The sequence below is a fragment of the Arthrobacter sp. efr-133-TYG-118 genome, assembly GCF_030209755.1.
Taxonomy (GTDB): Bacteria; Actinomycetota; Actinomycetes; order Actinomycetales; family Micrococcaceae; genus Arthrobacter.
Window position 1 is genome coordinate 57,152 of sequence record NZ_JARVRH010000007.1, and the last position, 56,100, is coordinate 113,251.

53 protein-coding genes (2 of these 53 only partly in view) are annotated in these 56,100 nt (G+C 64.3%); 22 read left to right on the forward strand and 31 right to left on the reverse strand.

Annotation, left to right across the window (positions count from 1 at the left end; all coding sequences use genetic code 11):
* The 5 genes in view from QRN59_RS06315 to QRN59_RS06335 are tightly spaced (at most 26 nt apart) and all read right to left on the reverse strand, a layout consistent with a single transcriptional unit that may run on beyond the window.
* Window positions 1-207, reverse strand: the 5' portion of a protein-coding gene (locus tag QRN59_RS06315) for a 5-oxoprolinase subunit PxpA (protein WP_284981650.1). It extends 531 nt beyond the left edge of the window; the window shows 207 of its 738 coding nt (coding positions 1-207); it begins with the start codon at window positions 205-207; its stop codon lies off the left edge, out of view.
* The gene (locus QRN59_RS06320; RefSeq protein WP_284981651.1) at window positions 204-1,700 is read right to left on the reverse strand and encodes an amidase; all 1,497 of its coding nucleotides are present in this window, start codon (window positions 1,698-1,700) and stop codon (window positions 204-206) included. Before QRN59_RS06320 ends, QRN59_RS06315 begins: the two co-directional genes overlap by 4 nt.
* A 26-nt stretch (window positions 1,701-1,726) precedes the next feature.
* Window positions 1,727-2,734, reverse strand: a complete 1,008-nt coding sequence (locus tag QRN59_RS06325; RefSeq protein ID WP_284981652.1) for an ABC transporter permease — start codon at window positions 2,732-2,734, stop codon at window positions 1,727-1,729.
* Complete coding sequence (locus QRN59_RS06330) at window positions 2,731-4,284, reverse strand: sugar ABC transporter ATP-binding protein (protein WP_284981653.1); 1,554 nt, start codon at window positions 4,282-4,284, stop codon at window positions 2,731-2,733. The genes QRN59_RS06325 and QRN59_RS06330 overlap by 4 nt, the downstream gene beginning before the upstream one ends.
* 1 nt (window position 4,285) lies before the next feature.
* Window positions 4,286-5,383 (reverse strand): sugar ABC transporter substrate-binding protein, encoded by a 1,098-nt coding sequence (locus QRN59_RS06335; protein WP_284981654.1) that lies wholly within the window; start codon window positions 5,381-5,383, stop codon window positions 4,286-4,288.
* Between the two features lie 141 nt (window positions 5,384-5,524).
* Here QRN59_RS06335 and QRN59_RS06340 point away from each other — a divergent pair, with 141 nt between their 5' ends.
* Entirely contained in the window at window positions 5,525-6,325 is an 801-nt protein-coding gene (locus tag QRN59_RS06340) for a FadR/GntR family transcriptional regulator (protein WP_284981655.1), read from the forward strand.
* A gap of 358 nt (window positions 6,326-6,683) precedes the next feature.
* Here the strand turns inward: QRN59_RS06340 and QRN59_RS06345 are convergent, their stop codons facing one another.
* Genes QRN59_RS06345 through QRN59_RS06365 form a run of 5 tightly spaced genes read right to left on the reverse strand, consistent with a single transcriptional unit; the run spans window position 6,684 to window position 15,242 of the window.
* Window positions 6,684-7,583 carry an alpha/beta hydrolase gene (locus QRN59_RS06345; protein ID WP_284981656.1) on the reverse strand — a complete coding sequence of 300 codons (900 nt, stop codon included), beginning with the start codon at window positions 7,581-7,583 and terminating at the stop codon, window positions 6,684-6,686.
* 44 nt (window positions 7,584-7,627) lie between these two features.
* Complete coding sequence (locus tag QRN59_RS06350) at window positions 7,628-9,082, reverse strand: NAD-dependent epimerase/dehydratase family protein (protein WP_284981657.1); 1,455 nt, start codon at window positions 9,080-9,082, stop codon at window positions 7,628-7,630.
* Window positions 9,079-11,361: a glycoside hydrolase family 3 C-terminal domain-containing protein gene (locus tag QRN59_RS06355; protein WP_284981658.1), complete on the reverse strand. Its 2,283-nt coding sequence runs from the start codon at window positions 11,359-11,361 to the stop codon at window positions 9,079-9,081. Before QRN59_RS06355 ends, QRN59_RS06350 begins: the two co-directional genes overlap by 4 nt.
* Window positions 11,358-13,874 (reverse strand): glycoside hydrolase family 78 protein, encoded by a 2,517-nt coding sequence (locus tag QRN59_RS06360; RefSeq protein WP_284981659.1) that lies wholly within the window; start codon window positions 13,872-13,874, stop codon window positions 11,358-11,360. Before QRN59_RS06360 ends, QRN59_RS06355 begins: the two co-directional genes overlap by 4 nt.
* 21 nt (window positions 13,875-13,895) lie before the next feature.
* On the reverse strand, window positions 13,896-15,242 hold the full coding sequence (locus tag QRN59_RS06365; protein WP_284981660.1) for an MFS transporter: 1,347 nt from the start codon (window positions 15,240-15,242) through the stop codon (window positions 13,896-13,898).
* A 126-nt stretch (window positions 15,243-15,368) separates the two neighbouring features.
* On the opposite strand from QRN59_RS06365, the gene QRN59_RS06370 reads away from it, so the two are divergent.
* Window positions 15,369-16,364 (forward strand): LacI family DNA-binding transcriptional regulator, encoded by a 996-nt coding sequence (locus QRN59_RS06370; protein WP_284981661.1) that lies wholly within the window; start codon window positions 15,369-15,371, stop codon window positions 16,362-16,364.
* A gap of 159 nt (window positions 16,365-16,523) precedes the next feature.
* Here the strand turns inward: QRN59_RS06370 and QRN59_RS06375 are convergent, their stop codons facing one another.
* The 5 genes from QRN59_RS06375 to QRN59_RS06395 form a co-directional block, all read right to left on the reverse strand.
* Window positions 16,524-17,501 carry an aldo/keto reductase gene (locus QRN59_RS06375; protein ID WP_284981662.1) on the reverse strand — a complete coding sequence of 326 codons (978 nt, stop codon included), beginning with the start codon at window positions 17,499-17,501 and terminating at the stop codon, window positions 16,524-16,526.
* A gap of 47 nt (window positions 17,502-17,548) precedes the next feature.
* Window positions 17,549-18,748, reverse strand: coding sequence for an MFS transporter (locus QRN59_RS06380; protein ID WP_284981663.1), 1,200 nt, complete (start codon window positions 18,746-18,748; stop codon window positions 17,549-17,551).
* A gap of 25 nt (window positions 18,749-18,773) precedes the next feature.
* A complete protein-coding gene (locus QRN59_RS06385) occupies window positions 18,774-19,538 on the reverse strand; it encodes an SDR family NAD(P)-dependent oxidoreductase (RefSeq protein ID WP_284981664.1) in 765 nt (254 codons plus the stop codon).
* A 105-nt stretch (window positions 19,539-19,643) separates the two neighbouring features.
* Complete coding sequence (locus QRN59_RS06390; RefSeq protein ID WP_284981665.1) at window positions 19,644-20,540, reverse strand: SDR family oxidoreductase; 897 nt, start codon at window positions 20,538-20,540, stop codon at window positions 19,644-19,646.
* Window positions 20,537-21,529 (reverse strand): helix-turn-helix transcriptional regulator, encoded by a 993-nt coding sequence (locus QRN59_RS06395; RefSeq protein ID WP_502871031.1) that lies wholly within the window; start codon window positions 21,527-21,529, stop codon window positions 20,537-20,539. Before QRN59_RS06395 ends, QRN59_RS06390 begins: the two co-directional genes overlap by 4 nt.
* A 187-nt stretch (window positions 21,530-21,716) precedes the next feature.
* Between QRN59_RS06395 and QRN59_RS06400 the strand changes: the two genes are divergently transcribed.
* Window positions 21,717-22,541 (forward strand): oxidoreductase, encoded by an 825-nt coding sequence (locus QRN59_RS06400; protein WP_284981666.1) that lies wholly within the window; start codon window positions 21,717-21,719, stop codon window positions 22,539-22,541.
* A gap of 205 nt (window positions 22,542-22,746) precedes the next feature.
* Here the strand turns inward: QRN59_RS06400 and QRN59_RS06405 are convergent, their stop codons facing one another.
* A complete protein-coding gene (locus tag QRN59_RS06405) occupies window positions 22,747-23,607 on the reverse strand; it encodes a universal stress protein (protein WP_284981667.1) in 861 nt (286 codons plus the stop codon).
* Between the two features lie 265 nt (window positions 23,608-23,872).
* Between QRN59_RS06405 and QRN59_RS06410 the strand changes: the two genes are divergently transcribed.
* Window positions 23,873-24,358 (forward strand): DUF805 domain-containing protein, encoded by a 486-nt coding sequence (locus QRN59_RS06410; RefSeq protein WP_502871032.1) that lies wholly within the window; start codon window positions 23,873-23,875, stop codon window positions 24,356-24,358.
* Here QRN59_RS06410 and QRN59_RS06415 read toward each other — a convergent pair.
* Genes QRN59_RS06415 through QRN59_RS06425 form a run of 3 tightly spaced genes read right to left on the reverse strand, consistent with a single transcriptional unit; the run spans window position 24,349 to window position 27,456 of the window.
* Window positions 24,349-24,852: a GbsR/MarR family transcriptional regulator gene (locus tag QRN59_RS06415; protein WP_284981668.1), complete on the reverse strand. Its 504-nt coding sequence runs from the start codon at window positions 24,850-24,852 to the stop codon at window positions 24,349-24,351. The genes QRN59_RS06410 and QRN59_RS06415 overlap by 10 nt on opposite strands.
* The gene (locus QRN59_RS06420; RefSeq protein ID WP_284981669.1) at window positions 24,849-26,471 is read right to left on the reverse strand and encodes an ABC transporter permease; all 1,623 of its coding nucleotides are present in this window, start codon (window positions 26,469-26,471) and stop codon (window positions 24,849-24,851) included. Before QRN59_RS06420 ends, QRN59_RS06415 begins: the two co-directional genes overlap by 4 nt.
* Window position 26,472: 1 nt before the next feature.
* A complete protein-coding gene (locus QRN59_RS06425) occupies window positions 26,473-27,456 on the reverse strand; it encodes an ABC transporter ATP-binding protein (protein WP_284981670.1) in 984 nt (327 codons plus the stop codon).
* 190 nt (window positions 27,457-27,646) lie between these two features.
* Here QRN59_RS06425 and QRN59_RS06430 point away from each other — a divergent pair, with 190 nt between their 5' ends.
* From QRN59_RS06430 to QRN59_RS06470, 9 genes are read left to right on the forward strand one after another with little or no spacing between them, the layout of a single operon-like run.
* Window positions 27,647-27,931, forward strand: coding sequence for a hypothetical protein (locus tag QRN59_RS06430; protein WP_284981671.1), 285 nt, complete (start codon window positions 27,647-27,649; stop codon window positions 27,929-27,931).
* A complete protein-coding gene (locus QRN59_RS06435) occupies window positions 27,931-28,866 on the forward strand; it encodes an FAD:protein FMN transferase (RefSeq protein WP_284981672.1) in 936 nt (311 codons plus the stop codon). The genes QRN59_RS06430 and QRN59_RS06435 overlap by 1 nt, the downstream gene beginning before the upstream one ends.
* Window positions 28,863-29,432, forward strand: coding sequence for a ferric reductase-like transmembrane domain-containing protein (locus QRN59_RS06440; RefSeq protein WP_284981673.1), 570 nt, complete (start codon window positions 28,863-28,865; stop codon window positions 29,430-29,432). The genes QRN59_RS06435 and QRN59_RS06440 overlap by 4 nt, the downstream gene beginning before the upstream one ends.
* On the forward strand, window positions 29,429-30,652 hold the full coding sequence (locus QRN59_RS06445) for an NADH-ubiquinone oxidoreductase-F iron-sulfur binding region domain-containing protein (RefSeq protein ID WP_284981674.1): 1,224 nt from the start codon (window positions 29,429-29,431) through the stop codon (window positions 30,650-30,652). Before QRN59_RS06440 ends, QRN59_RS06445 begins: the two co-directional genes overlap by 4 nt.
* Complete coding sequence (locus tag QRN59_RS06450) at window positions 30,649-30,864, forward strand: ferredoxin (RefSeq protein WP_284981675.1); 216 nt, start codon at window positions 30,649-30,651, stop codon at window positions 30,862-30,864. The genes QRN59_RS06445 and QRN59_RS06450 overlap by 4 nt, the downstream gene beginning before the upstream one ends.
* 37 nt (window positions 30,865-30,901) lie before the next feature.
* Window positions 30,902-31,573 (forward strand): response regulator transcription factor, encoded by a 672-nt coding sequence (locus tag QRN59_RS06455; RefSeq protein WP_284981676.1) that lies wholly within the window; start codon window positions 30,902-30,904, stop codon window positions 31,571-31,573.
* Window positions 31,570-32,865 (forward strand): sensor histidine kinase, encoded by a 1,296-nt coding sequence (locus QRN59_RS06460; protein WP_284981677.1) that lies wholly within the window; start codon window positions 31,570-31,572, stop codon window positions 32,863-32,865. The genes QRN59_RS06455 and QRN59_RS06460 overlap by 4 nt, the downstream gene beginning before the upstream one ends.
* A 59-nt stretch (window positions 32,866-32,924) precedes the next feature.
* Window positions 32,925-34,340, forward strand: coding sequence for a ferredoxin reductase family protein (locus QRN59_RS06465; RefSeq protein WP_284981678.1), 1,416 nt, complete (start codon window positions 32,925-32,927; stop codon window positions 34,338-34,340).
* A complete protein-coding gene (locus QRN59_RS06470; RefSeq protein WP_284981679.1) occupies window positions 34,337-34,831 on the forward strand; it encodes an FMN-binding protein in 495 nt (164 codons plus the stop codon). The genes QRN59_RS06465 and QRN59_RS06470 overlap by 4 nt, the downstream gene beginning before the upstream one ends.
* A 12-nt stretch (window positions 34,832-34,843) precedes the next feature.
* Here the strand turns inward: QRN59_RS06470 and QRN59_RS06475 are convergent, their stop codons facing one another.
* The gene (locus QRN59_RS06475) at window positions 34,844-35,797 is read right to left on the reverse strand and encodes a hypothetical protein (RefSeq protein WP_284981680.1); all 954 of its coding nucleotides are present in this window, start codon (window positions 35,795-35,797) and stop codon (window positions 34,844-34,846) included.
* Complete coding sequence (locus QRN59_RS06480; protein WP_284981681.1) at window positions 35,794-36,501, reverse strand: cytochrome b N-terminal domain-containing protein; 708 nt, start codon at window positions 36,499-36,501, stop codon at window positions 35,794-35,796. The genes QRN59_RS06475 and QRN59_RS06480 overlap by 4 nt, the downstream gene beginning before the upstream one ends.
* Window positions 36,502-36,829: 328 nt before the next feature.
* Here QRN59_RS06480 and QRN59_RS06485 point away from each other — a divergent pair, with 328 nt between their 5' ends.
* A complete protein-coding gene (locus QRN59_RS06485) occupies window positions 36,830-37,273 on the forward strand; it encodes a pyridoxamine 5'-phosphate oxidase family protein (RefSeq protein WP_284981682.1) in 444 nt (147 codons plus the stop codon).
* Here the strand turns inward: QRN59_RS06485 and QRN59_RS06490 are convergent.
* The gene (locus QRN59_RS06490) at window positions 37,257-38,162 is read right to left on the reverse strand and encodes a universal stress protein (protein ID WP_284981683.1); all 906 of its coding nucleotides are present in this window, start codon (window positions 38,160-38,162) and stop codon (window positions 37,257-37,259) included. The two genes, QRN59_RS06485 and QRN59_RS06490, sit on opposite strands and share 17 nt — an antisense overlap.
* 46 nt (window positions 38,163-38,208) lie before the next feature.
* Window positions 38,209-38,652: a pyridoxamine 5'-phosphate oxidase family protein gene (locus QRN59_RS06495; RefSeq protein WP_284981684.1), complete on the reverse strand. Its 444-nt coding sequence runs from the start codon at window positions 38,650-38,652 to the stop codon at window positions 38,209-38,211.
* 205 nt (window positions 38,653-38,857) lie between these two features.
* Here QRN59_RS06495 and QRN59_RS06500 point away from each other — a divergent pair, with 205 nt between their 5' ends.
* Window positions 38,858-39,109: an SHOCT domain-containing protein gene (locus tag QRN59_RS06500; RefSeq protein ID WP_284981685.1), complete on the forward strand. Its 252-nt coding sequence runs from the start codon at window positions 38,858-38,860 to the stop codon at window positions 39,107-39,109.
* On the opposite strand, the gene QRN59_RS06505 is transcribed toward QRN59_RS06500, so the two are convergent.
* From QRN59_RS06505 to QRN59_RS06515, 3 genes are all read right to left on the reverse strand, one after another.
* Window positions 39,092-41,569 carry an HAD-IC family P-type ATPase gene (locus tag QRN59_RS06505; RefSeq protein WP_284981686.1) on the reverse strand — a complete coding sequence of 826 codons (2,478 nt, stop codon included), beginning with the start codon at window positions 41,567-41,569 and terminating at the stop codon, window positions 39,092-39,094. The genes QRN59_RS06500 and QRN59_RS06505 overlap by 18 nt on opposite strands.
* 40 nt (window positions 41,570-41,609) lie before the next feature.
* Window positions 41,610-44,006 (reverse strand): phosphoketolase family protein, encoded by a 2,397-nt coding sequence (locus tag QRN59_RS06510; RefSeq protein WP_284981687.1) that lies wholly within the window; start codon window positions 44,004-44,006, stop codon window positions 41,610-41,612.
* A 128-nt stretch (window positions 44,007-44,134) separates the two neighbouring features.
* A complete protein-coding gene (locus QRN59_RS06515) occupies window positions 44,135-45,301 on the reverse strand; it encodes an acetate/propionate family kinase (RefSeq protein ID WP_284981688.1) in 1,167 nt (388 codons plus the stop codon).
* A gap of 175 nt (window positions 45,302-45,476) precedes the next feature.
* Here QRN59_RS06515 and QRN59_RS06520 point away from each other — a divergent pair, with 175 nt between their 5' ends.
* Window positions 45,477-46,343, forward strand: coding sequence for a universal stress protein (locus tag QRN59_RS06520; RefSeq protein WP_284981689.1), 867 nt, complete (start codon window positions 45,477-45,479; stop codon window positions 46,341-46,343).
* Here the strand turns inward: QRN59_RS06520 and QRN59_RS06525 are convergent.
* From QRN59_RS06525 to QRN59_RS06540, 4 genes are all read right to left on the reverse strand, one after another.
* A complete protein-coding gene (locus tag QRN59_RS06525) occupies window positions 46,258-48,162 on the reverse strand; it encodes a heavy metal translocating P-type ATPase (protein WP_284981690.1) in 1,905 nt (634 codons plus the stop codon). The genes QRN59_RS06520 and QRN59_RS06525 overlap by 86 nt on opposite strands.
* 56 nt (window positions 48,163-48,218) lie before the next feature.
* A complete protein-coding gene (locus QRN59_RS06530; protein ID WP_284981691.1) occupies window positions 48,219-49,286 on the reverse strand; it encodes a zinc-dependent alcohol dehydrogenase family protein in 1,068 nt (355 codons plus the stop codon).
* A 60-nt stretch (window positions 49,287-49,346) separates the two neighbouring features.
* Window positions 49,347-49,811: a pyridoxamine 5'-phosphate oxidase family protein gene (locus QRN59_RS06535; protein ID WP_284981692.1), complete on the reverse strand. Its 465-nt coding sequence runs from the start codon at window positions 49,809-49,811 to the stop codon at window positions 49,347-49,349.
* Between the two features lie 62 nt (window positions 49,812-49,873).
* Window positions 49,874-50,344: a pyridoxamine 5'-phosphate oxidase family protein gene (locus QRN59_RS06540; protein ID WP_284981693.1), complete on the reverse strand. Its 471-nt coding sequence runs from the start codon at window positions 50,342-50,344 to the stop codon at window positions 49,874-49,876.
* A gap of 169 nt (window positions 50,345-50,513) precedes the next feature.
* Between QRN59_RS06540 and QRN59_RS06545 the strand changes: the two genes are divergently transcribed.
* The gene (locus QRN59_RS06545; protein ID WP_284981694.1) at window positions 50,514-52,232 is read left to right on the forward strand and encodes a GAF domain-containing sensor histidine kinase; all 1,719 of its coding nucleotides are present in this window, start codon (window positions 50,514-50,516) and stop codon (window positions 52,230-52,232) included.
* A 16-nt stretch (window positions 52,233-52,248) separates the two neighbouring features.
* Here the strand turns inward: QRN59_RS06545 and QRN59_RS06550 are convergent, their stop codons facing one another.
* Window positions 52,249-52,935: a response regulator gene (locus QRN59_RS06550; RefSeq protein WP_284981695.1), complete on the reverse strand. Its 687-nt coding sequence runs from the start codon at window positions 52,933-52,935 to the stop codon at window positions 52,249-52,251.
* Between the two features lie 193 nt (window positions 52,936-53,128).
* On the opposite strand from QRN59_RS06550, the gene QRN59_RS06555 reads away from it, so the two are divergent.
* The 5 genes from QRN59_RS06555 to QRN59_RS06575 all read left to right on the forward strand — a co-directional run.
* Window positions 53,129-53,650, forward strand: coding sequence for a universal stress protein (locus tag QRN59_RS06555; protein ID WP_284981696.1), 522 nt, complete (start codon window positions 53,129-53,131; stop codon window positions 53,648-53,650).
* The gene (locus QRN59_RS06560; RefSeq protein ID WP_284981697.1) at window positions 53,647-54,009 is read left to right on the forward strand and encodes an SPW repeat domain-containing protein; all 363 of its coding nucleotides are present in this window, start codon (window positions 53,647-53,649) and stop codon (window positions 54,007-54,009) included. The genes QRN59_RS06555 and QRN59_RS06560 overlap by 4 nt, the downstream gene beginning before the upstream one ends.
* A gap of 71 nt (window positions 54,010-54,080) precedes the next feature.
* The gene (locus tag QRN59_RS06565) at window positions 54,081-55,466 is read left to right on the forward strand and encodes an MBL fold metallo-hydrolase RNA specificity domain-containing protein (RefSeq protein ID WP_284981698.1); all 1,386 of its coding nucleotides are present in this window, start codon (window positions 54,081-54,083) and stop codon (window positions 55,464-55,466) included.
* A 40-nt stretch (window positions 55,467-55,506) separates the two neighbouring features.
* The gene (locus QRN59_RS06570; protein WP_284981699.1) at window positions 55,507-55,827 is read left to right on the forward strand and encodes a DUF3040 domain-containing protein; all 321 of its coding nucleotides are present in this window, start codon (window positions 55,507-55,509) and stop codon (window positions 55,825-55,827) included.
* 172 nt (window positions 55,828-55,999) lie between these two features.
* Window positions 56,000-56,100: the 5' end (the start) of a universal stress protein gene (locus QRN59_RS06575; RefSeq protein WP_284981700.1), read on the forward strand. It continues 763 nt past the right edge of the window; the window shows 101 of its 864 coding nt (coding positions 1-101); its start codon is at window positions 56,000-56,002; its stop codon lies off the right edge, out of view.

A 56,100-nucleotide genomic window follows, 5' to 3' on the forward strand; every position in this document is an offset into this window, starting at 1 on the left:
GTGGGCGCCGACGCGGACACCGGCGGAGGCTGCCGCAGCGACGATGCGGTTCATCGTGCTCGGATCCCCTGCATGCATGCCGCAGGCGACGTTGATGGAGTCGACGAGGGGCAGCAGTGCTTCGTCGTTTCCGAAGGAATGGATCCCGTAGGACTCGCCCATGTCCGAGTTGAGTGTCAGCTGGGGAATCAAGGTCTTGCCTTTCACGCTTTCACCTGGGACAGGCTGGGTGCCCTACGTGCCGCCGTGGCCTTCTCGACCCCGTGTGCCAGTCCGAGCAGTTGCGGTTCAGAGTAGGGCAGCGCCATGATTTCCAGCCCGACGGGCAGTCCGCGGCTGGTGAATCCGGCGGGAACGGTGATGGCGGGGAACAATAGCTGGGAGGCGATGACGGTGTTGGTCGGGTAAGTCAGGCATGTCCAGCGGTCGGCGAAGATGTCCTCGTGGCTCGGGGCTGCGAGTTTGACGTCCGGGAAGCAGATGGCGTCAAGCTTTTGTTCGGCCATGATTCCTGCCACCAGCCGCTGGAAGTCGCCTTGGAGGGCAACCCTGTCCGGATACGTGGGGTCGTCTTTTGGCGTCGCCGGACCGGTCGCAATCCCGACGAACAGATCCAGCTTCTCGTGGAACTTGCCCTCCGCGTGAAGCTGCTCGATCGAGTCGATGCCGAGTTCGGGCCGTTTGGCGATGAAGGCGTTCATGTCCTGCCGCGACCGTGAGAAGTACACCGAAGTGTCGGCGACGTAGTCGTTCAGGTTCGGTACTTCCACATCGACCAGCTGGGCGCCAGCCGCTTCCACGGCGGCCAGGGCCTGGCGGATGACGTCGTTGACTTCCGCCGACTCTGCGTCCGAATCTGGGCCGAAGGCTTGGCGCAGGACACCGATGCGTTTGCCGGTGAGCCCGTTCTTGGTCACGGCTTCGGCGTAGGTACCGGAGTGGCGGGCAATGGCGTACGCCGCGGTGTAAGGGTCTTTCGGGTCGAAGCCGACAAGTGCATCCAAGACGACGGCGGCATCCGTGACGGTTCGGGTGATGGGCCCGGCCGTGTCCTGCGGCACGACGAGGGAGGACATCCCGGTCCGGCTGATCAGGCCCGGCGTTACGCGGAGTCCGACGACGTTGCAGAAGGAAGAAGGCAACCGGATGGAACCGCCGGTGTCTTCGCCGATGCCCACGAGGGCGAGGTTGGCGGCGACGGCGGCTGCGGAGCCGCTGCTGGATCCGCCCGGGTCGCGGGCAAGGTCGTAGGGGTTGCGGGTGATCCCGCTGCGTGAGGAAGTGGAGAACCAGGATGTGGCGAAGTCCGGCATGGTGGTCTTGGCGAGGATGATCGCGCCGGCTGCGCGCAGCTGGGCGATCGCGGTCGCGTCCTGGGCGGGTGTGTAGGCTCCGGTTGCGGCGCTGCCGAAGCTTGTGGGTATTCCGGCGGTTTCGATCTGGTCTTTGACTACGACGGGAACCCCGTGGAGCGGTCCGGAGAGCTTGCCGTTCGCGGCGAGGTAGGCGTCCTGCGCGTCGGCTTCGTCGAGGGCGGTGTCGGAGACGGTGACGATGGAGTTCAGTGCCGGCCCCTCGGCGTCGAGGGTGCGGATGCGTTCCAGGTAGGCCTCGACGAGTTCCCGTACGGTGAAGGTTCCTGCGAGGAGTGCATCGTGGACCTCGGCGATGGTCAGTTCTTCGATGGTTGTGATGGTCATGGTGAGTCCTTGGTGGGTTCTGGTTCTTATTTGGAGGAGTTGGGGCGGCGCAGTCTGAGTGCGGGCCGGATTCCGGGGAGCCGGGTTAGGGCGGCGATGATGATGATGCCCTTGATGATGTTCTGGTAGTACGAATCGATGTCTAGGAGGTTGAAGCCGTTCTGGAGGGTGGCCAGGATTGCCACGCCGACGGCGGTCCGCCAGATGGCGCCTTTTCCTCCAGTCAACGACGTGCCGCCGACGATGACAACGGTCAGGACATCGAAGACCAGGTTCGGATTGAGGTTGGGCTGTGCCGATCCCAGTTGCGAGGCGGTGACGACACCGGCGATGCCGGCGCACAGCCCTGAGAGTGTGTAGGTGCTGGCCACGACGCCGCGGGTTCGGATACCCGCGAGTCGGCTGGCTTCCTGGTTCCCTCCGACCGCGTAGACGGATTGCCCGTAGGGCGTGAATGCCAGGATGCAGCCTGCCAGCAGAAGCAGGACGACCAGAAGCATTCCGGAGTACGGTATGCCGGCGAGCCGTCCGCTGCCTAGTTCCTGGAAGGGGGCGAATCCCACGACGACGGCCCGGTTTCCCGTGATGACCAGCGTGGTTCCTGAGATGATCAGGGAGCTGCCGAGGGTGGCGATGAACGGGTTGACCTTCAGCCCGGTGACGATCCACCCGTTGACGAGCCCGGCCACGATACCGGCTCCGGCCGCCGCGGCGAACGCGACGATCGGGGCCTCCGTCCGGCCGACGGTTGCCGTGATGACGGCGGTAAGGGAGTAGATGGCCCCGACGGAGAGGTCGAAACCGCCGGTGATGACCACGTACGTCATGCCGATTCCCATGATGGCCACGGGGGCCCATTGGCTGACGATGTTCATCAGGTTCCCGCCGGCGAGGAAGCCCGGCTGGGCGATGCTGATGAGGGCGACCAGGACCAGCAAGGCCGTCAGGACGCCGAAACGACGTAGGGTTGGACCCATCCGTGGCGTCTGCGCGGGCACGGACATCCGGGTGTTTTGAAGGGTTGTCGAGCTCATGATGTTGCCATATCTGTTGTTGTTAGCCCGATGCTTCCGGGCGCAGCTGCGGTGTAGGTGTGGGTGAGGATGTCCTGGACGGTGGAGCCTGCCGGCAGTTCGGCAACTGCCCGGCCGGAGGCCAGGACGATGATCCGGTCGCTGTACCGGGTGACCTCGTCCAGGTCACTGCTGCACCAGATGACGCAGAGCCCCTCGTCGGCGAGCTGGCGGACCGTGGCAAAGATCTGGGCTTTGGCGCCGATGTCGATGCCCCGTGTTGGTTCATCCAGGAGCAGGCAACCGAGTCCGCGGTCCAGCCAACGGGCCAGCACGAGTTTCTGTTGGTTTCCGCCCGACAGGGTCCCTGCGGGCCCGTTCAGCCGGTTCGGGTTGAACCCCATCCGTCCAGCGCCGGGACTTGCCCATCCGGCCAGCGCGCCGTTCCGGAAGGGACGTCGGCCCGATGCCTTCGCGAATTGGCCCAGAGCCACGTTCCAGGCCGCGCTCCGGTCCAGAACCAGGGCCTGGTCTTTCCGGTCCTCCGGGGCCAGTGCGATCCCGCGTCGGATGGCGTCCCGGGGGGAACGGGGCCATGGAACCTGCTTTCCATCGAGTGTGAGGGTTCCGGTTGTTCGGCGGTTCGCGCCGGCCAGGGTCCGCAGCAGCCTGGTGCGTCCCGAACCGACGAGTCCGGCCAGGCCGATGATCTCGCCTTCGCGGATGTCCAGTGCCGGAAGATCGACACCCGGGGCCGTCAGCCCGCGGACGCTCAGGGCGATCCTGCCCTTGGTGTGCGCCGGGGTGGTGGGCTGGACCTCGGCCGGGGTGCCGCCGAGCATCGCGACGATCAGGGAGGGTTTATCCCAATCGGCTGTTGGTCTGCTGTCGATCACGGCGCCTTCGCGCAGCACGGTGACCGTGTCGGCGATGTCCAGGACGTCGTCGAGATTGTGGGAAATGTAGACAACCGAGCATCCGGCGGAGGTGAGTTCCTTGATGGCTTTGTGGAGGGAACGGCTGTCTTCCGGGCCAAGCGAGGCTGTGGGCTCATCCATGACGATCAGGCGGCGGTGGCTGGCCAGGGCGCGCATGATTTCGAGCATCTGCTGGTTGGCCGTGGACAGGTCCCCGGCCCGGGTGCCTGCGGGTATGGAGGTGCCTGCCGCTGCAGCAGCCTCCCGGTATTGGGCGAGGGCAGCCCGGCGGTCGATGAAACCAAACCGCCGCGGTGGCCTGCCGAGCAACACGTTGGCCAGCGCTGTCATTTCCGGAACGACGGTCAGCTCCTGGTAGATCACCGCCAGTCCGGCGGCGGCAGCCTTGCCGGGCTGCCCGCCGTCGAGCTCTTGGCCCCAGATGCTGACCGTTCCGCTGTCCTGCCCGACGGCGCCGGCCACGGTTTTGATCAGGGTCGACTTTCCGGCCCCGTTTTCGCCGACGAGAGCATGTACCTCACCTGCCCTGACTGTGAGGGAAACGTTCCTCAGGACCGGGACGTCCCCGTACTGCTTATTCATGCCACGGACGACGAGCGCGTCGGCAGCGGTGGATGGATCGTGGGTCCGCATGTCAGTACTCCGGGTGGAATTTGCTTGCATTGGCTGCGGTGATGAAGATCGAGCCGGGTCCCTGCGTAACGGCCGGGGCCTGGGCCAGGTAAGCAAAACCGGGGGTGTTTTCGCCGGAGACCAAGGCACGGACCAGCTGGGCGACCCCGTACGAAGCTTCCTCGTACGGGAGCAAAACCGACGTCGAGGTCCAGGACCCGGCGGAAACCTTGGCCACGCCCGCCGTCGTGCCACCCACGCTGTAGATGCGGACGTCCTTCCCCGGGGTCTTCCCGGCATCGTGAACGGCCTGCTCCACACCGCGGGTCATGTCATCCCAGGAGGAAATCACGAGGTCGATCTTGCCGTTCGCGCTCATCGCGTCCTGGACCACCGAGAGAGCCTTGGCGGGGTCAAAGTTCCCTGGCTGGTCGGAGACAACTTTGACGTTGGGGTATTTCGCGGCCGCGGTCTTGATGGCGGTCTCCCAGCGGGTGAACAGGTCGGATCCGACGAAGCCTCCGACGGCGACCGCATTACAGGAAGCGGTGCAGGACTTGAAGGCGTTTTCGACGTGCTCGGTGAAGAACTGGGTGGTCTGCATGCCGACGAATCCGGCAGTCTCCGGTGTGTAGTCGGGGTTGCCGCACATGGGGCTGTTGATGGTGCTGACGGGCTTGCCGCTGGCCTGCAGCAGGTGGAAGTCCGAGCAGCCGGGGGCGTCGGCCACGGGCGAGAAGATGTATCCGTCGAACCCGCGCTGCACGGCGTCCTGGACTTGCTGCAACTGGGCGGCCGTGTCGAAGTTCGCGTCAAAAACGGTCAGCTCGACACCCATTTTGGCAGCCGTCTCCTGCGCGCCCTTCAGCCGGGTCTGGCAGTAGGCATTGGCAGCGGCGCACTCTGCCAGATAGGCCACCTTCTTGCCCGCGGGCGCCTTGGTCCCTGCATCGACGAACTTCAGGGTGTTGCCCATGGCTTCGGTGCTGGCCGCGGCCCCGGATGTCGTGGCGGTGGCCGGGGAATCGCTTGCAGCTTTGGGAGGTGCGGTACAGGCGCTGAGGGCGATTGCGGACACGAGTGCAGCGATCCCCAACGCTGTGCTGATCTTCAGAGTCATCGGTTTCTCCAGGGGTTGGATCGGTTGGCTCCCGCAACGATTGTTGGGGCGAAGTGAATGTCTAACTTTGGACATTATGCAAGGAGTATCCTTTTCTTGTAAAGGGGTTTCCACCGATGTGAAGGCAGGGTGCGTTTAGCGATGCCAGAAGAATTCGTGCCGGTTCAGCTCGGCCGCAAGGACGCGTCCGGGCAAATTGCCCGCCAACTGCGAAGGGCGATTAGCGTCGGCCAATGGCTGCCGGGGGAGCGGCTGCCTTCCGAGGTTGAGCTGGCGGAATCATTCGATGTGGCACGCGCAACCGCCCGGGAAGCACTGAAGATCCTGGCGGCAACAGGACTCGTGGTTTCATCCCGCGGAAGCAGAGGAGGGACCTATGTCGCCGTGCCCGATGCCGAGACCGTCGCCGAACAGCTCAGTGACGCCATCCGATTGTGGTACCGGGCGGGCAACGTCTCCCTGCACGACGTGGATGAGGCCCGCTGGGTGCTGGAAATGCAGTGCGTCGATCTGGCCGCACGCCGGCGCACCGAAGAGGACCTCGAGGCGATCTACCAGCCCATACACCTCGCTTCGAACCCCGACCTCGATCTTGCGGAATGGCTCCAGCTGGACATCGAGTTCCACACGGCGATCACCAGGGCCGCAAAGAACCAGATTCTCGAACTCGCCATGATGTCCGTCCATCTCATGCGGCCGGCCACCAACACCGTCTTCGTCGATCTGCTGGACCGCGAAGCCGTCTGGGCGCAACACACGGTCATCTACCAGGCCATAGCGGACCAAGACCCGGAAGCCGCCCGCGCGGCATTCCAAAGCCACGTCGGATACCTCGACGACACCCGGCGCAAGGCTCTGGCGGACGTCAGCGCGACGGATATTTTCGTGGCAACACTGCCCGACTCGAGCCGACTGGCGGCCTCAAGGCCCCGCGCCGAATAACCGCCCGGACTTTCGAGAGCTCCCAGTGTTTTCCGGCGTTGGGTCCTGGCTGGCTGGGCCTCCGCCTGCCCTGGGTTGGGTAGTTCGGTTCCTCGTTCGGGTTGTGTCTGGTTGGTCGTGTCTGGCCGACACCAGTTCATGGTTCAAGATGCGGGGTACGACATGATGAAACCGAACTTGGTGCGGACGTTCGTTGGAAAGCTGCTCCTGGTCGTAAGGGGGAGTTGTGCCTGTCCGCTTATCCTGCCAAACGGGGCGTAGACAGTGTCCACACTTACGTCTGCTTTGTGAAGTGCCTATGGCGGTCCGCGCCTGAGTCTTCGACGTACATGCCGTCAATACACGTGCGGGTTCGGGGCTACATGCGGGACCGGGCCCGTGTCTGGAGCCATGAAGCGATGCGGTCAAGGCCGGTGGTCATTGCAGGTGTCGCTGGCCGGTTCAGGAATCCGTGCCGGGTTCCTGGTTGGTATTCGTTCTCGACGGACACGTGGTGTGCTGCCAGTTCTGATGCGAACGCGTCACCGGACGCACGTAGTGTGTCGTATTCGGCGTTGAGGATCAGGGTGTCCGGGAATTGCGAAAGGTCCGCTCCGCCCGGGAACGCGCGCGGGTCGTTCATGTTTTGAAGGGATCCGGCGTAGTTTCGGTTCATGCGTTCTACCGTTGCCGGGGTGAATTGCCAGAGCCCCCGGGGTCCCCGGAGTTTCCTTTTTACCTCTTGCTGCAGTGGCGGCAGTTGCGCGTGGAGGGTTGGGTAGGCGAGGACCAGCGAGGACGGCCCGTTTTGCCTTGTGCCGAGGTCAAGGGTTGCACCAGCTGCCAGACATGCTCCGGCGCTGGCACCGCCGAGTGCAATCCGCGTGGTTTCCACACCGCCATCGGACAACGATTTTGCCACCGCGGTGAAGGCGGCCGTGACGTCCTCGAGGGGTACCGGGAACCGGATACCGGGTAGCTTCCCGGGGCGGGTTTTGCGAAATGGGCTCCATGGAGGCACGCGGCGGTAGTCCACTGAGATGACGTGGATCCCTCTGGCCGCCAGCCCGAGGCCCACGTCGTGGGCCTCGGGCATGTTCAGGTCCCCGTGGGAGAACGCACCGCCATGGAGCCATACGAGCGTCGGGGTGGCGGTGTCCGGTGAACCGTAAAGACGTGCCGGCACGGGTCCGTGGGGACCCGGGAAGGCTGTGTCGGTGACCGTTTCGAGGATCCGCTCCGCTCGTGCAGTCCCTGCGGATCCGGTGCGTGGTGGCACGGGTGTGTGTCCCTTCTATGCGCGGCGTGTTGGCCGGTCGTATCTCAATCGTGGACGGGCGTTGCGGGTTCAAGTTGGGCTAGGAATCGGTTGGATGCTGCCTGCCTGGCGTAGTCGTCCGGGTTCTTGACGCATTTAGGGCACCAGTGGCCGGCTGTGAGGATCAGCCGGGGGCTGCCGCGGAAGGTATGGCCTGAATCGCATTGCCAGGTCAGTGGCGTTGCGATGTCGCCGCTTGCCATGGTGTGGGAGATTAGTTTGCCGCCCCGGAACTCCGCCACGCCTGTCATGTCTGCCGTTGACCAGTCGGAGGGGTCCTTGGATTCGTCGTAGCCGTGGTCCAAACGCCGGGGTTCCTTGTCGGGCTGGGGTGGGATGAATGTGGACCAGTCGCCGATGCTTTCCCATTGCTCGCGTGAGCCGAAGTACGCGCTGATCTTGGCGTGGTCGTTGGTGGCGATCCATGCCATGGTTCCGCGGGGCTTCCGTGTCAATGGTTTCATCACGAGGTGCTTGATGACCGGGGCGGGGATCTTGCCCGCGAGGCGGACGCTTGCGGGTCCTGTGGCTATTGCGCGGCCAAGGGCTTCCGGGAATGAGTCTTCCCGGAAGGGAACGAGATTCTCGAGTACGTCCGAATCTGAATACCACATGCCGTGGAAGTTGGTGGTGGCAAACCAGTTCCGGTCGTACCACTTACGCACGTCTTTGACGCCCATGGCGGCCGTCATCCGGGTCTGCAGCTCCCAGTTGGTGAGCCGCCAGCCGTCCCCGCCGCCGATGTTGTAGACGCCGCCCCAGAAGTGGCCGGGGACGCCGTCTTCGCAGATGTTGGCCAGCAGGCGGGAGGCGTCTTCCACGGACACCCATTCCATGACTCCGCTGAAGGTGGAGTGAGTCATGATCGGATCGCGGGTTTCGAGGATTCCGGGGTGGAAGATGCCGGTCTGGCGCAGCGAAACCCAGTTCTTGAGTCCGGAGTCGATCAGTTCGCGTTCGGCGATGACCTTGCTTTGGCCGTATTCGTCGTAGTGCGAGACGCGTAGTGGGTCTCCGACGCGGCCCCAGTGATGGGGTGGGTTGCGGTCCCCGCTTTGGGCGACGGTGCCGATTGTCACCAGGCGGACGGTGTCCGGGTCCGGCTGTTCTTTTACGGCCTTGATGACGTTCCGGGCTCCGCCGACGTTCACTGCGTGGGTGAGCTCGGGGTGGTCGTCGGCAAACGGTGACACGACAGCCCCGGTGTGCAGGACGTAGTCGGCTCCGGTGACGCAGGACAGGACGGTGGGGTAGTCCGTGATGTCCCCGTGGACGACGCTGAGGTTGTCCATGGCTTGGAACCGGCGGATGATTCCGGTGTCTTTTTCGGTTGGCAGGACCAGGGCGAGGATGTCGAAGCGATCGGCGCGTTGGGCGAATTCCCGCAGTATGTATTGCCCCCAGTTTCCGGTGGCACCGGTGAGGAAGATCCGTTTCTTCTGTTTCTGTGTTGGTTTCACTGGAATGAGGGTTCCTTGCTAGCTTCGATCAGCTGGTGGAGGGATTCGAGGGGGATGCTCACGCCGGGGAATTTCGCGAACTGGTTCATCGGCATGGAGTAGGCCATCTTGAGCCCGTCCTGCATTCCCTCTGCGGCGTGCCGCTGTTCCTCTGTCAGGGAGGCGGTGATGCCCTCGATGAGCAGCGGCCCGACGATGGGGTGGGTGAACCATTCCTCGACGGTGGACGTCAGGCTCAGAGGCGACGGGCGGCCGGCGTCGCCGTGAATGCTGATAGTGGTCCGGGCGGCGATGTCGTGGGAGGACCGGCCCAGTTCAATGGAGTACCGGCCCGGGGTGACGGCCCAGCGGTGGTCTGTGACGTCGTAATAGGCGAAGGCCCGGCGGTCCAGATCCAGGGTCAATGTCCGGGATTCACCGGGCTCGAGGGTGACTTTGCGGAACGCGCGCAGTTCACGCACAGGGGTCCGGACCGGCCTTTCGGGGGCACCGACGTAGATCTGGATGACGTCCGCCCCGGCGTGTTCCCCGGTGTTGGTGACAGTGACTTGCACGCTGGCTTCGTCATCGCCCACGGTCAAAGCGGTGAGGTCGGAGTAGCTGAATGTGGTGTAGCTGAGTCCGTGACCGAACGCATACCTCGCGGGCACGTTCACGGTTTCGTGGTACCGGTAGCCGACGAGGACTCCTTCTCCGTAGCGGACGTGTCCGGCCTCGCCGGGGAAGTTGATGAAGGAGGCGGTGTCGTTGAGTCGGAACGGTATCGACTCGGCGAGCCGGCCCGAGGGGTTGGTGCGGCCGGTGAGGATGTCGGCGATGGCCCCGCCGCCTGCCTGGCCGAGGGCCCACCCTTCGACGATCGCGTCGACGTCGTCGTGCCACGGTTCCAGGGTCACGACGCCGCCGTTGGACAGGACGACGACGGTGCGGTTGCTGACTTCCGCGACAGCGTGAATGAGTGCGACGTGGTCCTCGGGAAGGTCAAGATGGGCCCGGTCGAATCCTTCCGATTCCTCTTTCTCTTCCAGTCCGACGAAGACGATGCTGACGTCGGCGTGGCGGGCCAAGTCGACGGCCTCCGCGCGCAGCAAGGCCGAGCTCGATGCCTCACGTGAGGAGCCAAAGCCTGGTGCATAGAGGACCCGGTCTTCGCCCAACGCACGCCGTAGTTCCTCAAGCGGCACGTCGACATGCGTGGCGTTGACGTGCGAGCTGCCGCCACCCTGGTAGCGGGGCTGTTCGGCGAACTCTCCGAGGACCGCCACGGTTATGCCGTGCCGGAGCGGCAGAGTGTTGTTCTCGTTGCGCAGCAGCACGATCGACGCGGCGGCGGCGCGGCGCGCGAGTGCGTGGTGTTCGCCGGCGTCGAACACTGCCGGGCCGTCGTCGAGGGCTGTCCGGCGCTGCAGGGCAGCGATCCGTGCGGCGCTGGCGTCAACGAGCCGGGCGTCGAGGGTACCGTCCTCGACGGCGGAGATCACCTCAGTGACGGTGGCGCCGTCGGTGCCGGGCATCTCCAGGTCAAGGCCGGCTTCAAGGGCGGCGGCGCGGTTGCTGACTGCTCCCCAGTCCGACACGACGGCGCCGTCGAATCCCCATTCGGTGCGCAGGATGTCGGTGAGGAGCCACCGGTTTTCCGAGGCGTAGGTGCCGTTGATGCGGTTGTAGGAGCACATCACGGTGGCCGGGTCACTGTCGCGGACCACCCGTTCGAAGGCCGGGAAGTAGATTTCCCGAAGGGTCCGCTCGTCAACATCGGAGCTGACCCGCATCCGGTCCGTTTCCTGGTTGTTGGCCGCGAAGTGCTTCACCGAGGTGCCTACGCCTTGGGTCTGCACCCCGCGGACATACGCTGCGCCGAGGATGCCGGTGACCAACGGGTCTTCTGAGAGGTATTCGAAATTCCGACCGCACAGCGGGGAACGCTTGATGTTGATCGCGGGACCGAGGAGGACGTTGACGGACAACGCCCGTGCTTCGCGTCCAAGGGCGCGGCCGACCTCTTCGACGAGTTCCGGGTCCCAGCTGGAACCCAAAGCGGTCCCGGGCGGGAAGCAGGTGGAGGGCAGGCTGGCGTGGAACCCGAGGTTGTCTGCTGTTCCTTCCTGGCGGCGGACGCCGTGCGGCCCGTCCACCATCACGATCGAGGGGACGCCTGGCACTGGGGCGGTAGACCAGAAGTCGCGGCCGGAGAGCAGGGATGCCTTCTCCTGGATGCTCAGGTTCTGGACGGACTGCCCGGCCGCGGCTTCGACGGTGTCGGTGGTCAGGGGGTTCATGCGCTTACCTCGTTCGCTGCGGTCAGGACTTTTTCGATGGCTTCGGCGAATCCTTCGGGTCGCATGGGGATCATGCCGAGCATGTCCTTGATGCTGAGGTTCTTCGCTTCGGGGCTGTTGGCGTCCAGCGGGATGCCTGGGAAGTAGCTTGCGAAGGTCTCGGCGAAGGCTTGCCAGGTGTCGGGGTCTCGGGCGAGGACGCCGAAGGTGGTGTCCAGGCTGTAGGCGGGCCGTTCGTTGAAACCCTTGGGTACCTGGTAGTTCCAGTGGTGGGTTCCGGGTCCGACTTCGGTGACGAGGTCCTCCGGGTGCAGTGGAAGGACGACCTCCGCGCGGGTGCCTTCAGGGACCGTCACGTCCATGACAACGGTCCCGTCGTCGATCTGCCAGGAGATGGCTGCTTCACCGTAGGGGGTGAGGTGGCGTGCGGCGGCGCTGGTGAGGTCTCCACCAGGTTTGGGAGCGAAGCGGATCCGTTTGTAGCCGGGTTCCGCCGGTGCGAGGCCGGCGACGGTGCGGTGCATCCAATCGGCTACGGCGCCGAGGGCGTAGTGATTGAAGGAAGTCATGCCGCCGGGATTGACGGTGCCATCCGGCCTCATGGAATCCCACCGCTCCCAGATAGTGGTGGCATCCATGGTCACCGGGTACAGGAATGAAGGGCACTCTGTCTGGAGCAGGAGCCTATAGGCGTCCTCCAGGTGTCCAGTCCGGGCCAGTGCGTCGCAGAGCACCGGGGTGCCGACGAACCCGGTGGAGATCGTGTACTTCGCCTCGCCGACCAGCCCAGCGAGCATCTCCCCAGCCCGTTCCGTCTGGGCCTCGCTGAGGATGTCGAAGGTGATGGCCAGCGAGTAGGCGGTGGCAGTGCCGTTGACGAGCCGGCCGGACGGTGCCACATATTCGTCCAGGAACGCCTGCTTCACCCGCTCTGCCAGCTTCGAGAACCGGCTCTGGTCCTCCCGGTGCCCGAGGATACCGGCTGTTTGGGCCATGACGTCGGTGACGCGGCAGAAATAGGCGGCGGCGACCAGATGTGGTTCGGTCTTGCCTTTGCCAGGATTTTCCGGAGGGGCATCCGGATCCAGCCAGTCACCGAACTGGAACCCGGTGTCCCAGAGGCCGTCGGGGTTCAGCAGCCCCTCGACCTGGGCGGTGAAGTCCTTCATGGAGTTGTAGGCGTCGGCGAGGATCCGCTCCTCACCGTAGGCCTGGTAGAGGGTCCAGGGCAGCAGGACAGCGGCGTCCGACCAGACAGCGGTGGTCATCGGGGCCGCGTGGGTCTGGAAGTCCGGAACCACCATGGGCACATACCCCTTCTCGCTCTGTTCCAGGGCGAGGTCCCGCAGCCAGGATCCGAGGATGCCACGGACGTCGTAAAGATAGGCGGCCGTGGGGCCGAAGATGTTGATGTCCCCTGTCCATCCGAGCCGTTCGTCTCGTTGCGGGCAGTCCGTGGGAAGGCTGACGAAGTTTCCTTTCATCGACCAGAGAGTGTTGCTGTGCAGCTGGTTGAGAAGCGGATTGGAGGATTCGAACCAGCCCGTGCGGGTCATGTCGGTGTGGATGACGACGGCGGTCAGTCGGTCCGCTGTCAGCTGTCCCGGGTAACCGTCGATTTCGACATAGCGGAACCCGTGGAATGTAAAACGCGGTTCCCAGGTCTCCAGACCGCCACCTCGCAGGGTGTAGGTGTCGGTTGCTTTCGCCGTGCGCAGCGGGCGGGTGCCGAGCTCGCCGTCCTCCAAAACCTCGGCGTGGCGGAGCGTCACGGTCGTGCCCGCATCGCCTTCCACGTTGAGCCGGACCCAGCCGACCAGGTTCTGGCCGAAATCGGCCACGGTTTTGCCGGACCGCGTGGTGATCAACCGCTGGACGGTGATTTCCTCGATACACCGCACCGGTTCTTTTGTAGGGGCCTCCAATGTCCCCAGGTCCCAGTCGATGACCTCGACCCCGGCCCAGGCGGAGTCATCGAACCCCGGGGTTGACCAGCCTGGCTGTTCCCGGCGGGCGTCGTACTGCTCGCCGTCGTAGATGCTGTCGGAGAGGACCGGCCCGGGGGCCGTCCGGAAATCAGTGTCGGTGACCACGGTTTCGCTGTGGTCGGCGTAGTCGAGTTCGAGCTGCATGAAGAGTCCGGGCCGGTCGGCGAAGATGTTCTTCGTGGGCCCTGCCCCCTCCCAGCCAAGCCGTCCACGGGCCCAGCCTTCGCCGACCATGGCACCGAGGGTGTTGGCGCCGTCGTTGAGCAACTCCGTGACGTCGTAAGTGCTGTAGTTGAGCCGGTGCCGGTAGCTGGTCCAGCCCGGTGCCAGGACCTCATCGCCTACGCGGCGCCCGTTCAGGTAGGCCTCGACGAAGCCGGGGGCAGTTACGTGAAGGACCGCTTTCTGCACGTCGGAGGCGCTGAAGTCGCGGCGGAACAAGGGCGCCCGCTCAGGCCTGTCTGTCGCGTCGGAATGGGGAAGGGGCGCGATGAACCTTGCGGTCCAGGGGAGGGATGCAGTCATGGGAGTCTTTCGAAGATGGTCTTAGCGGACGGATTTGATGCGAAGGACAGTGAACCCTCCAAGGAGCGTGATGCCCGCTGCAAGCAGGTAGAGCAGGGTGTAATTCTTCTCAGTTGCGGTGGCGCCGATGGTGAGGAACAGGGGCGCGATCAGTGGTGCTGCAGCCTGCGGGATGGAGGTGGCGAAGCCTGTGATTCCGAGGAATCGACCGGCATTGGTCTTCTTCTCCGGCAGCACGTCCAGCAGCAGCGCCTGGTCCACGGCGGAGAACCCTCCGATGCCAATCGATGTCAGGACCGAACCAGCGATGATGACGGGAAGGTCGTGCGCGAAAGCCATGACGACGATTCCGGCCGCGAAGGTGATGGCGGCAGCGAGCACGATGGGCTTCCTCCGGCGGATCTTGTCAGAGAGGAATCCGCCCCCGATCGCGCCGAGCGTGGTGGCCAGGATGCCGATGCCTCCGATGGTGGCGATGACTCCGGCGATTGCCTGCAAGGACACTCCGAGCCGGGAAGCCATGAAGAACGCGGTGAACGTGGTGTTCAGGGTGAGGCCGAAGTAGAACAGGAACCGCGCGAGCCAGTTCCAGCTGAAGTCCTTGTGCTTCCTGGGGTTGTAGAGGTATTTGGAAGCAATAAGCCTCATGCTCAAACGGTCCTCGAAAACCAGTGCCTTGCTCGACTCTTCATGGGCGAAGAGGACAAAAAGCAGACAGAAGAGGACGCCCACGCTGCCCGGGACCAGGAAAAGCAGCAGGCTGTTCCCCATCAACGAGCCGGCGGATACGACGCCGACGACAGGCCCGATCTGGTTTGCAAAGCCGACAAGCCCCGAGACCTTGCCGCGCTGGGACTCCGGCAGACGGTCGGCCTGGGAGGAGTTCAGGCCCGCCAGCGCTTGGCCCCAGCCCAGCTGGGCCAGGACCCAACCCAAAGCAAGCACCGGAATGCTCTCCGACGTGGCCATGACGAACAAGGAGACCACTCCGAGGCCGGTGCCGGCGATGATGAAGGGCCGGCGCCGGCCGAGGCTGGTGCGCGTCCGGTCGCTGAGCGTGCCCAGCATTGGCCCGGTGAGCATGACGACGAGCGAGCCGGCGCCGAGGATGTAGCCCAGGTTCTGCTCCTGGCCCGGAGAAATCTGACTGACCTTGACCGCAAGGGAGATAGCGATCGGGGTGATAAAGGCGATGAAGACACCCAGCTGGGCCAGGACCATCAGCCAGATGTACTTGGAAGAGACCTTCGGCAGATCAGCATCGTCCCGGGGAGGAGCAACGGCCAGTAGTTCTTCTTCCGTACCGATTGCTCCCGTCACGGGGGATCCGGACGAAGCGGTCACGGGCGGCATCTCGGGAGAAATCATGGGGACTCCATTGTCGGAAAAGAATACGTGGGGAAAATCACTAGTACGTACTAGTTCGTGGGTAAGATGCTAGCAAGGCATAGTGGGGCTGGCAAGAACTATTTGTAACGATTCAAGGAGTGGCGAGTGACGACAACGATGGGGCGGCGCACCACGGCGGCGGATGTGGCCCGTGAAGCCGGGGTGTCACCGGCCACCGTGGGTTTCGTCCTGAACCGGACCAAGGGCCAAACAATCTCAGAAGGGACACGGGCGCGGGTCCTGGCGGCAGCCCAGCAGCTGAACTACAAGCCGCACCAGGCCGCGCGAGCTCTCCGTAGCGGACGCAACAAGATTGTCCTTCTGGTTCTACCTGACTGGCCCCTGGAGCACAGCCTCCGGACAAACCTTGAGGTGCTGACTCACGCTCTGGCAGCACACGGCTATGCCCTGATCACTTTCACGCCTCAGCCCGACAGCGCTGCCACACCCCTCTGGGCCATCCTGGAGCCAGCCGTGGTCATTGGTTATGAGCCCTTCTCGCTCGAACAAATCACTGATATGAAATCCCTGGGCATCCGCAACATCATTCCCATGCCGGGCACTTCGGCAGACCAGGTATCGACCGATTTCGCATCCGGGCCCCGGCTTCAGACCGAGTACCTTTTGGGTCTGGGTCACCGGCGACTGGGCTACGCCCATCCGTCAGACCCCAGGCTCAAGGAATTCATCAAAGCCAGGCTCCAACTCGTGAACGAAGTCTGCGCCGAAGCCGGCGGCCGCCCACCTATCGTTCGGGAGGTCCAGTATCAGGATGACTCGGGACGTGCCGCTGCCGCCGCGTGGCAAGAGGCCGGAGTCACCGCCGTGATCTCATACAACGACGAAACCGCCGCAGACGTCATCGCCGGTGCGGTTCGGAGCGGAATCAGGGTCCCCGAGGACCTCTCCGTCGTGGGACATGACAATTCACCTCTTGCAGCACGCTACATGCCCTCGATCACCAGCATCGCGTTGGATATGGAACGGTTGGCTCTCTATATGGCGGGCCTCGCGATGCACCTCGCGGAGGGTCATCCGCTGCCTGATCCCCCCACCGTTGCCGCATCGCTCGTCTGCAGAGAATCGGCAATTGCCCGATAGGCAACCTGCGCGCACGAAGATGCCCGTGGACCGTGACGGCGACGGATCACTCTGCGGAAGTCAAAACGATATCGGGGGCGACACGGCCGTCCCATCCTTCCCGCAAGTAGTTGATGAAGGCCGGGCGGCGGGGCGCGGCGCCGGCTACGGATGGTGGATTCAGAACCAGGTGGGTTCGCGGCGTGCGTAGGGCTTTTCGATAGCGGTGATTTCGTCGTCGGTGAGGTCCAGATCGAGGGCCGCGGTGGCGTCGGCCAGGTGGTGTTCCTTGGTGGTCCCGACGATGGGGGCGTTCACCACGGGGTTCTTGAGCACCCAGGCCAGGACGATCTGCGCCTTGGACACTCCGCGGGCCTGTGCGATGCGTTCGATCGCGTCGACGATGTCCCGGTCGCTGTCGAGCCAGAGCGGGTTTCCGTTGAAGTCCACGTCCGCGTTGGTCTTTGCCCGGTCGGTGTTCTTCTCACCCCAGGGGCGGGCGACGAAGCCGCCGGCGAGCGGGCTCCAGGGGTTGCTGCCGACGCCTTGGTCCGCGAGCAGGGGGAACATCTCCCGTTCTTCTTCGCGCATGATGGGGCTGTATTGGTTCTGCATGGAGACGAATTTCGTGAAGCCGTGGGCTTCGGCGGCGTGCTGCATCTTGGCGAACTGCCAGGCGAACATGCTGGATGCGCCCAGGTAGCGGGCTTTGCCGGCCTTGACGACGTCGTGGAGTGCTTCCATGGTTTCTTCGACCGGGGTTTCGGGGTCGTAGCGGTGGATCTGGTAGAGGTCGATGTAGTCGGTGCCGAGACGGGTGAGGGAGGCGTCGGCCTGTTCCATGACGGCCTTGCGGGAGAGCCCGGATCCGCCGGAGCCTTCGTGCATGTGCTGGTGGACTTTCGTGGCCAGGACGATGTCGTCACGGCGGGTGAGTTCCTTGATCGCGCGGCCGACGATTTTCTCGGAACCGCCGAAGCTGTAGATGTTGGCGGTGTCCCAGAAGGTGATGCCCAGGTCGAGGGCCTGCCGGAAGAAGGGTGCGGCAGCGTCGTAGTCGATTGCCCATATCTCCCGGGAGCCGTCTCCGTAGCCCATGGTTCCCATGGAGATGCGGCTGACTTTCAGGCCTGATGAGCCCAGACGTGTGTATTCCATGGTGCTTTTCTCCTCTGTGGTTGATTCGGTGCCTCGCACCCTGATGTTCAGATCCGGTGGGTTGTCGGGGTGTGGTGGCGGGGCAGGTAGCGGCGCAGGCGCATGCGCAGGGCCACTGACACGGCGGCGAAGGTGGCTCCGGTGACCGGGATCCAGGCCACGCCAAGGGCCTCGACGGTGAGCCCGCCCAGGGCTGCGCCCAGGGCGATGCCGAGCTGGATGGCGACGACCGAGAGGCTCGTGACGGTGTCGGGGGCCTCGTGGCCTACGACGAGGACGACCTGCTGGTCGAAGACTGCGGCAGCGGCGTATCCGGCTCCCCAGACGCTGAGGAGCACGACGGCGGCCGTCAGGTTCACGGGCAGCACCCCCAGGCCCAGGAGGCCTGCGACGATCAGCGTCGGGGCGGCCAGCAGACCTGCGAACAGGGCACGCCGGGGCACGCGTCCGGCCAGGGCGACTCCTGCCAACCCGGCAATTCCCAGGATGGCGAGCCCGGCCCCGACCATGTCGCCCAGGCCTGCGTGTTCCAGGAACGGGGCGATGTAGGTCAGGACGGCGAAGTGGGCCAGCAGCATGACGGCCCAACCGCCGATAATCAGTCCGACTCCGGGCAGGCGGGCGGCCCGGGCGAGGGAGAGCGGCCGTTTGGTGTCCGGGCTGACCTTGGGGATCGTGAGGAAGGCGAACACCGCCAGCACGGCGCTCACGCCGCCGAGGATCAGGAACGCTACCCGCCAGCCCAGTGCCTGGCCGAGCAGGGTTCCCAGCGGCGTGCCGGCCGCCAGCCCCAGGCTGGTGCCGGCAAAGACGATCGCCATCGCCCGCGGCGCCCGTGCCGGGCTGGTGATCCTCCCGACCATGGGGGCCATGGTGGCCCACAGCAGCCCGTGCGCAACCCCTGCCAGGACACGCCCGGTGATCGCGATCGGAAGGGTCGGGCTGAGGGCGACGAGGACGTTGGCAGCCGCGAAGACGGACAGGATCGCCGCGAACAGCACCCGGCGCGGGACGCGGAGCGTGAACCGGGTCAGGGGCAGGACGGTCAGGACGATCGCGGCTGCGTACACCGAGGTCAGGGACCCGGCCCCGGCGATGCCGGTGCCAAGGTCCGCGGCGATGCGGGTCAAAAGCCCCGAGGGCAACAGCTCCGTGGTCACGCTGGTGAAGCCGCACAGGCTGAGCACGACGAGGGGCAGCAGGGACGAACGGGTGCCCGTAGGCGGGGTGGCTGTGGTCGTCACCATGGGAGGATCCAATCGATTGCGGGGGTCAGGCTTGGTCGGTGGGCATGATCCAGAGCTCGGCGATGGAGGCGTGGCGGGGGCGGGTGACCATGTAGGCGACGCCGTCGGCGATGTCCGCAGGGGCGAGGACTTCGGTCTGTTCGTAGAAGGGGGTTGTCATTCCGCCCTGGATCTCGGGGGTGTTGTGCGAGGCCAGCTCGGTGTCGACGCCGCCCGGTTCCAGGACACCGACGCGGACGTGCCGCCGGGTGACTTCCTGGCGGAGGGATTCGGTGAAGCCGTTGACGCCGAACTTGGTCAGGTTGTAGACGCCGTAGCCGCCCCAGGCCACGCGGCCGGCGATCGAGCTGATGTTCACGATGTCGGCGACCTGCCGCGGGCTGTTTTCGGCTGCTTTGAGCAGGTGAGGCAGGGCGGCGTGGGTGGTGTGCAGCAGGCCCTGGACGTTGACGGAGATCATGCGGTCCCAGTCTTCGGGGTCTGCCCCGAGGACCGGGCCCAGGAGCATCAGGCCTGCGTTGTTGACCAGGATGTCCAGTTGTCCGAACCGTTCGATGGTCTTCTCGACGGCGGCCTGGGCCTGGGCGCGGTCGGTGATGTCGGCTCCGATGACGAGTGCGGTGCCGCCGTCGTTCTCGATGTCGGCGGCGAGGGTTTCGAGGCGGTCCCGGCGTCGGGCAACGATCGCGACGGACGCGCCGAGCGCGGCGAGTTCCCGTGCGGTCGCTGCGCCGATGCCGCTGCTGGCCCCGGTGATGAGGGCAACGGTTCCGGTCAGTTTTGCTGTCATGGGGTGTTTCCTCCAAATAGTGGGGCCGGTTTTGGGCAGCCGCTAGCCATTGGCGCTCAGCGGATCTGTAGCGAGAGTGATTCGGGCGGGGCTTGTTTGTTGGTGTTAGGCGTCGTCGTGGGCGAGCTTGCTGGAGAGTTCGCGGTGGGCGTCGGCTTGGTCCTGGAGCGCCTTGGCGCGGGAGTCGAAGAGCCCGACGGCGTCCGCGCCGGCGGCGAAGCGCAGCGGTGGTTGCTCCAGTTGGGCGAGTTGGATGAGGGCGTCGGCGAGCTTCGCCGGGTCCCCGCCCTGCAGCCCGTTCATGCCCTTCCACGCCGTGACCGTCTGTGCGGTGCGTTCGGCGTAGTCGGCGATGGTGGATTCGGCGTAGCTCGTCGATTCCGGGGTGAGCAGCTCCGTGCGGAAGAACCCCGGCTCGACGAGCATGGTGTGGATCCCGAACGGAGCGATTTCGGGGGCCAGGGACTCGGCCCAGCCCTCGACGCCGAACTTGGACGCGGCGTAGGCGCTCAGGAACTCCCCGCCGGCGATGCCGGCGGTCGAGGAGATCGTGACGACCAGGCCCGAGCGCTGGGCGCGCAGGACCGGCAGGGCCGCGCGGGTGACGTTCATGGGCCCGAACATGGTGGTTTCGATCTGTGCCCGGAAGTCTTCCGGGGTGATTTCTTCGAAGAATCCGGCGTAGAAGTTGCCGGCGTTGTTCACGAGCACGTCGATCCGGCCGAAGCGGGCGACGGCGGCCTGCACGGCCGCTTCCGCCGCGGCGGGGTCGGTGACGTCCAGCTTCACGGCCAGCAGGTCCTCGTTCTCGCCGACGGCCCGGGCAACTCTTTCCAGGTCGCGGCCGGTGGCGACGACCGCGTGGCCGGCGGCAAGGGCCGCCTTCGCGATGTCTGTCCCCATGCCCCGGCCCGCTCCGGTGATGAACCAGACTTTTTTCCCGTTCATGTCTTCCTGCTGTTCTGTGTTGGCCTGTTCTGGGCTGGTTTTCTGTTCGGTCATGGTTCTGTCTTTCCTGGGTTGGGTGTTCCTGGCTGCGCGGGGGAGCGCAGGCCGGGGGTGGTGGTTCCACCGGCGGGGTGGCCGGCGGTGGTTGTTTCGGGAGGCGTTGCCGCCCAGCTGGCGAGGAACGCCAGCGCGTTTCCGGATGCGGAGCCGGGTTCCGCGGTAAAGGTGAACAGCGTCTGCCCCTGATCGCCGGGAAGGTCCAGCGTCTCGAACTGCAGGGACAAGTCCCCGGCGACAGGGTGGTGGAAGCGTTTGGTCCCGGCGGTGTGGATCCGCACGTCGTGCCCGGCCCATAACGCGGAGAACAGCCCGCTGCGGGTGGTCAGTTCCCCGACCAGCTCATTCAGCGCCCGGTCATCGGGGTTCCGCCCCGCTTCCAGGCGCAGCATCGCGACGGTAGTCGCCGCGACCGCACGCCAGTCAGGGTAGAAGTCACCCGCGCCCGGATCGAGGAAGATGTAGCGCGCCTGGTTCGGCGTCCGGCTCCAAGTGTCCGAACCCGACGACGCGGCGGAGCTGGACTGTGCGGCTGAATTGAATACAGGCCCATACAGCGCCCGACCCAGCAGGTTCGCGGCCAGCACGTCCGAACGTCCGTTCTGGACGATGGCGACCGCTCCGGTCATCCCGTCCGGCAGACGCAGCACCCCGGGACGGACCCGCTGCTGTGGTGGCCGGCGCGGCAACCGGGGCGACGGGGCGTTGGCCGCTCGCGCCAGATCCATCAGGTGCGCCCGCTCGGCCTCGTCCAACTGAAGGGCAGCAGCCACGGCCTCGAGCACACCGTCAGAGACGCCGCGGATACTGCCGCGTTCCAGGCGGGTGTAGTAATCCGCGCTCACCCCGGCGAGATGCGCCACTTCCTCACGGCGCAGCCCCGGCACTCGGCGGAGGTCCCCGTATGTGGGGATGCCGGCCTGTTCCGGGCTGAGCTTCGCCCGACGCGAGATCAGGAACTCACGGATTTCGTCGCTTCTGTCCACACCCACCACGCTACGCAGCCCCGGCCGCCGGTGGCAGTGTCCATCAGACACCCCCAAACGCGCCTGGATTTCCGGACTTTACTCGGCGTCGTGCCGGCTCGGGGACGTAGGGGGGTTCAGTCAGTACCTCCCGGCTTCCTTGGGTGAGGTATTTACTGATATCGGACTCCTCGGAAAGGACATGACAATGACTACTTGGCTCATTACGGGATGCTCGACGGGTATTGGCCGCGCTCTGGCGGAGGCTGTTATCGCGGCTGGACATAACGTCGTAGCGACGGCGCGTGACCGTGAAAAGGTCGTGGACCTCGCGGAGGGCAACGATCGGGTTCTGGCTGTGGCGCTTGATGTCACGGACCCGGCGCAGGTGACGGCAGCAGTCGCAGAGGCCGAGAAGACGTTCGGCGGCGTCGACGTCCTGATCAACAATGCCGGCTATGGCTATCGCGCCGCCGTCGAGGAGGGCGATGAGGCGGACATCCGTCTGCTGTTCGACACCCACTTCTTCGGACCAGTCGCCATGATCAAGGCGGTGCTGCCCGGCATGCGTGCGCGCCGCAGCGGGGCGATCGTGAATTTCTCCTCAATCGCGGCGACGTACACGCCGGTCGGTTCCGGCTATTACTCGGCCGTCAAGGCCGCCATCGAGGGTATGACCGGCTCGCTCCGGGGTGAGTTGGAGCCACTGGGCATCTCCGCGACGGTCGTCGAACCGGGTGGCTTTGCGACTGACTTCGCGGGCCGGTCCCTCACGCAATCGACGACGGTCATCGCCGACTACGCCGCGACTGCCGGGACTCGGCGCATCGAAACCGTCGTGAACACTCCCGCCAAGGGCGATCCGGCCAAGGCCGCGCGGGCGATCATCCATGCTGTCGAGGCCGAGGACACCCCGGCTTTCCTCCTGCTGGGCAGCGACGCGTTCGAGGCTTACCAGAAGATCGTGCAGGCCCGGCTCGACTCGACGTCCAAGTGGGAGGCATTCAGCCGCGGCACCGACTTCGACGCCTGAGAACCTTAGAAACGGGGTAAGCCTCGGACGGGCACTTCCGGTGCCCGTCGAACGCGCCCTTTCGCCCAGCACGAGCAGGAGCATCCACGCAGTAGGCGCAACTCGGCACCTCGGGCCCTACCGGGCCAGAAGGATCGAAGCCCGAACTGTCTGGCTGGTCCGTTGACCCCGCTCGGCAAAATTTGTGGTGGCTGGGCTAGCTTCCTTAGCTCGTAAGTTTCGCCCGCCGCACACGGGTAATGACGGTTGGGCAGGGCAGGGATCTGAGTACCGTGTGGGCGGTCGATCCCATGAGGAGGCGTTTGAAGCTGCCCTTTCCACGGCTTCCCAACACCAGCAACGTGGCGTTGGCGGCGGCATGCGTAAGTGCTTCCGCCGGTTCGTTGTTGGACACCAGAACCTGATGGACAACCAGGTCGGGGTAGTTTTCAGCCAGACCGGCGACGGTCTCGGCCAGGACGATTCGTTCTTCCTCCAAGATGGTCTCAGCAACGTCGGCCGCCGGCATGGCCCGCTGAATGAGAGGCGGCGCCGGGACTGCGTGAACCACAGTCAGCTCCTGGCCGTCCCTGTCAGCTTCGGCGGCCGCAAAGGAAACTGCCTGCGTTGATTCTTCGGAACCGTCAGCTCCGACCACGATGCCCCGGCGCTCCGTCATGTCCTGTTCCCCGACTACTGCCACCGGGCACAGTGCGACGGCAGCGATCTGCAATGCCCTGTCAGCTACCGGTCCCCCAGGCCAGTTGTGCCCGGTTCCGATGACAACCATCGAGGCTCCTTTGGACTGCTTCCTGAGCGCCTGCCCGGGGCTCCCGGCGAACAGCAAAGTTTTTACCTGGACCGACGGTTCCAATTCGCCAGCATGCGCTGCGGTCTTGCCCAACAGCTCGTTTGCTGCGGCCCTGATGACCTCGCTGGAACCGACAGATTCATCGAGCCATCGACTGTCGACCGCGTGAACGAGCAGCACCGGGAGTTTCCGCCGTGCCGCCCGGTCCATGGCCCAAGCCAACGCGGCCCGGCTCGCCTTGGTGTCGACGACGCCGACAACGATTGGTTTCTTCATGACTCTGTCCGCCTCCATGAAATGTGGCTCCCTCTTTCGGGATGCTGTGCGCTCCATTGTCTGCTCGTTTGGCCACGCCCGGCAGGGCCGGAAGTCCCGCCGGCGAAGCTCTTGCAAGCGCCTAAAGTCACCAGGGATGGAACACAGACCGACTCGCGGATCCTAGGTAGTCGGCACTAGTCCGATGCAGGGCTTTGTGCCCTGTTCTGACAGGCTGACTGGGTCTAGCATGCCGGTGTCGAATAGTCTGCATGGAAGGGCTTGAATGATGTCCAGCTATCAGCCTCAGAATCTTCCCCGAGGTGGAGTTCCGCTTGATCTGCCTTACTATGGCGCCCCGCCGATCGAGGCCGTCAAACGATTCTGGAAGAAGTACGCAACTTTCCAAGGGCGGGCGAGCCGCAGTGAGTATTGGTGGTGGTTCCTCGCCTCAGCCATCGTGTCAGGGGTCATCAATGCGGCCGGTGCGACAGGGAGCGGCAACACGAGCACCTCGACGGCTCTTGGGGGCCTGTGGTTCCTGGCAACGATCGTGCCTTCGCTCGCCTTGGCTGCACGGCGCCTGCACGATGCGAATCTCAGTGCGCTCTTCTTGTTGCTCGCCTTGATCCCGGTGCTCGGATGGATCGCGCTGCTCGTGTTTGTGCTCCTGCCGGCCAATCCCGGGGGTCAGCGCTTCGACCGACTGGTACAGGCATATCCGCCGCCTTATCCGCCGAACCCGCCGCAGCCGTATCCGCCTCAGGCTTGAGGCTCAGGCAATCTCAGAGGAGGCTGGACTTCGGCTCGCGTGTGTTCCCACTCATCAAGGAGTCCCGGCAGCCGGGTCATGAGGAACCGGTAGAAGGCGCCCATCTCGTTCACCCTGGTCCTCGCCGCTGACCCCTCCGGGAGGCTTGAAGCAGTGGAGTCGGCGAGGTCTGCGAGGCGCTTGTACACGGGGTTCTGGCGTAGGGAGGCGACATACCACGCGTTGTCGGGGAGGGCGTAGCGGTCGCGTCGGCTGCCCGGTTGCGAGACCCGGTGCACGAAGCCGACGGTCTGCAGGTACCGCACGGCGCCGGAGACGGCTGCGGCGCTTGCGCCGAGCCTCTCGGAGAGCTCGGCCGCGGTCAGCCAGCCGTCGTCGGAGACCACAAGGGCCATGAGCGCGCGGGCAGGCATCTTGGGGAAGCCGGCGGCCGTGAGCACGGCCGCCGACGTCTCGGCGGCGTCGGGCATCCGGGCGGTGCCCGGGTCTGTCATGCTGTTCCCACCTCCCGACGGCGCACCGCCGCAAGCGCGAGCGCCGTGAGGACCGCGGCGATGGAGAGCATCCAGAAGCCGCCACTCCAGTCGGTCCCGGTGCTTGTGGTGACCGGGGTGTGGGTGAACGGCGAGAGGTCCCGGAGCTTCTGGTCAAGGCCGAGCATGCCGCCGTAGATTCCGAGGACGACGCCGATGCCCAGGAGCGCCCACCCTGCAGGGATCGTGGCACGGGGCCAGACGACGAACACTGCGGCGGGCAGGGCGAGGTATATGAGTGCGGCGGGGAGCTGGTCGACGGCGGTCTGCCACACGTCGCCGACGGCGCTTGAGGTGTCTCCGGACGCGACGAGGGAGAGCCACGCTCCGAGAGCCGTGAACGCCATAACGAGCACGACCGAGACGGCGCCGAGGCCGATGAAGCTCCCGAGCCAGCGCATCCGGCTCACCGACTCGGCCACGACGGGCTCGGCGGTTCCGGCCACCTCCTCCTGACGGAGGCGGAGGACGGCCTGGAGACCGCACGCTGCGGCAAGGATTCCGGCTACTTCGAACAGCGCCGCCACGAGGAGCTGGGTCATTGATGTGCCCTGTGCCTCGATCATGCCGCGGAGCACGGCCGTGATTTGGGGGTTGGAGGTGATCGAGGACTGTATCGCGGACCCGAGAGAGCCCGTGAGGAGTCCCGTCGCGAGGCCACCGATGCACCAGCCGATGATTGCGCCCTGCTGGAGGCGCAGCGCGAGCGAGAAGCTCCCGCGCAGCCAGGGCCTGGCGTCGGCGCGTCCGGATCGTCCGGCGAACACGCTCGCGCCGACGTCCCGGCGCGCCATGATAGCAACGACGATGGCGGTGCACGCGACCCCGAGCGCGAGTGGCAGGAGCAGCGGCCACCACCGGTTGCCCGTGTAGGCGAAAGTCTGCTGGCCCCAGCCGATGGGGGAGATCCAGCTCGGCCATGCGGCCGTCATGGTCGTCCCATCAGGACCGACCTGTCCGGTCGCGTCCCCGAAGCCGCGCAGCAGGTACCCGACCATCACGAGCGCCGAGGAGATGCCGTTGGCCCCGCGCGAGGTGCTGAAGAACTCGGAGGCCAACAGGCCCACGCCGAGGAAGGCGAAGCCCACCGCACCCGTCGCGAAGCCAGCTACGAGCGAGCCGGCCGGGTCAAGCCCTCCGGCCATGAAGCCGAGCGCTGTCGCGATGGATACGAGTATGTTGACCACGGCGCCGTGAAGCACTGTCGCCCCGAGCGGAGCCCAGCGCCCGGCGGCCGTCGCTGCGATCATCTCGCCCCGGCCCGACTCCTCTTCCGCCCGGGTGTGGCGGACGGCCAAGAACGTGTTCATGAGTCCGGCAAGGACGCCCAGGAACGCGAAGATCTCGAAGAAGGTGAACGAATCGAGTCCCGGACCGCGGGGGAGGCCGCGCAGCAAGAGGATCGCAGGCGCCGCAGTCGCGAGCTGCAGCACCTGGGCGCGCGTCGCGTCGTCGCCGAAGGTCTTCGCTATGGCCGCGACGGCGAACAACGCGAGCATTCCGATCGAGAGGACCCAAACAGTCACCTGCCAGCGGTCCCGGCGCAACCGCTGCCGGTAAAGGATCCACAGCGCGCCCATCTCAGGCTCCCGCCGGAGCGGCGCGGTGGCGCCGATGGTGGGTGCCGCCGTCGTCCTCTTCCTGACGGGCAGGCGGGGTGACTGTGTCGCCGTAGTGGCGCAGGAAGAGCTCTTCGAGCGACGGCGGCGCGACGAGCAGGCCTTTGACCCTGAGGCTGCCCAGAAGTGGCAGGACCTCGTGGACGCGATCGGAATCGGCGCCGAACTTGACGCGCCCGTCGGCCACGGTGAGGTCGTGGACCTGCGACAGCGTGTCCAGCGCGTGGGTGTCCACACTGTCCTGGGCGAACGAGATTTCCGTGCGGGTGAGGTGGCGCAGTGCGTCGAGCGTGCCGCCGTCAACGATCCGGCCGGCGCGGATGATGCTCACGCGGTCGGCGAGCTGTTCGACTTCGGAGAGGATATGGCTCGAGAGCAGTACTGTGACGCCGTTCTCGTGCGCGATCCGCCTTATCTCGCGCGTGAAGACGGCCTCCATGAGCGGGTCAAGGCCGCTGGTGGGCTCGTCAAGGAGATACAGCTCGGCGTCCATGACGAGGGCGGAGATGAGCGCCACCTTCTGGCGGTTTCCCTTTGAGTAGGCGCGGCCCTTCTTGCTCGGGTCGAAGTCGAAGAGTTCGCAGAGGTGATGCTTGCGCTCCTTGTAGGTGGCTTGGTCTACACCGCCGTCGCGGAGGCGGGAGAGCAAGTCGATAGCCTCGCCGCCCGAGAGATTGGGCCAGAGGCTCACGTCGCCCGGGATGCTCGCGACGCGGCGGTGGAGTTCGACGGCGTCCGCCCACGGATGCATGCCTAGGACCGTCGCGCTGCCCGACGACGCGCGGGCTAGACCGAGAAGGATACGCAGCGTGGTGGTCTTCCCTGCGCCGTTTGGCCCGAGGAAGCCGTGGATCTCACCCTCGTGGACCTCAAGGTCGAGGCCGTCGAGCGCCTTAACCCGCCCGAAGTTCTTGTGCAAGTCGACAGTCTGGATGACAGTGTCCATGACGACAAACATACGTAGTTTTCACAAATTTTTGAATGACCGAAAGGCCCTTGTGTACCAGCGCGGTTCGTGCTCATGCGTTCCGTATTTCTACACAGCTTCTATACAGGAAACGCTTAGCCGGGGCCAACTCTGGCAGTCCTAAAATTAACCCAGAGACGTCGGTCAAGCACCAGCAAAGGAGGCTGCCATGAACTCCAGGGAAAGCGGCCACAGGATCGCCCGTCAAGTGACATCGTGGGTGGGGGCCGCGAGCGCGGCGGGCGCCGTGGTAGTGGGAGTGGCAGTCTCGGCTCCAGCCGCGGCGGGCAATGCCTCTTCCGGTGACACGTCGTCCGGAAACACGTCTCCCGGCAATACGGGGCAGTCGACTTCTCCGAACTATGGCTCGCGCCACCACTACTCATCCACGTCGCCGGTGCAACCCCTCGGGCCGGGATCAACGGCCCCGCAGGGCCAAACGTCAGGATCCTGATGGTAACGGCGGCGCGACGCTGGGAGCTATGGAGCACCGAGGCAGGCGTCATCGTCACCGAACCATCGATGCTCGACCAAGCCGTCAGTCTAAGCAAAGCCGTATGCCACGATGTTGAGATGGCGTGCAGCCGTTTCCGCGATGATTCGGAGGTCATGATCCTCAGGAGTCAACTAGCCGGCGGCCGGGAGATCAGCGATGTGCTCGCGGCCATTGTCCGCAGCGCACTGGCTGCTGCGGAAATGACCGACGGGGATGTGGACCCGACGCTGGGGAGCGTGCTGCTTGGCCTCGGGTATGACCGCGATTTCGCTCTTCTCGATGTGCCCCACAGCCCGGGGCCGGAGGCACAAGGATCGATTGGTGTGACAACAGTGGCCGAGGCGTGGACCCGGATAGGACTCGCCGGAAACACCTTGAAAGTGCCCAAAAGCCTCTTGCTCGACTTTGGTGCAATCGGCAAAGCTTTGGCGGCCGACTGGGCCGCGCACCGGATTTCGTCAACACTTGGATGCGGTTCGATGGTGAGTCTTGGGGGCGACATTGCCACAGCGGGGAAGGCGCCCCCGGAGGGGTGGGTGGTGCTGGTCCAGGATTTGCCGGGCGATCCTTCCGGGTGCGTCCGTCTGAGCTCCGGCTACGCGTTGGCGACGTCGAGCACGCAGAAACGCCGGTGGAACCATTCCGGCCGGCAAGTCCAACACATCATCGACCCGCACACCGGATTGCCGGCGGAAGCCGTCTGGCGGACGGTCACGGTGGCGGCGAAGAGCTGCGTGGAGGCCAATACTATCTCTACGGCATGCGTGGTGCGTGGGCGCCGGGCGCCGTCGTGGTTGAGGGAACTAGGTGTGCCTGCCCGCCTGGTTGACAGTGCAGGCAGAGTATCCGCTTTCGGTAGCTGGCCTCCGGATGAGATGACGAGTCCATCATGAACTCGGTATTCGATCAGGCTCTTTGGGCGGTAGGCCGTGGGTCCGGTGTGGTGGCCATCGTGCTCCTGACCCTTTCCGTCCTGCTGGGAATTGGCGGCCGGTCCGGGCGGGCTGTCTTCGGGATGCCGCGTTTTGCCGTCACGCTGGTGCACCGCAATGTCTCACTCTTTTCGCTCCTGTTTGTCGTGGTCCATGTTGTGTCCTTATTCCTTGATCCGTTTGCCCAACTGAGGCTGGTCGATTTCTTCATTCCCTTCCTGGGCGCATTCAAGCCCTTCTGGCTCGGACTTGGGACGATAGCCTTCGATCTCCTTGTTGTCGTGACCATCACCGCTTTGCTGCGCAACAGGATCGGTCCCAGGATGTTCAAAGCCGTGCACTGGCTGGTCTACGCGATGTGGCCCGTGTCGGTGCTTCATGCCATAGGAAATGGCACCAACGGTCGTGAGCCCTGGTTCCTCGTCCTTGCGGTGTTCTGCGTGATGGCAGTTGGAGGAGCCATAGCGTGGAGGCTGCACGAGGACTTTGTCGAATATCGGAACGTGCGCCGCCAGGAAACCCGTTGACAACGGATCAGAGCACCGTCAGCATCCGGGACCATGTTGCCGGTCCAGCCGGTACAACGCGATTGTTCGCCGCGGGTTCAGCTGATTTCGGCAGCCACCAGGCAGCCTTTGGTCCGCTCCCGGCAATGGACCGGGCGCGGCTGATTGACGAACTGTTGCAGTCCGGGCTCGATGGTCGCGGCGGGGCTGGATTTGCGGCCTGGCAAAAGTTGGCGTCGGTCCCCGCGGATGGACGGCGGCCGGTCGTCGTCGCCAATGGTGCAGAAGGTGAACCGCTGAGCCAGAAGGACGCCGCCCTGCTGCACAACGCCCCCCATTTGGTGATCGACGGCATCCTGATCGCCGGCCGGAGCCTTGGCGCCAAGGAGCTGCACTTGTTTGCCGGCGCGGAGCAGCTAGCTCCCGTCGCCCGCGCCCTCAAGGAGCGCGGGGAGGTGCGCATACGCCTGCACGAAGCGCCCGATACGTTTATCTCGGGAGAAGCAACGGCAGTGGTCAGCGCTATTTCCGGCAGCTTGGCTGTTCCGGGGGACCGAACAAAGCGGTTGACCAACAGCGGCCTGAATGGGCGGCCGACGCTGGTGCACAACGTGGAGACACTGGCTCACCTGGCACTGATCTCCCGCTTCGGTCCTGCCTGGTTCCGCAGCGTTGGAACCGGTTCCTCGCCAGGGTCCAGGCTCATCACCCTGTCCGGGAACACGGCCGGACCAAGGGTCTACGAGATCCCGACCGGTGTGCGCCTGACGGAGATCCTCGTGAGTACCGGCGTCGATCTGCATTCTGTCCGGGCAGCCCTCGTGGGTGGATACCACGGCACGTGGCTCGCCGTGGACCAGCTCGATGCACGGTTCTCAAAGGAAGGGTTGGCCCCGGTGGGTGCCCGGACCGGTGCTGGAATCATTATGACGCTGGGGTCCGGGTCCTGTGGCCTCGCAGCTACTGCGGACATTCTGGCCTACCTGGCGGGCCAGTCAGCGCGCCAGTGTGGTCCCTGCATCAATGGCCTACCTGCCATCGCGAGCGTGTTTGCGCGTCTGGCTTACGGAGACACCAACGGGAAACTTCCACAGGAGATCAGCCGGCTCGCCGCGTTGGTAACCGGCCGGGGTAGCTGCGCCCATCCGGACGGGACAGCCCGGCTTGCCCTCAGCGCCCTGGCGGCTTTTGCCTCCGACGTCGACGCACACCTGCGAGGGCGATGCGAGGTGCTGCGATGACCGAGCGAAAGGTGACAATGCACATCGACTGGACCCGTTGCGACGGCCGGGGTCTTTGTGTCGAACTGCTTCCAGAGCTGCTCACTCGCGATGATTGGGGCTACCCGGTGGGCCGTGGTGGGTCCGAGATCGCGATCCCTCAGAACCTCGAATACGCCGCACAGGACGCGGCAGCGCTTTGCCCTACGCAGGCGCTTAGACTGCACAAATGACGCCGTTGGCCCCAGCTCCGACGCCTATACTCCGACTATGAATGAGATGAAGCCGCGCGTTCTTTTGGTCGAGGACGACGCGCAGCTTCGCGCGATGCTGGAAGAGTTGCTGCTTGGCGAAGGCTACGAAGTGTCCAGCGCCCCGGACGGACAAAAGGGCCTCCACCTTGCCCTGACCGAGGAATTCGACGTCCTGGTTCTGGACCGGGGCCTTCCGGTTATGGACGGGTTGAACCTGTTGACGAAACTGCGCAGGGAAGGCGTCGAGACTGCAGCCCTCATTCTCTCCGCATTGGGCAATCCTGCAGACAGGGTCGAGGGGCTCGACGCCGGTGCGGAGGACTACCTGTCGAAGCCGTTCGACGTCGAGGAACTTCTGGCCCGGCTGCGTGCCTTACGACGCCGGCATATCGCCACCGCGACGACCCTGCGGATCAGCGGTGGTCATTTTGACCTCGAAGCGCGCAGCGTGACCCGCTCTGATGGTTCCGTCGTGGTGCTGTCCGAACGGGAAAGCGCCCTTCTGGAGGAACTGGCACGCTGGCCGAACCGGGTATTCGGGCGTGGCGAGATCCTTGAATACGTCTTCCCGAACGCCGAGGAGGCAGGGGTGGTCGATACGTATGTCCATTACCTCCGGCGGAAGCTGGGACGGGGGAGCGTGCGGACGGTTCATGGCGTCGGCTACAGGATCGGCACGCTCGCATGAACGGCCAAGCCGAGGACGAACTGCAGCGTTCCTCTTGGCGACTGGCCCTGCAGACCGGAGCTTTGTTGGTGCTGCTTTTGGTGGCGATTGCCGGATCGGTGCTGTTGATTGTCAGCACGAGCCAGGCCAGCGCAGCCCAACGCCTCCTGACCACCGCCACCGAGCACGTGGACTCGATCGTGGACGCCCCCGCCGGAACCTGGCTCGCGATCTCCAACCAAGGCACTTTGACGGTGTCCCCCGGGATGCCCTCCGGGCTGCCGGACCTCAAGGCCATCGAGGCGGTCGCCGCCAGCGGAGTCGCCGCCCAGGAGGACGTTTCCATAGCTGGCCGCCCGTACACCGTCCGGACCGCCGATTCCGGAAGCCGGGTAGTCCAAGCAGTGTTCGATCGCCACGAGAATCTGGAGGAATTGAATCGGCTGGGCCTGGCCCTGTTGTTGACTTGCGGCGGAGCGGTGGTGTTGGCGAGCCTTCTGGCGGTGTGGTTGGCCCGGCGAGCCATGCGCCCCATGGCCGAGGCCCTCGACCGGCAGCGGCGATTCGTCGCAGATGCAAGCCACGAACTGCGCACGCCGCTGACCCTGCTGAGTATGCGGGCGCAAATGCTGCGGCGTCGCGTGGCATCTTTTCCAGCGCACGAGCCGCCGGGAAACATTGACGCGGAAGTGGACGCCATGATCGAAGATTCGCGCTCGCTGACTCGATTGCTCGAAGACCTGCTCATTTCGGCGGATTCGCGGCAGGTCGAGCTCACGGACGTCGACGTCGTGGCATTGGCGGACGACGTCGTCGAATCGTTTTCGGTTTCTGCCGCGCGCCGCGGGATCACGGTTGAACGAAGCGGAATCGACGGCCCGATGGGGATCACTGCCACGCCGACGGCGCTGCGCCGGCTTTTCGTGGCGTTGCTGGACAACGCAGTCCGCTTCGCCCGGTCACGCGTGGAGGTGGGCGTTTCCAAAGACCCGAGGACCCTTGTCATCACGGTCAGCGACGACGGCCCCGGATTTTCCGACCACGTCAAGCCTCGGGCCTTCGAAAGGTTCGCAACTGCAGCTCCTGCCGGCGTTGCACCGGAGGACGGTACCGGGCCGCGCCACTACGGTCTCGGGCTAGCGCTTGTGGCTGAAGTGGCCGCCCAGCACGGAGGCCGGGTGGAAATCGGGACACAAGCCGCGGGAGCAGTCATCATTGTGCGCCTGCCGATGATCCGAGGAAAGCGCGGGAACTCTCCAGCAGCCGGTTCCTGGTTACGCGCCTTTGTTTCCAGGGTTCGAAGAATGTTCTAAGAACCCGAACCTAGCATTGCGAGCATGAGCAGACCATGGGGCGCCCGCGGAGGTAGCAGATGACGGCCCGGGCCGGAGCGACGGACCGGACGGCCACCCACCGGCGGATGCCACAACGGGCGCGTTATCTGCGGCGGGCACGCCTGGCGGACTTCTTGGAAACCATCGTCTGGTTGTCGGTCGCCCTCGTACTGGCCCTGTTCCTGGCGGACAGCGGACTGGTGGAGTTCAAGAACGTCCCGGGCGCCCTTACCGCCGTCGGCATCATTGCGGGGCTCGTAGGAACCGACCTGATGCTGATCCAACTCCTCCTTGCGGCGCGGCTCCCGGTCATTGACCGGGCCTTTGGCCACGACCGGGCCTTGTTGGTCCACCAGCGCTTGGGCAAGCCCGTCTTCTACCTCATTTCCGCACATGTGCTGCTGCTCTGGGTCGGCTACGCGCTGACGTCGCGATTGAACGTGTTTGCGGAAATATGGGACATGTTCATCTCGCTGCCTGACATGAAAGTCGCCTACCTGGGGTATGCGCTGTTAGCCATCGTCGTGATCACCTCACTGGTACTTGTCCGGCGGAAGTTTTCCTACGAGGCATGGCATGTTGTCCACTTCCTTGCATATGGCGCCGTTCTTGCCGCCCTGCCGCACCAGTTCAGCACCGGGCAATTGTTCGCGGACGGAACCTGGGCGCGTTACTACTGGCTCACGCTCTACCTCGGGGTGGCGGCAGCTCTGCTGGTCTATCGGTTCATCATTCCCGTGTTGCGGACTCTGCGCCACGACCTTCGGGTCAGCAACATCGTCACCGAGGCGCCGGGTGTGTACTCCATCGAGATGACCGGACGATCGCTTGCGGACCTTCGGGTCCGCGGCGGCCAATTCTTCATCTGGCGCTTCTGGTCACGCGGGCTCTGGTGGCACGCCCATCCCTTCTCGCTCTCGGCGGCCCCTGGGGTCCTTCGCCTCAAAGTCACCGTTCGTGAGCTGGGAGGCGGAACCGCCGAATTGAGTGCGCTCCCGATCGGCACCAGGGTAAGCATCGAAGGACCCTACGGACTCTTTACAGACCGGGCCCGGACCACCCGGCGGGCAGTTGCCGTCGCGGCCGGCATCGGAATCACGCCCATCATCTCCTTGCTGGAGCAGGGCGACTTTGCTCCCGGCGAGATGACGGTGATCGTCAGGGCGCCGGACGAGAAGGGTCTGTACCTCTACCGCGAGCTGCAGAAACTGTGTGTCAAGAAATCTGCAACGCTCTACGTCCTGTTGGGGCGTCGGCCGAAAAGGGGCCACGACAGCTGGCTTCCGGCCCGCGAGGCCAGCCACCGCATGAGCCTGTCCACGATCGTCCCCCATGTCCGGGACGCCGACGTGTTCGTGTGCGGGCCGAGCGACTGGACAGACCTGGTGGTTGAGGACGCAAGACGCGCGGGCGTGCCCCGGTTCCGCATCCACTACGAAAGGTTCAGCTGGTGAGGGCCCGTAGCGCCGTACTGGCCGGCCTCGCTTCCGCCGCGGTCCTCCTGATCGGGTGGCATGCCGGAAACCAAGCTGATTCCGCATCCAGCCGCACCACAACGAAGGCGGCCAATCCGCCGTCGGGCACCGGAACGACTTCCGGACCGGGCAGCCCGACGGCGGCTGGCACCAGCCCCGGTCCAGTGGCTCCGGCCGCTGCGGGCACCAAAGACGGAACCTTCGACGGCAGCCAGATCCAGACCCGGTACGGCACAGTGCAGGTCCAGGCCGTGATATCCGGCGGCAAGATCACCGACGTCGTGCCGCTGCAGCTGACCGATGTCGGGTCCCTGTCCAGCGAAATCGACCGGCAGGCCGTGCCGATGCTCAAATCAGAGGTGCTATCGAGCCAATCAGCCAACGTCGACACGGTGGGAGGTGCAACCTACACGAGCCAGGGCTACCTCAACTCGTTGCAGGCCGCGCTCGACGCGGCGAACTTCAAGTGACCGCAGGCGGGACTAGCGGTGCTTGTAGTAGTCCCTCCAGATCAGCCGGTGAACGGGGATGCGGCGGGGCAACGACCTGAGCCCGGGAATGAAGGGGACCAACGTCAGGAGCAGCGTCAGGATCACCATGGAAAACACAACCAGGACGTCGGCGTTCGGCGATGATTTGAACGGTTCCACTTGGTAAAGCGCCGAGAAGAGCCAGAGCCAGGATTGGCCGGGGTAGTTCCCCGTTTCATTCATCATTCCCCACTGGTCGCCTGTCAGATGCTGGGCGTCGGCGAGGCCTGGGAAGTAGCTGCCGTCGCCGAGGAACAGAATGCTGGCTTTGTAATCGGTGTTGTAGAACGAACCCTTTGCGCTCAGGACCGGATCAAGGGTCCCTTGCTGGGCCATGGCCAGAAGGGCTCCGGTGAGGGCCGGTACCGGGCCGTAGTCGCCGGGCGGAACCTTCGCCGGGTCGTTGTCCGGTGCTTTGCCGAGTGCGTCCGCGTACGCGGTGGTCCAGGCGGCGTGTTGCGCGTCGCTTGCCTTGGTCCATTCGTCGATCGCGGCCGGGGCTGTTGGCAGGGTTTGGAGCGGACTGATGACGAAGTCGGTGGCGGTATCGATCGGGAGCCGTACGCCGGAAAGGCTTTGCAGGTCGATCGGGCCGAGTTTTTGCGAGGCATCGGGCGTCGAATTGTAGGGAGGTCCATACCCTGCGGTGCCGCTGGTACCGCCGAGTTCCGCCGTCGCTGTTGCTACGAAGTCCGCGGGCTGGGCCTGGGCCCAGGATTTGAGGGTCACACTCGGGTCGTCCGGCGAGCTGAAGACTGCGGAGAGCCCGAGAACAAGCAGGCCGACAACGACCACTCCAACAACGAGCTCCTTGAACAGGTCGTATTCACGCAACGTGCCGCCCCACGGCCTGCTGGCGATGTCGTCCCGAGTGCGCCACGACGTTGACACGGGGGACTTGGTCATTTCCGGTGCTCGCTCTCGGTGGCCGGGTTTGGTGTCGCTGAGCTCAGCTGGGCGTCGGATGCCGCAGCTTCCAACGGCGGCACTACGCCGTGCATCCGTACGAGCACGACATGAAGGGCGACGACGACGGCGACAGCAAGGGGAAGGAGCGTGATGTGCCACATGAGTATCTGGCCTAGATCGGCCACGTTGAACCAGGCGCCTATACCGACGGCGTTGAGGGCGTCTTTGGCTTGGAAGGCAATCCACTGCGAATCGAAATTTGTTTGAAGCAGGTATCCGGTGAACGCCGTGACGATCGAGACGACAAACGCGAGCATCCCTGTGATCCAGGTCAGTACGCGCCCGCCTCGCCAGGCTGCCATCCAGAACTTGCCCCACAGGTGGATCACCATGAACATGAAGAACAGTTCAACGCTCCACAAATGGGTGCTGTTGATGAAACGGCCAAGACTGGAGACATGGAACCAGGTGGGACCATTCAGTGCCAGTACGATGCCGGATCCAATGATGTAGACGAGGGCGGCAACAGCGCCCATGCCGAAAACGTAAATCCAGGACGATACGTAGCTCGGTTGGCCTTCCGGAAGCAACTTGTCCGGCGGGAGCCGGCGCAGGGCCCACCCCCGGGCTTTTCCTGTCCAAGTGGAAAAGCGTGGCTCGCCGCCGTCGGCGGTTGAAACAGGCTCATGGTCAACGGTCATTTCCGGCTCCTTCGGCCCGGAAACGGAATGACCAAAGCGAGAATGAATAGAACGACCATAGTGGCAATGACCACAAGATTGCCGAATTGGATCAGGAAGTCACCCCACTGGAAATAGATTCCGGGATCCGGCATTCCGGCATCCGTCTGTTGAATCCCGAGCATCATGGCCTCTTTCGATGAAGGGCGAACCTTGGGTGGGAAGCCTTCCGTAAGAACGACGCTACAAGCTTGTTGGCCAACAGACACGGGTCCAAGGGCCCTATTGGATGACGCGGGTCGCATGCATGCTGGAATCGATTGGATTGCGACCATCGAAAGGACCAACCATGTCACCGGATACCGCAAACCCCGTAGAAGTCCTGAACGAGGAAGAATGCTGGAACATCCTTTTGGGCGCGACGTTGGGACGGTTGGCACTGAGCATTGCCAACGAACCCGAGATCTATCCGATCAACTTCGTCGCCCACGACGGAAAAATCCTCCTGAGGACAAATCCCGGAGAGAAGCTGTTCGCGCTCACGATCAACAACAAAGTTGCGTTGGAGACCGACGGGGTCGGCAGCCAATCCGTCTGGAGCGTCGTGGTTAAAGGCAAGGCACGGCAGCTGGAGTCCGGTGCCGAGATTGAAGCCGCCGAAAAGATTCCCCGCCAACAATTGACCTCTACAAAGAAGCGGGTTTTCGTTGAGATCGTCCCGACGTCCATCACCGGGAGGCGCATTCACCGGGGACTGGAAAACGACGAGCTGGCTCCTAGCGACTTGTACTGAACATCTCTGTTCCACGGGGGCCCGGCTTGGGCAGACGCGCCAGCAGGACCGGGCAGGTGGCGTGATGAAGCACAGCGTGGGCGGCCGAACCGATGGTGCCCCGAACGAGTCCGTGTCCCTGGGTCCCGACGACGATGATGGAGGCGTCTTGGGCCTCCGCCAAAATTGAGCCAGGGATTGACGTGCCGATCAGCGATCTTATTTGGAGATCGAGGTCCGGAATTGTTTCGTGGGCGCTCCGCGCCGCGGAATCGAGAAGCGCCTGGACACGGGGTTCCACCGGGGCTTGAGTCAAGGTGCCCGCTTCAGAGATGGGGCGCGGAATCCAGTGTTTCTTCTCGACGTGCACCAATCGAAGGCCTGTGCCGGCCAACGCGGCCAGATTGCAGGCATGCCGAAGCGGTAGCTCCCAATCGTCGAAGTCGACGCCGACTACAACTGGACCGCCCGGATGTTCTCCGGCACGGATGACAGCGACCGGGCAATCGGCCGTTGCCGCGAGTTCCAAGCTGACGGAGCCGATCAGCAGTCCCATGAAACCCCCCGCGCCCCTGGTTCCGACGACCAGCAGTGTGGCGCCGGAAGAGAGTGTCCTGAGGTGTTCGGCCGGCCACCCATAGAACAGTGTCGTCTTGACAGCCAATCCAGGAACCACATCGTGGACCCGCGCCACGCCCTCGGCCAGAATGTCCTCGGCCGCGCGTCGCAACCCGCTGCCTTCGACGCCCGGCACGGGACCCAGGTCGCCGGTGATTGCCGGCCACAGGGTGCTGTGAACGAGCTGCAGCCCACACTTGCGCAAAACCGCTTGGCGGGCAGCCCAATGGACAGCGGGGACAGCTTCGGCGGATCCGTCGAAGCCAACGATGATTTCTTCCGCGGTGTCCATGCTCTCCTTACCCGTGAGAATGCTTGAATGTGGCGTGGCTCCGGGCTCACTCCAGATGCACGTGGCGTCCGGTCACCTTGGATGCCTGGATCCGAATGAAGAGATTCCGTGCTCCGCCGGCCCACGGCTCCGCCATGACCTTTCCCCATAGCCTGGTCAGCAGATCCTGGTCCTCAACACGGGACGACGCCCCGCTGATGAGCACAGACCAACCCTCATTCCGGTCGGCACGTGAATCGTCGATCTGAAAAGACGACCCGAGCGACGGGACTGCCTCGGCAATGGATCCATCCTCGGCCGTACGAAAGTAGATGGACTCGCCGTCGACCAGATAATTCACGGGGAGGATCACCACGTTCCCTTGCTGAACAAAGCCGAAACGGCCGGTGGTGTTTGAGCGCAGGAGATCCCAGCACTGTTCCTGGCTGAGTTCTTCCGCGACGTGCAGTCCGCCGTCAACGCGGCCTGCGTCCATGCTGGGGAGTGACATCTCTGCTCCTAGGTCGTCTAGCTCTATTCCTTGTTCGGGCACGATCGCGGGTATGAAGACCTGCAACTCCCTGCAGCCTATTGAGCGCCCTTCTCCTGCTGTAGGGCCGAAAGGCCCGGCGGTGTGACTAAATGCCCTGTGGGAGGGGCCCGAAACGAGCGACACTGGACGCAGGTACGCAATCCAAATCAAGGGGAAATTGGCCATGATGTATGGATGGGGTGGAAGCATCGGCATCGGCGGCTGGATCGCCATGGGCCTGATGATGTTGCTGTTTTGGGGTGGCATTGCCACCTTGGTGATCCTCCTGCTGCGGGGGAACCACGCGGGCGGACGGGGTTTCCACGGGCCACCCGATGATGATTCCGAGCGTATCCTCAATGAGCGCTTCGCCCGGGGCGAGATCGACGAAACAGAGCTCACGGCGCGCCGCGCCGCTCTAAGGCGCCGGCAGTGAGCCGGGCTCCCGCGGGGTGCGGGGATACGTCCGCACGTTTCGCCTTCGCTGGAACCGGTGAAGAGCTTCGATAAAGAGGATTCCTCCGAGCGCGCTTGCAAGTGCCGTCAGCAGAAGATCGTTCCGGGGCCATTCCAAGCCGAAGAAGTCTTGGAGGAGGGGCACTGTCAGGACAAAGACCAGCCCCAGGTGCATCGCACCGATGATGGCCGCGCGTCGCAGGTTTATCGGGCGCGAGATGGCGGCCAGTATCCACAGGCCCGTGAGTGAGAGCGTGAGTACGGAGGCGGTTCGGGTGGCGTTGCTTGTGTGGCCGCCGACAGCCATTGCGTAGACGTTGACGCCAAAGACGGCGGCAGCGACGATGAGGCCTGCGGGTACGGCGAATGAGAGGGAGCGTTTAAGGAATCCGGGGGAGTAGCGGCGGGTATTGGGCATGAGGGCAAGGAAGAACGCCGGGATTCCGATGGTGAGGCCGTCGGTGGCGGAGAGCTGGCGTGGCAGGAACGGGAACTCCATAAGGAGTGATCCGAAGATGATGGAGAGGACGATCGCGTAAGCGGTCTTGCTAAGGAACAGGACCGAAACCCGTTCAATATTCGCGATGACGCGCCTGCCCTCCGCGACCACGCCGGGAAGCCTGTCAAAGCGCCCGTCCAGAAGGACAAGGCGGGACACTGCCTTGGTGGCAGCCGCGGCTGAGTCCATGGCGATACCGATGTCCGCTTCCTTAAGTGCAAGTGCGTCGTTGACCCCGTCCCCTGTCATCGCGACAGTATGGCCTCCCCGCTGCAGGGCAAGGACCATGTCTCTTTTCTGCGCTGGGGTGACCCGTCCGAATACCATGTTGTTCTCCAGGGCTTCCAGCATCAGGTCCGGATCCTTCGGCAGCTCCCGTGCATCGTACCCGTTTTCCGCTTCCAGTCCGACCTCGCGGGCGACGGCGGCGACGGTGCGGGGATCGTCGCCGGAGATGATCCTCACATCCACTTTCTGCTCCCGGAAGTAGGCAAGGACCTGTGCAGCGTCCGGGCGCACCTTCTCCCGGAAGGTGAGTAGGCAGATTGGGGCGCAGCCGGCCGGTGGTTGCTCTTCCGCGGCGTCCTGCACGGCGAGCGGGCCGGGCAAATAAGCCAGGACCAAGGTCCGCAGCGCGGACGAAGCTAGACGGGCTGCTGCCTCAAGGACGCGAGCTGTGCCTGGGGTATCTTCGCGGAGGACTATCTCCGGAGCGCCCAGCACCCAGGTGCCCGAGACGAGTTGGCCTGAGCCGAAACTGACGGCGCTCCATTTCCGTGTGGAAGAGAATCGCGCCGTCGAGCTCGGGCGAAGGTTGGCGTCCGATGGGAAGGCGCCGGCGAGACAGCGAGCGGTGGCATTGGCCTGGGGGTCGGCCCCGAACCAGCCCAGAGCCTGCCGCCACCCGGGGTCCGGCGACGCGCTCGTTTCGTGGATGGCGTCGAAGACAATCCGACCTTCGGTGAGCGTGCCCGTCTTGTCCAGACAGAGCATGTCCACACGGGCGAGGCCTTCGACGGCTGCCAGTTCCTGGATCAGGACTTTCGCACGGGCCAACCGTATGCCGCCGACGGCGAAAGCGACGCTTGTCAGGAGCACCAGGCCCAGAGGGATCATCGCAATGACGCTGGCGACTGCACCCACGGCTCCCGCAGTCCAACGTCCCGTGGCGATGGCTTGCTCCCAACCGCCGTTGGCCTGCATTTGCCCGTTGATGACGAGGACCATGACAGGCAATAGCAGCCACGTGATCCAACGCAGGATCCTGTTGAGACTATTGCGGATCTCGGAGTTGACCATGGAGAAGCGCTTGGCCTCGGCGGTCAGCTTGCGCGCGAAGGAGTCGGCGCCGACACGGACCACCTGGGCCGTGCCGTGGCCGGCCACAACGCTGGAACCGGAGAGTACTTCGGATCCCGGTCCCTTGCTCACAGGATTTGATTCGCCAGTGAGGAGCGATTCGTCAATTTCCAGGCCGTCGCTATCGATGATGGATGCGTCCGCGGGCACCTGGTCGCCGACGCCCAGCAGGAGGACGTCGTCGCGGACGACGTCTTGAATCTCAACGTCCTGCGCGGTGCCGTCCCGAACCACGCGGGCCAGGGAGGCGTTGAGAATTGCGAGCCGATCCAAGGACATTTTGGCCCGGTATTCCTGAACGACACCAATGAGGATATTTCCCGCGGCGGCCAGCCCGAAGAGCGCATCCTTCCACTGGCCCAGAAGAAGCAGCAGGCCGAAGCTGCAGCCCACGATCGCGTTGAACAGCGTCAGCACGTTCGCCCGGAAGATCTGCCACAGCGTTCTGCTTGGAGTGTCTGAAACGGTGTTGGCCAGTCCTGCTTCCGTTCGGGCCACGACCCCAGCGCTGGACAGCCCGAGTTCGATAGGTGGGCGGGTCCCGTAAACGCCGGGATGGTTCAGGGCTGGATGCTGGGTCACATGATTCTTTCCTTGGGACTTAATGCCTCTCGCACCGACGTTAGGGGCGGGGCGGTGTCCAGGCCCAGTCCCGGATTTCCGGGAGGTCTTCGAAGTGCTCGCGGATGTATCGCGCATGTGCATCCAGCTGCCTGCGGCAGAGGTCGACGAGTTCAGCCGCGCCCGTGACCTGCCGGTGAACGCGTCGCAGCGCTTCGATGACCAGGTGGTACCGGCTCATCTTGTTCAGGACCACCATGTCAAAAGGAGTGGTGGTGGTTCCCTGTTCGTTGTAGCCGCGGACGTGGAACCGTTCGGGGCGAGGCCTCCCGTGCAGGAGTTGATGCAGGGCCCGGGCGTACCCGTGCCAGGCCATGATGACTTCTCCGTCGGCTGTGAACAGTTCTTCGAACTTTTCAGCGGACAGCCCGTGGGGGTGGGTGTCGCGGGGCGGAAGGACCATGGCATCCATGATGTTGACAACGCGGACCGTGAGTTCGGGGAGATGTTTTTGCAGTAACCAGGCTGCGGCAAGTGTCTCTTCGGTGGGGATGTCCCCGGCACAGGCCATGACGACGTCGGGTACGGCCCGGGAGCCGTCGGGCTCCTCGTTACCGGCCCACGACCAGCTGGACGCTCCTGCCGCTGCGTGACGCCTTGCCTCCTCCAGCGTCAGGTATTGCGGGTGCGGTTGTTTGTCCACTACCACCAGGTTCACGTAGTCCTTACTCCGCAGTATGTGTTCGGCGGTGACCAGGAGGGTGTTGGCGTCCGGAGGCAGGTACACGCGGGTGACGGTTCCAGACAGGGACAGCACAGTGTCAATCAGTCCGGGTCCCTGGTGGCTGAAGCCGTTGTGGTCGTTGCGCCAGCAGGTGGAAGTCAGGAGGATGTTCAGGCTCGGTACGGGTGCGCGCCATTCAAGTTCCCTCGCGTGCTGGAGCCATTTGGCGTGTTGGATGGTCATCGACGCACTGACCATCGCGAACGCCTCATAGCTGGCAAAAAGTCCATGGCGGCCAGTGAGCAGGTAACCCTCCAGCCAGCCCTGGCACAAATGCTCGGAGAGGACTTCCATGACCCTGCCTTGCGCCGAGACGTGGTCTTCAGCCAGGGCATGCTCACCGTCCCTGGCAGGTTCCAGAAGGCAGCGGTCGGTGGCCTGGAAAACAGCCCCGAGCCGGTTGCTGTTGGTTTCGTCCGGGCAGAAGAGCCGGAACCGGGGATTGGTGGCCGTCGCGATGTAAATGTCCCGGAGCAGTTCCCCCAGCGGCTTGGTGGTTTCATGGACGATCGACCCCCGCGGGGCCGCCGGTACCGCGTACTGTTCCAGGTCGGGGATCTCAAGGGCAGTCCCGTCCCGGCCCGCACGGGCTGCGCCCATGCGGAGGCTGCTCGCCGGGGCAAGTGCGGCCAGCTCGGGGACGAGCCGGCCTGTGCTGTCGAAGAGGGTTTCCGGCCTGTAGGAGCGCATCCAGGCCTCAAGCTGCGCCAGGTGTTCGGAATTCTCGCGAACGCTTGCCAGAGGTACTTGGTGGGAACGAAAGGTTCCTTCGACGGGGAGCCCGTCCACCGTGGCCGGCCCGGTCCACCCTTTGGGCGTTCGCAGGATGATGGCGGGCCAGTGTGCCGGGCCGTGCACGCCCTGGCTGCGCGCCTTGGATTGCAGTTCGCGGATACGCCCATAAGACTCGTCCATCGCGGTGGCCAAGGCGCGGTGGACCAGCAAAGGATCGTCGCCGGAGACGGTCACCGGGTCCCAGCCGTGGGCCTTGAGCAGCGCTTCAACGTCCTCGTTTGTTCTCCAGCCCAGGACGGTTGGGCCGGAGATCTTGTGCCCGTTCAGATGCAGTATCGGCAGCACGGCACCGTCGCGGGCGGGGTTGAGGAAGGAGGGTGCTTTCCATGATGCTTCCAATGGGCCGGTCTCGGCTTCGCCGTCGCCGATAACGCAGGCGACAATCAGCCCGGGGTTGTCCATGGCGGCGCCTGTGGCGTGCATCAAGGAGTAGCCAAGCTCGCCTCCTTCGTGGATGGAACCAGGAGTGGCTGGGCCGACGTGGCTCGATACCCCGCCCGGAGTTGAAAATTGCCGGACAAGTCTCCGGAGCCCCGGGAGGTCCATCCCCACTTTGGGATAGATCTCCGAGTATGTGCCTTCAAGATAGATATTGGCGACGACAGCGGGCCCACCGTGGCCGGGACCAGCAACGAAGAGCACATCGGCGGAGGTCCGCCTGATCAGGCGGTTCAAATGGGCGTAGACCAGCGACAATCCAGGGCTGGTTCCCCAGTGTCCTAGAAGCCGTGGTTTGATGTGGCTTGGCAGCAAGGGTTCTCGCAGCAGCGGGTTTTCCTGGAGGTAGATCTGGGCAACAGTGAGGTAATTGGCCGCGGACCAATACCGGTTCAGCGGCTCAAAGTCCTCGCCAGCAGCCTCATAGCTTGCTGTTTCCATGGGGTAGCCTCTTCCGGGTTCGACGGCGCGCCGAAGGCACGCGTTACTGGTGCCCGGGCTGTTTAGTCTTCACAGTGCTGGTCTTCACGGTGCCAGAGACCCGGCGGTGCGGTTAGGGCCATAGGGCCCTAGAGGTTCCGAGTCGTTTGACCATTCGAAAGTAGGACGGCGGCTGTCGCCTCCGCGATTGCGCGTTCCTCGTCACTGGGAACAACCAGGATGGGAAACTTTGATCCGTCCGTGCTGATGGTGCGGATGCCGGCGCCTGCGGCATCGTTCCTGTCCTCGTCCATGTAAATGCCAAGCGGTCCGAGCATCGATATCACCCGCGACCTGAACTGGCCGGAATGCTCACCGATACCACCGGTGAAGACCAAGGCCTCGGCTCCTCCGACAACCATGTTGTAGGCGGCGATGTATTTGGCCAGGCGGTATGCGGCCATGTCAGAGGCGAGGACAGCCCTGGGATCCCCGTGTTGCACCGCGTCTTGCACTGTGCGCATGTCGGCTGATCCGGCCACGCCCAGCAGGCCGGCCTCATGGTTGAGGAGCCGGTCCACCTCATCCAGGCTGAGGCCGCGGCGCTGCAACAGCGTGACAATGGACGGATCAAGATCGCCCGAACGGGTGCCCATGACCAGCCCTTCCAGAGGGGTCATGCCCATTGACGTGTCGACGCTGCGGCCGTTCTTCACGGCGGTTACAGAAGCGCCATTGCCAAGATGCGCCACGACCGTATTCAGTGAAGACACCGGGACTCCGAGGAACGCCGCGGCCTCGCGGCACGCGATCTCGACGGAGATCCCGTGGAAGCCGTAGCGCCGGATCCCGTAGTTCTTATACAGGTCCTCCGGAATGGCGTATCGGGAGGCGTATCCGGGCATGGTGTGGTGGAAGGCTGTGTCGAAGACGGCTATCTGTGGTGTGTCAGGCCAACGGGCGGCGGCTGCTTGCATGCATGACACACTTGCCGCGTTATGGAGCGGGGCCAATTCGCCCAGTTCCCCGATAGCCGCCATCACGTCCAGCGTGACGCGGACGGGGGAGCTGAAGTGTTCCCCGCCATGCACCACCCGATGACCGATGGCGTCGAGGCTGGTACCGCCGGAAGTGTGCCGGACTGCCGCGTCCACCATATCGAATACAGCTCTAAGGGAGTCGGGACCCAGACGGCCCTCCGGTGGTCCATCAACGACTCGATCCAGCAGGATGTCCGGCTTCGTTCCGGCTGCTCCGATGCGCCGCAGCTGGTACTTCAAGGAAGAGGAACCCGGATTCAGTACCAGGATCAGCATGCCGAAGCCCTTTCGCGACGATCACACAGCGCGGTGCCACAAGATGTGTCACCCTTTGAGGACCATAACCCTGCATCCCGTCATCAGGGAGGGCCTTCCGGCCCTAGCGGCTCGCTCAAGAGGCCGATGACACTAAGGATGGACGGCTGCAGCTTCCTGGAAGGCACGTGGGCTCGTGAAGAAACAGATTCTTGTTGGTGTCGATGGGGCATCGGTGGGCAGTGCTGCTGCGAACTGGGCAGCGGAACGCGCCCGCGATCTTGGTCTTCAGCTCAATTTGGTGCACGCCGTTCCCGAACCGTGGGCTTTCCCGGAGAAAGCCCTCCACGAGAACGCAATCGCGCAGGCCAAGGACCTGCTGAACAGCGAGTCGGCTCGGATCAGCGCGCAGATTCCCGCCCTGGACGTCGTCACGACCTTGAGCGCGGGAGAGCCCTCCGAGAGCATGCGCAGGCTCTCTGCGGACGCGGAAATGCTCGTAGTGGGAACCGATCGACGGCCAGACAACCACGGCGAAGGATTTGGATCGGTCAGTTTTCAGATCGCCATCATCAGCCACTGCGCCGTCGCGATTGTGCCTGCTCCCTCAAGGCTTGAGTCATCCGGCGTAGTGGTTGGTGTCGATGGCTCCCGGGACTCCGAACTCGCCGTCGAGTATGCAGCTGACGAGGCACTGCGAATGGGACAGGAACTCGTGATCCTCCATGCCGGGAGCGGCCATGATTCCGCCCCGTCCGGGAGGCCGGTGCTGTTGTCCGAATCGGTCCAGGGCTTGAGGGCGCGGCACCCGGGTTTGGTCGTACGCGAGATCCTGGACCTTGAGCGCGCGCCGGCCGAAGCGCTCCTCGACGCCAGTACCCGTGCACGGCTGCTGGTCATAGGCTGCAAAGGAAGGGGCGGTGCCCGCGTCCTGGTCGGCTCCGTGGCTCAGCACGTGCTGCTCAACGTCCATTGCCCTACCCTGATAACCCGCCCCGCCATAGCAGGGGACGCTCCGGATGCGCCGGAGCCTGGAAGAGCACAGGGCCTTCAGACTGGGTAGGGCCCAATGCCCGAAGTGCATTCAGGATTGTGGCGAGGTCCACCAACTCCTGAAGAAGAGCGCCGGCCACGGCCGGGACGACGCCGCATGCTGCCGCGGCCATCAACCCCACGCTGAGGAGGATGCCTGTCCAGATACTCGTGCGCGCGATGTGGATGGTGTGCCTGCCAATACCCACGGCAACGGCGACCTTGGACAGGTCGTCGAGCATGATCACCACATCGGCCGATTCGCTGGCCGCGGTCGCTCCCTTGGCACCCATTGCTATGCCAACATCGGCCGCCGCCAAGACCGGTGCGTCGTTGACTCCGTCACCGACCATCATCACCGGTCGCCGCTCCAACCGCGCGACGGCGGCAACCTTGTCGGCAGGCAGGCAATCCGCCAGGACCCGGGTGATCCCTGCCTCGGCCGCAATATGTGACGCCGTGGAACCGGTGTCACCGGTAAGGAGCATGGTTTCCCGCACACCGAGGCGTCGCAGCTGGGCCAAGGTGGCCACCGCGTTTTCCCGCAAAGGGTCGCTCATGATCAGCGTTCCGGCGAAACGCCTGTCCACACCAACGTAGATCCCAAGTTGTCCGCTGGCCACGTCGGCCTTTTCGAAGCCGGTCGTGGCCGATTCAACAAAGGCAGCTTTGCCAACCACCACAGTCTGGTTCCCGCAGACAGCCGTGACACCCTGGGTCGCGTGCTCGTTGGCGCTCCTGGCGGGCAGCAGAGGCAGGTCGCGGGATCGCGCGGCCTCAATCACAGAGGCTGCCAGCACATGGGAGGACGACTGCTCAGCGGACGCTGCGAGTTGCAGGATCCGCGCAGCGGATATTCCCACGGCTGCGGTCGTGGCGACCTGCACCTCGCGCAGGGTAGGGCGACCATGTGTCAGTGTGCCAGTCTTGTCGAACACCGCCGTCTTGACCCGGGCAAGTTGTTCGAGGGTGCCGGCATTCTTGATGATGATCCCAGAATGGGCAGCCCGGCTGGTGCCGGCAAGGAACGCAACAGGAGCGGCGATCAACAGGGGACACGGTGTCGCAACGACCAACACCTGCGCGAATCGTTCAGCATCCCGGCTGAGGTACCAAGCGACTCCGGCCAGCAGGAACGCAAACACGGTGAAGGGCACGGCATATCGGTCCGCAAGCCTGACGGTGGGTGCGCGGCTTGCCGCAGCCTCCTGGACCAGGGCCACGATCCGGCTGTACTGGGAGTCCGCGGCAGTGGCGCTCGCAACCATGCGAACTGCGTCCTCACCGTTGACGGTACCGCTCAGCAGCGCATCGCCTGCGCGGTGTTCGACCGGCAGGCTTTCACCCGTCAGCGATGATTCGTCGAAGGTCCCGGCAGCGGAGATCAAGAAGCCGTCTACGGGGACGATTTCGGAGGGTTTGACCAATAGTGTGTCTCCGGAACGAACCCTCCCCACTGGTACTTCTTCCACAGGGTTGCCCGGGGTCTCGCGATGCGCGGTCCGGGGAGCGCGCTCAAGGAGGGCTTTCAGCTCGTGCGTAGCCCGGCCGTGGGCAAATTCCTCCAGTGCGTCTCCTCCGGTGAGCATGAGCACGATGATGAGGGAGGCAACATATTCCCCGACCACGAGGGTGCTGACGATGGCCGTCACAGCAAGCAAGTCGATACCCCATCGTCCTCGAAAGAGATCCCGGAGCATGGACACGGCCCGATACGCCGCCACGGCCAGAGCATAGATGCTTGCTGTTCCCTGTGCCGCTGGCCCCTGCCCGGCACCGAGCAGTACCCCAACGCAGCCCCCGATTAGCAGGGTGGCTGCCACTAATGGAAAACGCAGGATCGTGGGCATCGAAGCCGCCGCTCTTGGTTGCCTCCTCAGGGGAGGATCTTCAGTCTTCTGATTGCTTAATGGTGGGAGTCCCGGCGGAGGATGACCTTCAGGGCGTGTGTTTCAGCTGCTCTTGAGAAAGTGTCGTAGGCATCGATGATCTGCGCCAAGGGGAAGTGGTGGGTCGCGAATTTCTCGGCGGGAATCTTGTGCTGGGCCACCAGCCGGAGCAGCATCGGGGTCGTGTTGGTATTGACCAGGCCCATGCTAATGGTGAGGTTGCGGATCCAGAGGTCCTGGAGGCGCAGTTCAACGGATCTTCCGTGTACGCCGATGTTGGCCACATTCCCGCCTGGGCGCACGAGCCGCAAGGCCATGTCGAAGGTGTCCGGGATTCCGACTGCTTCAATGGCGACATCCACTCCTGCGCCGTCGGTATAGGACATGACGTCCCTGATCCACCCAGGATTGTCCGGGTTCACGACCTCGGTTGCGCCGAACTCCCGGGCCCGGGCAAGGCGGCCTTCGTCCGGGTCGATGGCGATGATGGTGGCGGCGCCGTGGAGGCCTGAGGTGGCTATCGCAGCCAGGCCGATGGGCCCGGCTCCGACGACGGCGACGACGTCACCCGGCTTCACGTGACCGGCCTGGACGCCGATTTCGAACGCCGTGGGCAGAATATCGGAGAGCATGACCGCTTGGTCGTCGGTGACCCCGTGAGGCAATTTGTAGAGCGAGTTATCCGCGTACGGGACGCGCACGTACTCGGCTTGGGTTCCGTCAATGAGATGGCCGAATATCCAACCCGTTCCGGGCTGGCCTTCCTCCCCGGCGCAGTGCGAGTAGAGGCCCTTCTTGCAGTTGCCGCAGTGCCCGCAGGATTTGATGCAGGAGATGATGACGCGGTCTCCGGTCCTGAACCCGGTGACGGAGGAACCCACCTCAGTCACCGTTCCCACGCCTTCATGCCCGAGGATCCGCCCCTCCTGGACTGCGGGTACGTCGCCTTTGAGGATGTGGAGGTCCGTTCCACAGATCGTGGTGGTATCGATGCGGACGATGGCGTCGGTTGGATGGATGACCAGGGGGTCCGGAACGTCGGTCCAAGACTTTTGTCCTGGTCCGCCATAGACGAGTGCTTTCATGATTGATCCATTCAAAGAGTGCAAGCGGTACCTTCGGTGGCACCGGGAAGCGACGGCAAGTCAGTGGAAAAGTTCGGAGCGGGCATCCCACACGGGAGTGTTCCAAATATCAGGCCGCGTGGCCTTGAAACGTCGGCCGGTGACAGCATCCAGGGCCAGACGCAGATAGTGGCTCTTGCTGCCCGGCTGCCAGGGATCCAGATGGAGGGCGTCGGCGGCAGCCTTTTCCTCCAGATCGACGATGAGGTGGGCCCGGCCCCGGGCGACGACGCTCCAGGCCTTCCCGGAGCCTGCATCGAAGCCGTCGATTTCGAGCGCGCAGGGATCCCGCATTGTGCTCCAGAATTTCGTGCCGATCCCTGTCCGGAAGACGATGGAGCCGTGGTCCACGACGTAATTCACGGGGAAAATGTCCGGATGGTCCTCGACAATCACGGCCAGCCTGCCAACGGTGGTTTGGCCAAGCAGTTCGAAACATTCGTCAGGGTTCAGTCTTTCGATCGCATCCGCTGATTGAGGGTTCATGAGTTTGACGCTACCGGCGGCTGTCCGCCGTCGTTAGGGCCTTTGGGCCCGACCTGCGCCCATCATTCGAGTCCGGCGCGGGTGGCGTCGTCCAAGGGACTCCACCACGTCAGGGGAGGCGTAACGGTGAAGCGGCGCCCCGTGATCGACGTCGGGACGATGCGGATAAAGTGGTCTTTACGTCCCGCCTGCCACGGGAAAAGGAGCAGACCGACAGTGTCGAGGACCTCCTGGGTGAGCTTAATGGCGACAGCCTGCCCCTTCACAACCACGCTCCATGCCACTCCGGTGTCCGGATTGACGCCGTCGGCCTCCAGCGCCACGGGAGTTTCGCTCAAGGCCGAGTGGAGCTTGGTTCCTTCCCCGGTCCTGAAGACGAGGGTGCCGTGGTCTACCTTGTAGTTGATCGGGAAGATGTCGGGGTGGTCTTCCACCCAGACAGCGAGGCGCCCCACCGAGACGCCGCGCAACAGTTCCCAGCACTGTTGAGGTTGCAGGACCTCTGGCTCTGGTGTTGATGGTTTGTTCGTCATGTCGCCGAGGCTACGCCGAGGCGCGATGGGGGGAACAGGGCACAAAGACCCTCGCCTCGCAGGCGTCTGGAGGAACACACGACTCGGGGGTAGTCTGGCATCGGATACGCCACCTGCCACAACACGGGCTACCTGCCCTGTGTGGGCGGTACCGCTCGAAAGGCAGTAGATGAACGGCTCCATTCCAGAACCTGTGCAGGCTGATCGCCTTCACGTCACCGGGACCCGGATCGAAGACCTGCTCAGGGACTTTCTGGCCAGGGCCGGAGAACTCCTGGACGCACAGGAACAGATGCGTGGACTGTTGGAAGCGGTTGTCGCGGTCGCCGAAGACTTGAGCCTTGAGGCCGTTCTGGACAGGGTGGTCAATTCCGCCTGCAGGCTGCTGCATGCCCGCTACGGCGCGCTGGGTGTCATCGGTGAGAACAAGTCACTGAGCCACTTCGTCACGGTCGGTATCGACGAAGACCTTGCACGCCGCATCGGCCCGCTACCTACCGGACACGGTGTCCTCGGTTTGCTGATCAGCGAACCCGCGCCGCTTCGCCTTCATGATTTGCGCCAACATCCGAAGTCTTACGGATTCCCCGAAAACCATCCACCGATGAGGTCTTTTCTTGGTGTCCCGGTGAGGGTCCGTGACGTCGTCTTCGGCAATCTGTACCTGACCGAAAAAGAGGGCGGCGGCGATTTTACGCCCGAAGATGAGGACCTCGCTGTCGCATTGGCCGCAGCTGCCGGGGTGGCCATTGAGAACGCCCGCCTCTATGAGGACGCCCGCCGCCGCGGGTCCTGGCTTGAAGCATGCATGGATGTGACCGGGCGGATGATGGGTGATGCTCGGTCGGCGGCGCCTGACAGGGCCGCCCTGGACTTGATTGCGGAGAGGGCGCTTCAGGAATCGGGATCCCAGCTGGCCCTGATCCTGGTTCCGGAAGGGGGCGTAGGTTCGTACCGCGTCGCAGGTGCCGCGGGGGCCGACAGCACAAAATTCGCGGGGAACATCCTGCCGCTGGATTCCGATGCGATCAGGACAGTCTCCGCCACCGGGGCGCCCGCATGCTTGGACGAGGCCGGAGACATCCTCGGACCGGCTGACGGCTTGTCCATGGAAAAGCTCCTCGCGATCGATCTTAGCGCCCAGGGCGCCCACCACGGACTCCTGCTTCTGGTTCGAACGCCTGGAACGGGACCTTTCGCGAAGACGGATGTGGAGATGGGGGCCGTCTTCGGTTCCCACGTTGCCTTGGGCCTGGAACTGGACCGAATCCACCGGCTCCGTGAACAATTGGTCGTTTTCTCGGACCGGGATCGCATCGCCCGGGACCTGCACGACGTCGTGATCCAGCGCATTTTCGCTGCGGGCCTCAGCATCCAGAGCCTGCGGCGGTTTACCTCAGGAGAACCTGCCCTGGCCCGGATCGATGCCGTCACGGCGGAACTGGATGAGACCATCAGGGACCTCCGAAACACCATCTATTCGCTGCGGGCCAGCTCCGGTGAGCAGGAGCTGCTGAGCAGCCGCATACTGCAGACAGTCCGCAATGCCACCAGGTCCCTGCCGTTCGCCCCGCACCTGACACTCAACGGGGCGGTCGATTCAGTGCCCGACGACGGGACCGCCACCAATGCGCTGGCAGTCACCTCCGAGGGCCTCAGCAACGCAGTCCGTCATTCCGAGGCTCAGGCGATCAGCGTTTCAGTGTCCGTGGAAGATGGCATGCTGACCTTGATCATCGAAGACGACGGCAAGGGCTTCAGGGATCCCGTCCAGGGGAATGGCCTGGTGAACATGGAACAACGGGCCTTGGAATTGGGCGGTTCATTCGAGGTCACCGGAACACCAGGGAAAGGGACCACACTGGTGTGGAAGGTCCCTATCCACTGAACCGTCGACGGACGGTTCAAGTTTCCGTTTCTCGTCCGTGGGCAATGTAGACGGCCGCCTGGGTGCGCCGCTCGAATCCCAGTTTCGCCAACATCGAGGACACGTAGTTCTTCACGGTTTTCTCGGCCAGCACCATCTGTTCCCCGATCTGCCGGTTCGTCAGACCCTGACCCACCAAATCCAGGACCCGTCGCTCCTGGGGAGTCAATGAGGCGACCCTGGGATCCAGGCGCTGGGGTTCCGTGAATCCTTGAATGATCTTCGCCTTCACGGCCGCATCAAACAAGGACTCGCCCCGCGCAGCCCGGCGGAGCGCGCCGAGCAGGTCGGTGCCCCCGATTTCCTTCAAGACGTATCCTGCCGCACCCGCAAGAACGGCTCCACGAAGGGCCTGTTCGTCGTCATAACTGGTCAGAATCAAGCAATTCAGGGTGGGGTCAACGGAGCGCACCTCGCGGCACACTTCGATGCCGGTGCCGTCGGGCAACCTGGCGTCCAGCACCGACACGTCCGGGCGCAACGCCGGAATGCGCCGGGCGGCCTCCTCGGCCGAACCGGACATGCCCACCACCACAAAGCCTTCGCTTTCCAGCAGTTCCTGCAGTCCCCGGCGGACAAGCTCATGATCGTCAAGGACGTAGACCCGGATAGGCTGCGGCCCAACGACTCCGGCGTCGTTTTGGGGTGGTACTGGGCGTTCCATGATCCTCCTGTCCGGCAGCCCGTGGCCGCGGTCCCGCCGGCCTGTCATGGTTGCCCGGCTATGTCATTGTTCACTGCCCGCCACTGGTAAACAAGGGCCGAAGGACCCGGGCAGGTGCCATGACTTTCGGCCCTGTTTGGCGGCGACTTTCCTGCCCATTCTTAGAGAAACCGCAGGAAACGGAAGGAACACCATGGCCACGTACACCCGACGTGACAAGATCGTCGTCGGCGTCGACGGCTCTGACGCTTCCATCGAGGCCCTGCGCCAAGCCCACCATCTCGCATCAGCACTGGGAACCAGCGTCGAGGGCTGGATCTGCTGGGACTTCCCCGCCGGACATGAGGCATACGACATGATGGGGCGGGACGGCTTCAGCCACCAAGCATCCGAAATCCTCCACAACGCCATGGTGAAGGCCTTCGGCCCGGAATTGCCTCGGAACGTCCGGACCAGGCTCGTCCTCGGCGGCGCCCGGCAGTCCCTCATCGATGCAAGCAGATTCGCCACTTTACTGGTCGTCGGAAGGCGCGGGCACGGCGGGTTCAACGGCCTGTTGCTCGGCTCGGTCAGCGCAGCCTGCGTCGCCCATGCGCATTGCCCCGTTCTCGTTGTCCACGCGCCTGATGCAGCCGAGCACCCCGAGCCCCGTCCCGGCACCGCCGGGGCGGCCACCAGAAAACCCCAACCGATCAAAGGAGCACAATCCAGATGAAGAAGTGGACCCGTTGGCAGGACTGGACGGTCATCGCCGCCGGCGCCTATGCCGCACTCTCGGTGTTGTGGACAAGTCAAGGCGGATCGTCCACAGCCTTCATGGTCATCCTCGGCGTCCTGCTGGTCGCCGCCGGGGTCACCAACCTCTCCAGGCCAGGGATGCCGGCTGCCGAATGGGCGCAAGCCGCGTTCGCCGTCGTCCTCCTCCTCGCGCCATGGCTTGGAGGTTTCGCCTCCATGACAGGCGCAGCCTGGAGTGCCTGGATTCCGGGCGCGGTCGCCTTGGTGGTCACAGCCTTGGCGATCAAGCCCAGCACCGAGGAATACCGTCACCACCACGTAATGCCGGCCCCTTAGCCGCGCAATAGCCGGACCGGGCATCCGTCCACCGCCGGATGCCCGACACCGCCGATATGGAGGAGACCATCATGAACGGCAATCATCAGGCGCGCTTGCGGTTCCTGGGAGCAACGGACACCGTCACTGGGTCCCGCTATCTCCTCGAATCCCGGGACACGCGGATCCTGGTCGACTGTGGTCTCTTCCAAGGCTACAAACGCATCCGCGACCGGAACCGGATCCCGTTTCCCGTCCCGCCCGGGTCTATCGACGCAGTGCTCCTCACCCACGCGCATCTTGACCACACCGGATATGTTCCGGCGCTCGTCCGGGACGGCTTCACCGGGCCGATCTACGCTACCCACGGGACCAGCGAACTGTGCAAGCTGCTGCTACCGGACAGCGGCCACCTTCAGGAAGAGGAGGCGCGTTACGCCGACCACCGGGGATCCTCCGTGCATGTTCCAGCGCTTCCCGTTTACACCGCGGCAGATGCGGTCAGGTCCCTGAACGCCTTCGAACCCCGGGATTTTGATGCCCCGATTGACCTTGGAGACGGCATCGAGGCCACTTTTCTCCCGGCCGGACACATCCTCGGTGCAGCGCAGATCCACCTCACCGTCGATGGGCACTCCATTCACTTCACCGGAGACCTGGGCCGTGCCGACGATCCCCTCATGTTCCCGCCCCGGGAACTGGAAGCCGCCGATATTCTTGTCACCGAGTCCACCTACGGCAACCGGACCCACCCGGACCAGGACCCGGCGGCTGAGCTTGGCGCGGTCGTGTCCCGCGTTGCCAAACGTGGGGGAGTCGTCATGATCGCCGCATTCGCCGTCGGCCGTGCGGAGACCCTGATGCTCCATCTCTCCCGGCTCCGCCGCAAAGGCCTCATTCCGGACATTCCGGTCTACCTCAACAGCCCCATGGCCATCGACGCGTCCTACATGTACCGGCAGCACCCCGACGAACACCGCCTCCTCGTTGATGAGTTCGAAGACATGTACAAGCTGGCCACCATGACACGCACCGCCGACGATTCCAAGCTTCTCAACCTGAGGGGAGGGCCCATGATCATCATTTCCGCCAGCGGCATGATCACCGGAGGAAGGATCCTTCACCACCTGGAAGCCTACGGCCCGGACCCGAAAAATGCCCTCATCCTCAGCGGCTACCAAGCCGGAGGAACACGCGGGGCCGACCTGGCAGCCGGAGCGAAGGAACTCAGAATCTACGGACAGGACGTCCCCATCCTGGCCGAGGTCATACAGATTGAAGGATTCTCCGCGCACGCCGACGCCGACGAAATCATCCGTTGGATGCACGCAGCAAACCAGGCACCCCGAATGACTTACATCACCCACGGCGAACCCGACGCCTCGGACGCCCTGCGTCGCCGCATCAAGCGCGAACTGGGTTGGAACGCCAGGGTCCCCGAATATCTCGAAGCAATCCCGCTCGACAAACCGCACTAGCAGTAATAGTTTCCACCCACGCAGGTATAGGAGGCCGTTGATGGCTCTCTCCGAACACGAAAAGAAGACACTGGAACAGATCGCCCGGGACCTGGAGCGCGATGACCCGAAGTTCGCGTCGAAGTTGAGATTGGCCCCCGGGCCGGTCACGGGGAGGCACGTGGCTTTCGGGATCTTCGCCGCCGTCGTCGGCTGCCTTGTGCTGCTGACCGGGGTCGCGGCCCGCGCCCCGGCGTTGGGAGTCATCGGGTTCACCATCATGGGCGCCGGGGCATACCTGGCAACGGCGCGTGTCGCTTCCCTGCGGACCCGACGACGCCCGAGCTCTTCCCCGTCCAAAGGGCCCGCGGAGCTGGGTTAGCCGATGTGGAAGCCATCATTATCGTCTGTGCAACCGGCAGCTAGCCTGCGTTGCAACCTTCAACTATGCGGCGGGACTTCCGGCCCTAACACTCAATAGCGTCGGGACGGAGACTGAACCTGCACAGGCCGGTAACGGGCGAGGACAGTTCTTGAGGAAGAGCGGACATGTCATGAAAGAACCAATAGTCGTCGGCATCAACGATTCCGGGGCCAATGAAGCAGCAGTGACGTGGGCGATGCATCGGGCCGCGGCACTGAAACTGCCTGTAGT

Coding starts and splice junctions, on each gene's coding strand:
- QRN59_RS06425 (WP_284981670.1), bottom strand. CDS start 27,456: ATGGACACTGTCATCCAGACTGTCGACTTGCACAAGAACTTCGGGCGG.
- QRN59_RS06430 (WP_284981671.1), top strand. CDS start 27,647: ATGAACTCCAGGGAAAGCGGCCACAGGATCGCCCGTCAAGTGACATCG.
- QRN59_RS06475 (WP_284981680.1), bottom strand. CDS start 35,797: ATGACCAAGTCCCCCGTGTCAACGTCGTGGCGCACTCGGGACGACATC.
- QRN59_RS06380 (WP_284981663.1), bottom strand. CDS start 18,748: ATGGTGACGACCACAGCCACCCCGCCTACGGGCACCCGTTCGTCCCTG.
- QRN59_RS06360 (WP_284981659.1), bottom strand. CDS start 13,874: ATGACTGCATCCCTCCCCTGGACCGCAAGGTTCATCGCGCCCCTTCCC.
- QRN59_RS06415 (WP_284981668.1), bottom strand. CDS start 24,852: ATGACAGACCCGGGCACCGCCCGGATGCCCGACGCCGCCGAGACGTCG.
- QRN59_RS06355 (WP_284981658.1), bottom strand. CDS start 11,361: ATGAACCCCCTGACCACCGACACCGTCGAAGCCGCGGCCGGGCAGTCC.
- QRN59_RS06325 (WP_284981652.1), bottom strand. CDS start 2,734: ATGAGCTCGACAACCCTTCAAAACACCCGGATGTCCGTGCCCGCGCAG.
- QRN59_RS06450 (WP_284981675.1), top strand. CDS start 30,649: ATGACCGAGCGAAAGGTGACAATGCACATCGACTGGACCCGTTGCGAC.
- QRN59_RS06405 (WP_284981667.1), bottom strand. CDS start 23,607: ATGAAGAAACCAATCGTTGTCGGCGTCGTCGACACCAAGGCGAGCCGG.
- QRN59_RS06460 (WP_284981677.1), top strand. CDS start 31,570: ATGAACGGCCAAGCCGAGGACGAACTGCAGCGTTCCTCTTGGCGACTG.
- QRN59_RS06365 (WP_284981660.1), bottom strand. CDS start 15,242: ATGATTTCTCCCGAGATGCCGCCCGTGACCGCTTCGTCCGGATCCCCC.
- QRN59_RS06495 (WP_284981684.1), bottom strand. CDS start 38,652: ATGTCACTCCCCAGCATGGACGCAGGCCGCGTTGACGGCGGACTGCAC.
- QRN59_RS06410 (WP_502871032.1), top strand. CDS start 23,873: ATGATGTCCAGCTATCAGCCTCAGAATCTTCCCCGAGGTGGAGTTCCG.
- QRN59_RS06485 (WP_284981682.1), top strand. CDS start 36,830: ATGTCACCGGATACCGCAAACCCCGTAGAAGTCCTGAACGAGGAAGAA.
- QRN59_RS06490 (WP_284981683.1), bottom strand. CDS start 38,162: ATGGACACCGCGGAAGAAATCATCGTTGGCTTCGACGGATCCGCCGAA.
- QRN59_RS06330 (WP_284981653.1), bottom strand. CDS start 4,284: ATGCGGACCCACGATCCATCCACCGCTGCCGACGCGCTCGTCGTCCGT.
- QRN59_RS06440 (WP_284981673.1), top strand. CDS start 28,863: ATGAACTCGGTATTCGATCAGGCTCTTTGGGCGGTAGGCCGTGGGTCC.
- QRN59_RS06420 (WP_284981669.1), bottom strand. CDS start 26,471: ATGGGCGCGCTGTGGATCCTTTACCGGCAGCGGTTGCGCCGGGACCGC.
- QRN59_RS06385 (WP_284981664.1), bottom strand. CDS start 19,538: ATGACAGCAAAACTGACCGGAACCGTTGCCCTCATCACCGGGGCCAGC.
- QRN59_RS06570 (WP_284981699.1), top strand. CDS start 55,507: ATGGCTCTCTCCGAACACGAAAAGAAGACACTGGAACAGATCGCCCGG.
- QRN59_RS06400 (WP_284981666.1), top strand. CDS start 21,717: ATGACTACTTGGCTCATTACGGGATGCTCGACGGGTATTGGCCGCGCT.
- QRN59_RS06455 (WP_284981676.1), top strand. CDS start 30,902: ATGAATGAGATGAAGCCGCGCGTTCTTTTGGTCGAGGACGACGCGCAG.
- QRN59_RS06560 (WP_284981697.1), top strand. CDS start 53,647: ATGAAGAAGTGGACCCGTTGGCAGGACTGGACGGTCATCGCCGCCGGC.
- QRN59_RS06510 (WP_284981687.1), bottom strand. CDS start 44,006: ATGGAAACAGCAAGCTATGAGGCTGCTGGCGAGGACTTTGAGCCGCTG.
- QRN59_RS06500 (WP_284981685.1), top strand. CDS start 38,858: ATGATGTATGGATGGGGTGGAAGCATCGGCATCGGCGGCTGGATCGCC.
- QRN59_RS06340 (WP_284981655.1), top strand. CDS start 5,525: ATGCCAGAAGAATTCGTGCCGGTTCAGCTCGGCCGCAAGGACGCGTCC.
- QRN59_RS06480 (WP_284981681.1), bottom strand. CDS start 36,501: ATGACCGTTGACCATGAGCCTGTTTCAACCGCCGACGGCGGCGAGCCA.
- QRN59_RS06545 (WP_284981694.1), top strand. CDS start 50,514: ATGAACGGCTCCATTCCAGAACCTGTGCAGGCTGATCGCCTTCACGTC.
- QRN59_RS06555 (WP_284981696.1), top strand. CDS start 53,129: ATGGCCACGTACACCCGACGTGACAAGATCGTCGTCGGCGTCGACGGC.
- QRN59_RS06550 (WP_284981695.1), bottom strand. CDS start 52,935: ATGGAACGCCCAGTACCACCCCAAAACGACGCCGGAGTCGTTGGGCCG.
- QRN59_RS06320 (WP_284981651.1), bottom strand. CDS start 1,700: ATGACCATCACAACCATCGAAGAACTGACCATCGCCGAGGTCCACGAT.
- QRN59_RS06530 (WP_284981691.1), bottom strand. CDS start 49,286: ATGAAAGCACTCGTCTATGGCGGACCAGGACAAAAGTCTTGGACCGAC.
- QRN59_RS06465 (WP_284981678.1), top strand. CDS start 32,925: ATGACGGCCCGGGCCGGAGCGACGGACCGGACGGCCACCCACCGGCGG.
- QRN59_RS06390 (WP_284981665.1), bottom strand. CDS start 20,540: ATGACCGAACAGAAAACCAGCCCAGAACAGGCCAACACAGAACAGCAG.
- QRN59_RS06540 (WP_284981693.1), bottom strand. CDS start 50,344: ATGACGAACAAACCATCAACACCAGAGCCAGAGGTCCTGCAACCTCAA.
- QRN59_RS06535 (WP_284981692.1), bottom strand. CDS start 49,811: ATGAACCCTCAATCAGCGGATGCGATCGAAAGACTGAACCCTGACGAA.
- QRN59_RS06335 (WP_284981654.1), bottom strand. CDS start 5,383: ATGACTCTGAAGATCAGCACAGCGTTGGGGATCGCTGCACTCGTGTCC.
- QRN59_RS06525 (WP_284981690.1), bottom strand. CDS start 48,162: ATGCCCACGATCCTGCGTTTTCCATTAGTGGCAGCCACCCTGCTAATC.
- QRN59_RS06435 (WP_284981672.1), top strand. CDS start 27,931: ATGGTAACGGCGGCGCGACGCTGGGAGCTATGGAGCACCGAGGCAGGC.
- QRN59_RS06515 (WP_284981688.1), bottom strand. CDS start 45,301: ATGCTGATCCTGGTACTGAATCCGGGTTCCTCTTCCTTGAAGTACCAG.
- QRN59_RS06565 (WP_284981698.1), top strand. CDS start 54,081: ATGAACGGCAATCATCAGGCGCGCTTGCGGTTCCTGGGAGCAACGGAC.
- QRN59_RS06375 (WP_284981662.1), bottom strand. CDS start 17,501: ATGGAATACACACGTCTGGGCTCATCAGGCCTGAAAGTCAGCCGCATC.